The following is a 57671-nucleotide window of genomic DNA, read 5'->3' on the forward strand; positions in this document are numbered from 1 at the left end:
GGTGAGGAACTCGGCTACGGCGACCCCGTGCTGCGCGGCCACTCGATCGAGTTCCGGATCAACGCCGAGGACGCCGGGCGCGGCTTCCTGCCGGCCCCCGGCACGATCACGCGCATGAGCGCCCCCTCGGGGCCAGGGGTGCGCCTGGACGCCGGCTACGAGGCGGGCATGACCGTCCCGCAGTCCTTCGACTCCCTGATCGCCAAGCTGGTGGTGACCGGGGCCACCCGGACGCAGGCCCTGGAGCGCTCGCGCAGGGCCCTGGCCGAGTTCGAGATCGGCGGCATGCCGACCGTGCTGCCCTTCCACCGGGCCGTGGTGGCCGATCCCGCGTTCACCGGCGACCCGTTCTCGGTGCACACCCGGTGGATCGAGACCGAGTTCGACAACACGATCACGCCGTACGAGGGAGAGCCGGACACGTCCGAGGAGCCGGGCGAGCGGGAGCGGATCACCGTCGAGGTGGGCGGCAAGCGGCTGGAGGTGGTGCTTCCCCCGGGGTTCGCCGCGGGAAACGCCGGGAGCGCCGGGAGCGCCGGGAGCACGGCCTCGGGCCGCGCCTCGAAGGCGCCGCGCCGGGGCGGCGGGGTGGCCAAAAAGGCCGCGAGCGGCGACTCGCTGGTCAGCCCGATGCAGGGCACGATCGTCAAGGTCGTGGCCGCCGACGGCGACACCGTCGCGGCCGGTGACACGATCGTCGTGCTGGAGGCGATGAAGATGGAGCAGCCCCTCGCCGCCCACAAGGCGGGCACCGTCACGGGACTGGCCGCGTCGGTCGGCCAGAGCATCACCTCGGGCGCCACGATCTGCGAGATCAAGGACGCCTGAGCGCGCCCGCGGGCCGGGTCCGGCGCGACGATCGGATACCGGGTCCCCGAGAGATGCCTGACGTGGGCCGTGAGGGGATACGGTCGAGGGGTAGGGAACTCTGTCGCCCGCTCATTCGTCTTCAGGACGAAGGAGGCTTTCTGCCGTGACCATCACAAAAGCCGCGCCAGGTCGTTTCGGTGCCACGATCATGGCACTGTTCGCCGGGCTACTGGCCATGTTCATGATCGCCCCGGCGGCCAATGCCGCGGCGCCGGACCCGAGTGCGATCGTCTCGGAGCTGAAGGACGGGGACAACTTCTACGTTGATCCCGCGGCGGGGCTGCCCCCCAACGCCGTCGACGCCATGCGCGGCGCTGCCGACCAGACTTCCTCTGTCTACGTGGCGATGCTGCCCGAGGGCTCGATCAGCAGCCAGTCCCAGGCGAGGACCCTGCTGAGCTCGCTCCTCAAGGGCGTCGGGTCGAAGTCCACCGTCCTGGTGATGAGCGGCAAGACCCCGTTCGGCGTCACCAACATCAGGGGCGTCGACGTCGACGAGCTGCTCGGACGGGCCAAGACCACCGGCAGCCCCACCGACAACGTGATCAACTTCGTCAAGGTCGCCGACGAGGCGGCCGTCGGCGCCGGTGCCCCGTCCGGTTCCTCCAGCTCCTCCGGCGGCTCCAGCGGGGGCGTGCTGGTCGGCATCCTGGTGCTGGCCCTGGCCGGCGGCGCGGGCATCTTCCTCTACTCGCGCAAGAAGAAGAAGCAGCGCGAGGAGCGCGAGGCCGCCGAGCTGGCCGCGGTCAAGCAGACCGTGGACGAGGACGTCACCAAGTTCGGTGAGGAGATCACCGACCTCGACACCGACGTGAAGCTGCTCAACGACGGCGGCGACCACCAGCAGGACTGGCAGCGCGCCCTCGACTCCTACGAGCGGGCCAAGGTGGAGCTCGCGGCGGTCAAGCGCCCCGACGAGTTCCGCGGCGTGACCACCGCGCTGGAGGAGGGCCGCTACGCCCTCGCCTGCGTGAAGGCGCGCGTCAACCACCAGCCGGTGCCCGAGCGGCGCTCCCCGTGCTTCTTCAACCCGCAGCACGGTCCCTCCGCCCGTGACGTGCGCTGGGCCCCGCCCGGCGGCGCGCTGCGCGACGTACCCGCCTGCGCGGCCGACGCCGAGGCCGTCGAGCGCGGCTTCGAGCCGCAGACGCGTGAGGTCATGGTCAACGGCCAGCGCCGCCCGTACTACGACGCGGGACCGGCCTACCAGCCCTACGCCTACGGCTACTACGGCGGCTTCGGCGACGTCATGACCGGCATGCTCGTCGGCACGATGATGGGCAGCATGATGAGCGGCGGCTTCGGCTACGGCGGCTACGGCGGTGGCGCCGAGAGCGGCGCCGACTTCGGCGGCGGGGGCGACTTCGGCGGCGGAGGCTGGGGTGACTTCGGCGGCGGGGGCGACTTCGGCGGCGGAGACTTCGGCGGGGGCGACTGGTAACCGTCCACGGCCGAACGACCGGCAGGACAGGCAAGAGAGGCAAGGCAGGCACAGCACGAGCGTGACGCCGGCGGGCGCGCCTCCCCGAAAGGGGGCGCGCCCGCCGGCTTTTCGGAAGCCCGCCGGCTTTTCGGAAGCCCGCCGGCTTTTCGGAAGCCCGCCGGCTTTTCGGAAGCCCGCCGGGAAACCCGCCACGGGCCCGCGGAGGACTCGCCCCGGAGGCCCCGCGGAGGAACCCACGGGCTCCCGGCACGGAGAACCCCCGGGAGATCCGCTGCGACGACCCGGCGCGAAAAACCCCCGGAGACCCATGGAAGCCGCCGGAAGACCCGTCACGGGAGCCCCGGCGTAAGGACCCCCGGTCAGGTGCTGTCGCGGACGGTGAGTCTCGGCTGGAGCAGGGTGCCGTCGGGGACGGCGCGGCCTTCGAGCTTCTCCATGAGCAGCCGGACCGCCTGGCGGCCCACCTCCTCGGCCGGGATCAGCACCGAGGTGAGCGGCGGGCTGGCGCGTTCCGCGATGTCGTCGGGGCAGATCGCCACCACGGCGATGTCGCCGGGCACCCTCCTGCCGTACTGGCGCAGCGCCCCCAGCACGTGGCCGACCGCGGCCTCGTTGTGCACGACCAGCCCGGACAGGCCCGGCCTGGCGTCGAGGAGCCCGGCGATCGCGGTGGACACCTGGTCGAAGTTCTCCTCGCACGGCAGGGCCACCCCGGTCAGGCCGGTCTCGGCCACGGCCGCGGCGAAGCCCTCCCGGGTGCGGCGGGCGAAGCCGGTGCCCCGCTCGTAGACGACCGAGGGCGCGCCGAGCAGCGCGACCTCCCGGTGCCCGCGCTCGGCCAGGTGCTCCACGCAGAGCGCGCCCGCCCGCGCGAAGTCGAGGTCGACGCAGGTCAGGCCGGCCGAGTCGGCGGGGAACCCGATCAGCACGCTGGGTTCGGCGAGTTCCCGCAGCAGCGGTACCCGGCTGTCGTGGAGCTCCACGTCCATCAGCACCAGCCCGTCGACCAGCGCGCTCGCCGCCGCCCTGCGGAGCCCGTCGGAGCCCTCGTCCGCGGTGAGCAGCAGCACGTCGTGGTCGTAGCGCCGCGCGGCGGTGACCACCGAGGTGGCGAACTGCATCAGCACCGGGACGTGCACCCCGGCCCGCAGGGGCAGGACCAGCGCGATGACGTTGGCGCGCTTGCTGGCCAGGGCCCTCGCCCCGGCATTGGGGTGGTATCCCAGGACCCGCACGCTGTCGAGCACCCGGCGCCGGGTGTCGGCCGAGATCGCGCGCTTCCCGCTGAGCACGTACGACACCGTGCTCACCGCGACCCCCGCGTGCTTGGCGACCTCGCTGATGGTCACCGCCCGCCCGCTCACCCGGCCTCGCCGAAGCTCAGGGAGGCAACGGTGATCCCCGCGTTCTCGAACACCACATAAAGATCGTGGACTCCCCTCGCCTCCGCAAGCCCGGTGCGCACCTCGACGAGGTCGTGGCGGCCCGCGCGGGGGACGGGGAGGTCGCCGACGACGGGCCCGTAGAGGGGGTCGTCCAGGCGCACGGTGATCACCCCGCCCTCCTCTCCGGCGGTGACGGCGGCGCAGGAGGCGGCCCCGTCCCCCAGGTCGACCGAGCGGAACACGATCCAGGCCCCCTCGGCGGTGGACCGCACGGCGTCGCCGGAGACCCTGGCCGCGTCCACGAACGTCACCGAGTCGTACTCGTCGTGGTCCACGGCGGCGATCGGGCCCGCGAGGGCGTCGCGCGGCGGGATCCGCTCGCCGTCGACGTGGAAGGGGGCGCACAGCCGGATGTCGCGCGAGGAGCGGCCGACCATGATCTTGTGGGGGGCGTCCTCGACGACGAACCGGCCCCTGGTGACGTCCCAGAAGGCGAGTTCCGCGACGTCGAGGCCCCAGTCGACCCGGGTGCTCTCTCCGGGGGCGAGGCGCACCTTGACGAAGCCGCGCAGGCGGCGCAGCGGCTGCTTGACCCGGGAGCGCCGCTGGCGGGTGTAGATCTGGACGACCTCCACCCCCTCGCGGGAACCGGTGTTGGTGACGGTGACCGAGGCGGTGACCCTGCCGCCGTCGCCGTCGTCGCCGCCCTCCACCGAGACGGCCAGGTCGGCGTAGTCGAAGGTGGTGTAGCCGAGGCCGTGGCCGAAGGGGTAGAGCGGGGTTCCCCTGAAGTACTGGTAGGTCGCGTCCGAGGCGATGATGTCGTAGTCGAGCAGGTCGGGCAGCTCGCGCGCAGAGCGGTACCAGGTCTGGGTGAGCCTCCCCTCGGGGGCGGCGTCGCCGAACAGCACCTCGGCCAGCGCGTGCCCGTACTCCTGGCCCCCGTGCGAGGACCACAGCACCGCGGGCGGGTCGTCGATGTCCCAGGTCACCGGGTAGCCGCTGCTGATCACCATGACGGTTCTCGGGTTGGCCTCGCGCACCCCCGCGACCACGGCCTGCTGCGCGGCGGGCAGCGCGAGGTCGAGGCGGTCCTCGGTCTCCCTGCCGTTGACCAGCGGGTGGTCGCCGACGACCACCACGGCCACGTCCGCGGTCGCGGCGAGCGCGGCGGCGGCCTCGGCGCCGCTCACGACCCGCTCCACGGTGAACCAGGCGGCGGCGTCGGCGTCGGCGGCCAGGCGGAAGACCTCGCCGTCCAGGGCGAGGTAGCGGCCGGTGGAGATGTGCCGGAGCGCGAGCGCGCCACGGGGGCGGTCCTCGGTGCGGAAGGTCTGGCGCACCTCCCAGCCGTTGGGACCCGGCTGGTCGTTGACCAGCACCCCGTCGTCGTCGACGGACAGGTGGCGCCCGGTCGCCACGGCCCGCAGGGCGTAGCAGCCGCCGCCCCAGTCGAACAGGTCGAACAGGCCGGGCTCCTCGCCGACCCCGAGCGGCCCCCCGTCGGGGTCGGCGACGACGTGACGGCCGTTCAGGCCCTCCGCGCCGCCGTCCACCGAGAGGGTGATCCGGTCCACGGCCTCGCAGAAGACGGTCTCGCACCGCTCGGCGAGCCCGGCGCGGGCGGTGACGGCGTACGGGAGGGTCCCGGAGTACCAGTCCTCCATGAGCGTGTCGCCGAGCTGGCCGATGACCGCGATCCTGCGCACCGAGGCGTCCAGCGGCAGGACGCCGTCGTTGCTCAGCAGCACGATCGAGCGCCGGGCGGCCTCGCGGGCCAGGCTCTGGTGCTCGGGACAGTTGACGACCGCCTCGGTGATGTCGTCGTACGGGGTGGAGGGGTCGAACTCGCCCAGCCGGAAGCGGACGGACAGCGTGTGCCGTACGGCGGCGTCGACGTCCGCCTCGGTGAGCAGGCCGCGCTCCAGCGCGGCGCGGAGGTGGCCGAGGGTGGCCTCGGGCCGGTCGTCGTCCTGGGTGAAGCTGTCGAGCCCGGCCTTGATCGCGTGGGCGTACGCCTCGGGGAGGTCGTCGTGGTAGCCCTGCAGGCCGGTGAGGTTGGCGGGCGCGTACGCGTCGCTGACCACGAGGAGGTCGTCGGGCGCCCAGGCCCGCAGCACCTCGCCGATCAGCGGGCTGAGGTGGGCCGGGCGGCCGTTGACCAGGTTGTAGGAGGGCATCACGGCGACCGCGGCGCCGCTCTCCAGGGCGGGCCGGTAGGCCGGGAGCTCGTACTCGCGCAGCACCCGGGGCGGCAGGTCGCTGGAGGTGACGCAGCGGTCAGTCTCGTTGTTGTAGCCGAGGAAGTGCTTGAGGGTGGGCGCGGTCTTCAGCACCGTGGGATCGCTCCCACGAAGGCCGGAGGCGTACGCCGTCGCCATGACACCGGTCAGCCACGGGTCCTCGGAGTAGCCCTCCTCGTTGCGGCCCCAGCGGGGGTCGCGCAGCGGGTTGACGACCGGGGCCCAGACGTTGAGTCCCGCCCCCGCCGGATCCTTGTGGTGGAAGGCCAGGACCTCGTCGCTCGTCGCCTCGCCGACCCGCCGGACGAGGTCGGGGTCCCAGGTGCTGGCCAGCCCGACCGCCTGCGGGAACACCGTCGCCGGGCCGAGCCAGGCGAGGCCGTGCAGCGCCTCGGTGCCGGTACGGAACGGACCGACCCCGAGGCGCTCCACCGGCTGCTGGTACTGGTGCAGCAGCCCGATCTTCTCCTCCAGGGTCAGCCGGCCCCGCAGGTCCGCGATGCGCCGCGCGAGGGGGAGTTCCGGATCACGGAACGGTTCGTTCATCGGGGACCATCCCTTTGAGAGCGTCGAAGCGCTTCGATTCCGACGTGGTTCCAGCAGGGTTCGAGCAGGGTTCCGACAGGGTTCCGACCTGGAAGGGCGCCTCAGTCGAAGCGCTTCGACAATCGGTCAGGGAAAACTCCGTCGCCACCCGCGCGCTCCGGCATCCGTTACGCGCGTGTTTCGAACGGAGCTTCCCTGAAGGGTGCACTCCTGTGCGGCCAAGGTCAAGAGGCGGGCGGCAAACGGTTGCGTTCCACCGGGAAACCGGAGCGCAAGACCGCCTGCGAGCGACCCGGACCCCGGGACACGGGTCAGGAGATCCGCCGGGAGCACCGTGAAACTAGCTGAAACCAGCGGGGATCCGGGCTGCGTCCACCACGGCGTCCGTCACGGCGTCCGTCACGGCGTCAGCGGGACACAGGGCGGCGGGTCACGAGATCCGCGGCAGGCGCCCGGAGTCCACCGAGTCGAGCACCCGGGCGGCGCCTCCCAGCGCAGCCGCCCCGTACCCGAGCGTGGAGGCCACGACCCGGCAGCCCCCGGCGTCCGGGGCGATCGTGCGCCCCCGGGTCTCGGCCTCCACCGAGGGCAGCAGCCACGGCGCGAGCGGAACGTAGTAACCGCCCAGGATGACCACCTCGGGGTTGAGCAGGTTGGTCATCAGGGCCACGCCCTTGCCGAGGTTGTGGCCCACGGAGCTCAGGAGGGCGAGCGTGCGCGCGTCGCCCGCGCGGGCCAGCCGCACCACCTCTTCGAGCTCGATCTCGACCTCGGCGGGCGAGATCGCGGCGTGTTCCAGCACCGCGCCGATCCCGGCGACGGCCTCCAGGCAGCCCAGGCGCCCGCAGCGGCACTCGGCGCCGAAGGGATCGAGCTGGATGTGGCCGATCTCGCCGCCGTACCCCTGGCCGCCGCGGCGCAGTCGCCCGTCGAGGATGACCCCGGCCCCGACGCCGATCTCGCCGGTGAGGTAGACCAGGTTGGCCGTCCCGGCGTGCGGGCCGAAGCGGTACTCGGCCAGGGCCGCCAGGTTGGCGTCGTTGTCGACCTGGACGGGGAAGCCCGGGTCGCGCAGGGCCTTGGTGAGGTCGCCGCAGAGGTCGGCGTCGCGCCAGCCGAGATTGGGCGCGATGCGCACGGTGCCGTCGGCGCCGATCAGCCCCGGAACGCCCACGGTCAGCCCCAGGACCTGGCGCTCCTCCTTCGCCATCCGGGTCACGACGCGGCGGACGATCCCCGCGACGGTGGCCATGGCCTGGCCCGCCGTGCCGGCCGCGCCGGGAAAGGACCTGCGCCAGGACAGCAGCCTCTCCCCCGACAGGTCCACCGCGACCGCGGTGACGTAGTCGACGTTGACCTCGATGCCGATCGCCGCGTACGGCGAGCCGTCGAGCACGAGCATCGTGGCGGGACGGCCGACGCGGTTCTCGGTCAGGCCGGTCTCCCTGACCAGGCGGCGGTCGATCAGATCGGCGACCAGGCTCGACACGGTCGCCTTGTTGAGACCGGTGGACGCCGCGATGTCGGCCCGCGAGCACGGCGCGTGCTCCCGCACGAACCTCAGCACGACGGCGAGGTTGGTGGCCCGCACGTCGGCGAAGTCGGCCGGCCGCGGGTCAGTCGTAGATGTGATCAAAATGAGTCCCGCTCCCGCTCGGCCAGGCTGGCCCCATCATGCCCCATCGTTCACCAATCCGTGACCGCTCCCCGGCGCCCCGCGATCGGCGGTCCCTTGTGGCGGCGGCCACCCTCGACTAATTTGTTTGGTCGAAAGACTAACTAATTCTACCCCGGAGCCGTCCCCCACGACACCCCGGATCCATCTCGAAACAACGAAGGGAGCGCCCCGTGAAGGATCTTCCCCCGGGCGCGATGACCAGCCGCCGTGGATTCCTCGGGCTGGTGGGACTGAGCGCCGCGATGGTCGCGGGCGGCGGCCTGCTGGGCGCGTGTTCCGCGCCGACCGGCCCCCGGCCCGGCAGCGGGGGCGCCACGGCCGCCGCGGCGGACAAGCTGACGTCCCTCACCCCCACCTACACCGCCTTCCCCGGTATCAAGCCCGACATTCCCGGCACTATCTCCACCCTTCCGGGGGTCCCCGACGTCAGCGGCGGCTTCACCTCCTACCCGGCCAGCCCCACCGCCGCGCTCACCCAGAAGGCGGGCAAGGGGGGCACCTACAAGGCCATGACCCCGCTGTGGGGCCCGCCGCCGCCCGGCCTGGCGAGCAACTCCTACTTCCAGGCCGTCAACGCCGACATCGGCGCGACCGTGGAGTTCCAGATCACCGACGGCAACGTCTACGCCGACAAGGCCATCGCCAGGCTCGCCTCCGGGGACATCCCGGAGATCATGGTCATCCCGAGCTGGGAGATCGACAAGATGGCGGACTTCAACACCGCCGTCGACAAGACCTTCGAGGACCTCACCCCGTACCTGCAGGGCGACAAGGTCAAGCCCTACCCGCTGCTGGCCAACCTGCCGACCGCCGCGTGGCAGTGGTCGGTCTGGAACGACAAGCTCATGGCGGTGCCGTTCCCGACCGAGCCATACCCCTTCGCGCTGCTCTACCGCAAGGACCTGTTCGACAAGAACGGCTGGAACACCAACCCCAAGACCGCCGACGAGCTGTTCGAGCTCGGCAAGGAGATCACCGACGCCAAGGCCAAGCGCTGGGCGTTCGGCAGCATCCACGAGATGATGTGGCCGACCTTCCGCATCCCGCAGGAGTGGCGGTACGAGGGCGGCAAGCTCGTCCACAAGTACGAGACCCCCGAGTTCGAGCTGATGCTGGAGTTCATGCGGAAGGTCTTCAAGGAAGGACTGGTCCACCCGACCGTCGCCGGCAGCAAGGGCGCCAACGAGAAGGAGCTGATCGGAAGCGGGCAGATCCTGATCTACCGCGACGGGCTGGGCGGATGGAAGGAGCTCCTGCAGCAGCACCGCGGCAAGAACCCCGACTTCAGCCTGGGCGCCTTCCCGGTCTTCGCCCACGACGGCGGCACACCGCTGATGTACCACAACAACGCGGCCGGCCTCTTCACCTTCGTCAAGAAGGGCCTGCCGAAGGAGAAGGTGGAGGAGATCCTCTCCATCCTCAACTGGTGCGCGGCGCCGTACGGGACCAAGGAGTACGAGCTCTCCAACTTCGGCGTGGAGGGCAAGCACTTCACCCGGGGCGAGGACGACATCCCGGTGCAGACCGACCTCAACCGCAAGGAGGTCGCCTACACTTACGGCTTCCTCGGCGGGCGCCCGCAGTACGTGGACTGGCCCTTCCCCGACGCGGTCAAGCTCAACATGGAGTGGCAGAACGCGAGCTTCCAGTATCTGGAGAAGGGCCCGTTCGACGGGATCAGGATCCAGCGGCCGTCGAAGTTCTCCGGGCTGCAGGTCCCCACCGAGGACAAGTTCACCGACATCATGCGCGGCCGGCGGCCGGTGAGCGACGCCAAGCAGATCGCCACGGAGTGGCGGCGGGACGGCGGGGACGAGGCCCGCGACTTCTACATGAAGGTCCTGCGGGACAACGGCCGTGCTTAGGACGACGCCCGGGGACAGTGAGAAGACCGGGCCGGCGGGTGACCTGACCTCACCCGCCGGCGCCGGCACCTCCAAGGATGTCCGTAAAAGGGGCCCGAGGACAAGCCGGGCGCGCCCACGATCCTTCGGCGCGCGTCTGAGACGTGACTGGCAGCTGCTGCTCATGGCCCTTCCCGCGATCGGGCTGCTGGTCCTGTTCCACTACGTCCCGCTGCTCGGCAACGTGATCGCGTTCCAGGACTACTCGCCGTACGTGGGCATCGGGGACAGCCCGTGGGTGGGGCTCGCCAACTTCCACTGGCTGGTGTTCGACGCGAGCTTCTGGGACGCGACGCTCAACACCCTGACGATCACCGCGTTCCAGCTGGTCTTCTACTTCCCCGTACCGATCATGCTGGCCGTGCTCCTGGACAGCGTGGTGCGGCCCCGGCTGCGCGTGTTCATCCAGGGCATCGTCTACATGCCGCACTTCTTCTCGTGGGTGCTGGTGGTCACGCTGTTCCAGCAGATGTTCGGGGGCGCGGGCCTGCTCTCGCAGGTGCTGCGCGACCACGGGTACGACGGCATCGACATCATGACAAATCCGGATACGTTCATCGTGCTGGTGACGGCGGAGACGGTCTGGAAGGACGCCGGCTGGGGAACGATCATCTTCCTGGCCGCGCTGGCGGCCATCAACCAGAACCTCTACGAGGCCGCCGCCGTCGACGGCGCGAGCCGCTGGCGGCGGCTGTGGCACATCACCCTGCCGGGCCTGCGACCGGTCATCGTGCTGCTGCTGATCCTGCGCCTCGGCGAGGCGCTGAACGTCGGGTTCGAGCAGTTCTTCCTGCAGCGCGACGCGGTCGGCCGGGACGCCGCCGAGGTGCTGGACACGTTCGTGTACTGGCGCACGCTGCTGACCGGCGAGTGGAGCTACGGCGCGGCGGCCGGCCTGGTGAAGGGCCTCGTGGGGCTGGTGCTGATCCTGGTGGCCAACAAGGTCGCCCACCGATTCGGCGAGCAGGGGATCTACAAACGATCATGACGACTCTTCCCCCCTGGGCCGAGCGGCCCAGCCGCGCCGGCGGGCTCCTCAAGGGGCTCGTCCTGACGCTCATCGTCGCGTGCGTGCTCTTCCCCATCTACATGGTCGTGCTGACCAGCCTGTCCACCCAGGAGGCGGTGACGGAGGCCGGCGGCCTGGTCACCGTGCCGGGCGGGCTGTCCCTGGCCGCGTACGAGGAGCTGTTCTCCGGCGGCGTGGTGACCCGGGCGGTCGGGGTCAGCCTCGGCGTGACCCTCGTCGGCACGGCGATCAGCCTGACCGTCACCGTGCTGGCCGCCTACGGGCTGTCGCGGCCGGGGTCGCTGCTGCACCGGCCGATGCTGTTCCTGATCCTGCTGACCTTCCTGTTCGGCCCGGGGCTGATCCCCAACTACCTGCTGGTCAGCTCGCTGGGGCTGATCGACACGTACTGGTCTCTGATCCTGCCCGGGGCGGTCACCGCGTTCAACCTCGTGGTGATGCGGGCGTTCTTCATGAACATCCCCGAGGAGGTGACCGACAGCGCCCGCATCGACGGCGCGAGCGAGTTCCGCATCCTGCGCACCATCGTGCTGCCCATGTCGAAGGGCGTCACGGCCGTCATCGGCATGTTCTACGCGGTCGGCTACTGGAACTCGTTCTTCAACGCCGTCCTCTACCTGAACGACAACGCCAAGTGGCCGCTGCAGGTGGTGCTGCGCCAGTACGTGCTCCAGGGCCAGTCGCTGATCGCCGGCCAGACCGGCGTCGGCACCGTCACCGGGCAGGCCCCGCCGCCGAGCCTGGCCATCCAGATGGCCATCATCGTCGTCGCGCTGCTCCCGGTGCTGTTCCTCTACCCGTTCGTCCAGCGGCACTTCACCAAGGGAGTGATCATCGGCGCCGTCAAGGGCTGAGCGGCGGGTGCTCCGCCCGGCGGTCGGCTCGCGGCCCGGCACGCCTGTTTAATGGGAATCCGGTTGAACCCGGCAGCTGTCCTCGCAAGCATGGGATCCCGACGACAGGAGACGTGATGAGCACCGGGTTGGACACCCGCCCCAGCGCCACGACGTACGACGTGGAGAAACTGATCGGCATGGCCTGGCGCGGCCAGATCCGGGTGCCCCACTTCCAGCGCGACTTCCGGTGGGGACGCGAGGACGTCATCCGGCTCTTCGACAGCATCGTCAAGGGCTACCCGGTGGGCAGCCTCCTGCTGTGGGTGCGGCCCGCCTCGAAGCAGACGCTCACGCTCGGGGCCCTGCGCATCGATGCCCCCCGCCTGGACCAGTCGCTGTGGGTCGTTGACGGCCAGCAGCGGATCACCAGCCTGGCCAACGCCCTGCACGAGGACGGCGCCCGGGATCCACGCTTCGCGCTCTCCTACGACCTGCGGAACGAGCGCTTCGTGCCCCGGCCCTCGGCCGAGGACCCGTACGTCATCCCGCTGCCCACCCTGTTCGATCTCCGGAGGGTGCTGCGGTGGTTCACCGTCTACCCGGAGGTCCCCGCCGACCTGCAGGACCTGGCGTTCAACCTGACCACGGTCCTCCGCCAGTACCCCATGCCCGCCTACCAGGTGGAGCAGGAGAACGCCGAGGTCCTCCGGGACATCTTCGACCGGATGAACAACTACGGGAAGCGTCTCAGCAAGGCGGAGATCTTCTCCGCACTCTTCGCGGGTGAGGAGTCAGAGCAGCACAAGACCCTCACCATCGACGTGATCGCCGCGCACGTGGACGAGCGCTTCGGTTTCGGCCGGATCGACAGCGACACGGTCCTGCGGGCGATCCTCGCCAGGCGGGGCCCCGACCCGGAGCGGGAGATCCGGACGGAGTTCGACGACGAGAACCGCAGGGAGGTGGTGGAGTTTCCCGGCGAAGACCGCGACACGGCCTTCCAGGCGGGGGAGGAGGCCCTCGGGCGAGCGATCAGCTTCCTGCAGAACGACGCGGGGGTGCCCCATTTCAGCCTGCTCGCCTACCGCTATCTCCTGATCGTGCTCACCCGCGTGTTCGGCCATTTCCCCAACCCGGACCCCGCCAACCGGAGGCTGCTGCGCCGCTGGTACTGGCGGGCGGCACTGTTCGGACCGGAGATCTTCAAAGGCAGCAGTACCGGGGCGAGCCGGGCACTCTGCGCCAGGATCCAGCCGGACGACCTCACGGGATCGGTCCAGAATCTTCTGGACGCTCTGGCCCGCCGCCCGGTGCCACGTCTGCCGGAGCTCCGCAGGTTCAAGACGAACGAGGCGGCCGCCAAGATCACGCTGTGCTCCTGGTGGGCCTTGGAGCCGCGAGACCCCAGCACTGGAGAACCGAGCGAGCGGGACCGGCTCGCCGAGTGTCTCACCGACCGGCCCACCGCCGCCGACGCGGTGCGCTACGTGGTTCCCAACCGGCTGGTGCCCGAGAAATACCGGTTGTGGGCGGCCAACCGCGTCCTGCTGCCGTTCATGGAACAGGAGGCGGGCAAGACCGTCGATGCCACCCTGGAGAATCCGCCGCTCGCCGTGGACGAGGACACCTGGCCCCGTGTCCTCGGCTCACATCTGATCACTCCCGAGATGGTCACGCTCCTGAGGGACGGACACGTCGACGCCTTCCTCCAGGGACGCCAGGAGCGGTTGCTCTCCAACCTGGAGGGCTTCCTGCAGCGCATGTGCGAGTGGGGATTCGAGAACACCCCCCCGCTCGACGAGTTGCTGCTCGAAGACCTCCCCGGCGACGAGCAGGCTCTTTCCGACGAGGAGTCCCATGCCGCCGGCTGAGTCGCGCCATGCCGTCGTGCTGGGTGACGATCGCGTCGGAACACTGCACCAGCGGGGCGACCACACCCGGTTCGTGTTCTCGGAGGACTATCTCCTCGACCCCGGCCGGGCGATCCTCGGGCTCGGTTTCGAGCAGAACCTGACCGGCAGGCACTCCGCCGCGCTCCGCCTTCCGGCGTGGTTCTCCAACCTCCTGCCGGAAGGGGTGCTCCGCGACTGGATCGCGACCGACAGGAACGTCTCCGCCGACCGGGAGATGGAACTACTCGCCCAGGTCGGTCATGACCTTCCCGGCGCGGTCCGGGTGCTTCCGTGTGACGACGAGGACCATATTCTCGACGACTCCGGCTGGGGGCAGGACGACGGGAGAGAGCACCCCGCGCGAGACGACTCGCATCCCGAGATGCGATTCTCCCTCGCGGGCGTGGCGCTGAAGTTCTCCATGCTCGCCGAGAACGACCGGCTCACCCTGCCCGCCTTCGGCCAGGGGGGCGACTGGATCGTCAAGCTGCCCGACCGTGCCTACGCGGACGTTCCCCGCAACGAGTACGCGATGATGTCGCTGGCCGCCGCGGCGGGCATCGACGTACCCGAGGTGCGTCTGTACCACCGTGACGAGCTGGACACGCTGCCGTCGCGGGTCTGGCCGGGCGGGGAGGCGATGGCGTACGCCGTGCGCCGATTCGACCGGGACGACAAGCGCCGGGCCGTCCACATCGAGGATCTCGCCCAGGTGCGCGGCGTGTATCCGAACGAGAAATACCTCGGCAACTACGAAACGGTGGCCGCGCTGGTCCATCGCCGCCACGACGTGACGGCCCTGCGGGAGTTCGCCCGGCGGCTCGCGTTCACGGTGCTGATCTCCAACGGGGACGCGCACCTGAAGAACTGGTCCCTGATCTATCGGGACCCGCGTGTCCCGACCCTTTCCCCCGCGTACGACCTCGTCTGCACGAGGGCGTACATGGGGGACGGAGAGACCCTCGGCATGAAGTTCGCGGGCTCACGGCGCTTCGACGCGGTCACCATCCGCACCTTCGAACGGCTGGAGCGGCGTCTCCACGCAGAGGGCGCGGGACTGGGCGACGTCGTCACGGAGTTGGTCGACCGCGTGCGCTCGGCGTGGCCCTCCTGCGCGGAGCTTCTCTCGGAGGCCCCGCGGATTCGCGAATCCGTGTCCGGCAGCATCGAGGACCGCAGCCGTACGCTGCTCTCCGTCAGAGGTGCCTGACCGGAGCGTCCTGTCAGGGTGATTCCACGTCACCTCGGGCGGTCGCTCCGGGAGCACCGGCGGCGCGTTCCCTGGCGAGCTCCTCCTGCAGGTCGCGGACCTGCTGCTGCAGGGTGAAGATCCGGCGCACGGCGGCGAGGGTCATGCCCTCGCCCACGAGCCGGATGGCGTCCTGGAGGTCGCCGATCTCGTGGCGGGTGTAGCGTCGCTGGCCGCCGGTGGAGCGGGCGGGGCTGACCACGTCGTGCTCGTCGAGCCGGCGCAGGAACGCCTGCTCGACGTCGAGCATGTCGGCGACCTGGCCGACGGAGTACAGCGGGGCGTGCTCGTCGTCGAAGGGCAACCGGGCCATCACCGCTCCTTTCCCGTACGGGTTCGTGGGGGTTCGCTGGAGTTCATGGGAGTTCCGTGACGGTGGCAGGGCGGGAAACGCGCGGGGGTGGGCGCCGGAACCCGGCACCCACCCCGAGGAGGTTCGTCGGTCAGACCCTGGACCTCACGGCTTGATGGATCTCTGCTCGGACGTGTTCTCGGCCTTCTGGATCTCGACCTTGCGGGGCTTGGCCCGCTCGATGACCGGGATGCGCACCGCCAGGACGCCGTTGGAGTAGGCGGCGTCGATCTTGTCGCTGTCGAGGTGCTCGGACAGGTAGACGCGGCGGGTGAAAGTGCCCATCGGACGCTCCCGGACGAACAGGCGGTCTTCCTCCCCGTACTCCTCCTCGCGACCGGCGCTCACCGAGAGCACCCCGCGGTCGACGGTCACCTCGATGGTGTCGGGGTCGATGCCCGGGAGGTCGAACTTCAGGAGGACGTCGTCCTTGCGCCGCACACCGTCCAGCGGCATGGCCCCGCGGGCGGCGGCGTCACCGGACCCCAGGGCCTGACGCGCGAGCCGGTCGAACTGGCGGTCGAACTCCTGGATGAACGGGTCGATCGACGTCAGCAGCATCGGTAACCACCTCCGGATGAACTGGCAGGTATCCTCAAGCCTGCCTTCTCGAAAACCTCTTAGTTCAGTTATAGGTTATCGACAGGAGAGCTTGCAAGTGGCCTCACGAAAAATTTCCAGGCTTCCTCTGACAAGGGTCGCGGCGCCGGGCGGGACGGATCCCGGCGCCGGCGAGTTCGCGGGCCAGGGGGCCAGGGGGCCAGGGGGCCAGGGGGCCAGGGGGCCAGGAGGCCTCCGCTCCGGCTCGGGCGCGGTCCGTGACTTCGCCACGACGTAAGGGGTATATTTTCATTTTATCGGTTACATGAAGGCGGTGAGACATGCGGATTCCCCTTGCCGGCTACGCGGTGGGGGCGGCTGTGGCCGGCGACCTGGCCAACACCTCGCCCACCGTGCGGGCGGCCGGGGACGCCCTGCCGACCCCGGAGGCGTTGACGCGCTTCCTCTCGGAGCACGGGCTGCGACTCGACGCCCTGGCCGACGGGCGGCCGCCGACCGGCGACGACGTCCACGAGGTCCACCTGCTGCGCCGGGAGGCGCGTGGCGTCGTGGAGACCGAGACGGAGGACCAGGCCGTCGCGGGCGCCACCGTGCTGGCCGGGCGGGCCGGTCTCAGCCCGGCGCTGGACCGCGATCCCGGTGGGCGGTGGCAGTGGTACGTCCCGACCGCGCCGGGCGCGTCGCTCGCCGAGGAACTGGCCGCGCTCATCGGCGTCGGGCTGCTCGGCGCCGTCCGCGCCCTCGGCCACGGCCGGTTCCGCGCCTGCGTCGCCCCGGGCTGCCGCGGCGTGTTCGTCGACACCAGCCGCGGGGGGCGCCGCGTCTACTGCATGCCCGACCTGTGCGGCAACCGGCTCAATGTCGCCAATCACCGCGCGCGGCATCGACTTGGCAGCGTCCGGTGAGAGACACCGCCCAGTGAGAGGAACAGGGAGAACACGATGCAGGATCCCAGGGACGACGCGGCGACCGGCCCGGCCGGCGAGCCTGTGAGCGTGCCGGTGAGCGGACCGACCGGCGGGCCGGTGAGCGGGCCGCCGCTCGTGGGCGCCGTCCAGCTGCCGGACGGCTCCTGGATCCGCGGCCGCGGCCTGCGGCGTCCGCCGCCGGAAGGGCCGCTGCCCGGCTTCGGCCTGTACCTCGGCTCCGACCGGCTCCGCCGCCGCCAGGAGAGCGGGCTGCGGTGGCCGCACGAGTGGATCCGGTGGCCCGACTTCCTGCTGCCCCGCGACCACGATCTGGCCGTGCGGCGGATCCGCGCGCTGCACGAGCGGGCTCGGGCGGGCACCGCGGTGGAGGTCGCCTGCGGGGGCGGCGTCGGGCGCACCGGCACGGTCGTCGCCTGCCTCGCCGTCCTGGCAGGCCTGGCCCCGGCCGACGCCGTCGCCTGGGCGCGCGAGCACCACCACCCCCGGGCCGTCGAGACCCCGTGGCAGCGCCGCTGGGTACTGCGCTTCCCGCCGCCCCCTCACTCGGATCCGCGCGACCACGGTGCCGGCACATCGCGCTGAGCCGCGTCGCGGCCGGCACGGGATCAAGCGTCCACGGCCTCCTCGACGGGCGCTCCCCCGGACTCCCGCGAGGCCCCCGTGACGGGCCGTCTCCCCTCAGGCCGCCCTGGTCAGGGCGTCGAACTCGGCGTCGGTCAGCTGGACGGTCGCGGCGGCGACGTTGTCCTCCAGGTGGGCGACCGTCGAGGTGCCGGGGATGGGCAGCATCACCGGGGAACGGCGCAGCAGCCATGCCAGCGCGAGCTGCGACGGGGTGGCGCCGTGCTCCTTGGCCGCCGCGGCGAGCGGGCCGCCCTCCGCCGCGAGCTCGCCGGTGGCGAGCGGGAACCAGGGAATGAAGGCGATGTTGTTGGCCTCGGAGTAGTCGAGCAGGGGCTCGGCGTCGCGGTGCGCGAGGTTGTAGAGGTTCTGCACCGAGACGATCGTCGCGGACCTGCCCGCCTCCTCGACGTCCTCGACGCTGACCTCGCTGAGGCCGATGTGCCGGATCTTGCCCTCCCGCTGCATCAGCGCGAGCTCCCCGACCTGGTCGGCGACGGGGACGGCCGGGTCGATGCGGTGCAGCTGCAACAGGTCGATCCGCTCGACGCCCAGATGGCGCAGGCTCAGCTCGACCTGCTGGCGCAGGTACTCGGGGCGGCCCACCGGCGTCCAGAGCCCGGGACCCTGCCGGGTGAACCCCGCCTTGGTCGCGATGACCAGGTCGTCGGCGTAGGGGTGCAGCGCCTTCTTGATGAGCAGCTCGGCGACGAACGGGCCGTAGGAGTCGGCGGTATCGAAGAAGTTCACCCCGAGCTCGACGGCCCTGCGCAGGACGCGGACCGCCTCCTCGGGATCGCGCGGATCCCCCCACACGCCCTCGCCGGTGAGCTGCATCGTCCCGTAACCCAGGCGGTTGACGGTGAGATCTCCCCCGATGGCGAACTGGCCCGACGCCTCGGCGGGACGAGTCGTGGTCGTCATGGTTGTCCTCCCAAGGACTCGGCCTGACGTTCATGATTCGAAACAGCACGGCGACGGGGCCGATTCCCTCCTCCGAGGCCCATACGCGTAAACCTTGCGACATGTACTCGCAAAGCGGCCCGGGTGGGGGCGGGCGGCGGACCGTACGGCGGAACCTCGGGATCTTCCTGCTCGCCGGACACCGCCGCAGGAACCGAAGTCCGGCTCACGGTCGTTGTCACCTCAAGCGGGGTCATCGATCGACGATTGCGGACGATGCCGAAATCTCAATGGTGGGGACGTCTCATCTGCGCCGCCGTCTGCGTTGTGGCGGGCGCCTTTCTCGTCGCATGGTCCATCTCGTGGCTTGGCCCCGAGTTGCGGGCCTCTCGGGCAGATGGCCACATCGGCGCTTTCACCGCCGTCGCGAAGCGGAAGATCGGCTGTGACGGGGTTGGCCGACCCCAGCCGGCACCTTGCTGGCGGGGTGAGTTCCGTTCGTACGACGGGCGCCGATTCCGTGGCGACGTCTGGCTGGCAGGAAGCCGCTGGGACGACTTCACCGTCGGCGGGCAGCGGCAGGCGATCGACGTCGAACACGGGAGTGACGTCTATCCGTATCCTTCCAACGCCGCCGGCGTGACGGAAACGGTCTTGACGTCGCTCATCGGCCTGACGATCGCCGGAGCGGGCCTCCGGTGGTCGGTGACACTACTCCGCCGACGCCGATCGACTTCCCCGGACGAGGACGAGGCGGAACAGCCGCCGGTGGGATCACCTGACGTCACCGGCGAGGATCAGGTTTCCTCGCGGCCGTGGCCTTCCGACCTGGTCGATGAACTCGACAGGTCCTCGTGGCGACTCGCGGGGCGTACGACAGGAGCGGGACGCGCGGGCCGCATCCGGCATGAGATCACTGTCAGTGCCGTCTCGCCGCGATGGTTCGGTGAATTCCTCCTCGCGCTGCACGACGCGGTGGAGAATCTGCGGTTCGACGAGGGACGGCTGAGGCGTGACGCTCCCGGCGGGAAGGAGGTTCGTCTGGTCGAGGGACGGCACCTCGGCCGTGGCGCGCGCTATCGGCTGGAATCCGGCGGCAGAACGAACGCCGAGGTGGTCGTCAGGTCATGGGGGCGGGTCACCGAGACGTGTGCCGACATCATCGGCAGCGACGGCAGCGACGGCAGCGGCGACGTGGCCTGCAGGCTGAGACTGCGTAGCGCGGCCGAGCCCGAGGTGGCCGGCGTCGAGGGCATCCTCCGGGTCGCCGGCGACGACAGGGGCCTGCTCCGGTTCTCGTGGAGAGCCCAGGTCGACTTCGAGCGGTGGTGGGCCCACGCCTACGGCCGGGCGCGGAGGCGCACCTCCGCCCCGCTGTCCGGAACGATAACCCACCGCTTCGCTCTGGCGACGTTCTCCGCCGTCCCCGAGGAGACCGGCGCCGGCGACTGGAGGGTCGTCGTCAACATGCGCGTCCGCGGCCGATCCTGGTTCCGCCCGCTCGCCGCCGTCGCCCTCCCGTTCGGCCTCGAACGGTTCTTCCTTCGCACGTTGGCGGAGACGCTCGACGAGATGGCCATGGAGTGGAATGACGGCGTTGCCCGCGTGCTCCGGCGGGATCCTCGGCGGGCGGCCGAGTCGTTCTTCGCCGGCCCCTGAGGAGCGCTGTTCCCGGCAGGGAACAGCGCGGGCGACCCTGGCGCCGTACCTCGCCACGGTAAGCCCCTCCCATGGTCGCCGCGGCGTGCGGCGATTTTGTCGGTGGGCTGTCGTAGCGTCGGTGGCCACGGCCGTGGCGGACATGTCGCGAACGAAATCGGCTCCGAGCCCGGTCGGACGATCAGGAGCGTGGCCGCAGTGTCGACCCAGATCGGCACCGGCTCGGAAAGGAACGCCGATGAGTGGTGTACGGGTGCTGGTTGGCACGCGCAAGGGCGCGTTCATCCTCACGTCGGACGGCAGGCGCGAGCGGTGGGACATCAGCGGCCCCCACTTCGGGGGCTGGGAGATCTACCACCTCGCCGGATCTCCCGCCGACCCGTCCCGGCTCTACATGTCGCAGTCCGGCGGCTGGTTCGGGCAGCTGATCCAGCGGTCCGACGACGGCGGCGCGACGTGGGAGGCGGTCGGCAACCAGTTCCAGTACGAGGGCGTCCCCGGCACCCACCAGTGGTACGACGGCACGCCGCACCCGTGGGAGTTCAACCGGGTCTGGCATCTGGAGCCGTCCTCGACCGACCCGGACACGGTGTACGCCGGGGTCGAGGACGCGGCCCTGTTCCGCACGGTGGACGGCGGGCAGAGCTGGCAGGAGCTGTCCGGGCTGCGCGAGCACCGCTCCGGGCCTTCCTGGCAGCCCGGTGCCGGTGGGATGTGCCTGCACACGATCGTTCCCGACCCGCGCGATCCCGGGCGCATCACCGTGGCGATCTCGGCGGCGGGCGTGTTCAGGACCGACGACGCCGGCAAGAGCTGGCAGCCGATGAATCGCGGTCTGCGCTCCGAGGGCATCCCCGACCAGGACGCCGAGGTCGGCCACTGCGTTCACCACATCGCGATGCACCCGTCGCGCCCGGAGGTGCTCTTCATGCAGAAACACTGGGACGTCATGCGCAGCGACGACGCCGGCGGCTCGTGGTACGAGATCAGCGGTGACCTGCCCAGCGACTTCGGGTTCCCGATCGCCGTGCACGCGCACGAGCCGGACACCGTCTACGTCGTGCCGATCAAGAGCGACTCCGAGCACTACCCGCCGGAGGGAAAGCTGCGGGTGTACCGCAGCCGGACGGGCGGAAACGAGTGGGAGCCGCTCACCAGGGGGTTGCCGCAAAGCCACTGCTACGTCAACGTGCTGCGGGACGCGATGGCCGTCGACACGCTGGATTCGTGCGGCGTCTACTTCGGCACCACCGGCGGGCAGGTGTACGCGTCGGCCGACGCCGGCGACAGCTGGGCGCCCATCGCCCGGGACCTCCCGGCCGTGCTGTCCGTCGAAGTCCAGACACTGCCATGATCCGCGTGGTGCTTCCGGCGCATCTGCGCAACCTCGCGAGTGTCGGAGGCGAGGTGGAGCTCCACGTTCCGGGGCAGGCCACGCAGCGCTCGGTCCTCGACGCGCTCGAGGCCCGCTATCCGATGCTGCGCGGGACGATCCGCGATCACGTCACCCAGCGGCGCCGCCCGTTCGTGCGGTTCTTCGCCTGCGAGCAGGACCTGTCCCACGATCCGCCCGACACCCCGTTGCCCGAGCCGGTCGCGACGGGGGCCGAGCCGTTCATGGTCGTGGGGGCCATGGCGGGCGGGTAGACCCGAACGAGGACGAGCGGCACGACACCTTCTGCCCGCGCCGGCCGGCACGGCGGCGGCCGGCACGGGCAGACGGCGCGGACAGCGAAGCCCAGGCCGGGGCGCGTCCTTTGACCTGGTCTGACGGGCGGGGAGTCCAGGGCTTCGAACTCCTGACGTCCCGCTCGCGAGCAGGGTGTCGTCCGCACCCCGTACGGCCCGTCCCCGCCGGGGAACGGGCCGTACGGAAGAACGGACCGTACGGGGAGACGGTCAGCGGGTGAAGGTCACATCCTTGATCCGCAGGGCGCCCCGGAAGACCAGGTAGACGTCCTGCCCGCCCCGCACGCCCGAGACGGGGGCGGTGGCCGTGGCCCACGAGTAGGTCCCGCCGGTGGCGGTCACCGGCACGGTCCCGGCGAGCCTGCCGGTCGGGGAGCCGAGGCGGATCTCGACGGAGGAGGCCGCGGTGGCCGCGACCCCGAGCCGTACGCCGGTGACCCCGGCGCGGAAGCCGGCGTCCTCGAAGGAGATCCACTCACCCGCCGAGGCCCCGACCGCGTCGCCGCGGGCCTTGGTCTCGTCGACCAGTTCGACGCCCGCGTAGTCGTCGAAGTCGGCGGCGCGCGTGACGCGGGTGAGGTCGCGGGCCGGGATGCGCTCGCCGTCCACCCGTACGGTCGCGCGCTGCCGGATCCGGTCGGACGACGAGCCGACCATGACGTCGTGGGTGGACGGCTCCACCGCGAAGCGGCCCCTGGTCACGTCCCACAGGGCCAGGTCCGCGGTCCTGAGCGTGAACCTCACGACCTTCGACTCCCCGGGGGCGAGGCTCACCCGCTGGAAGCCGCGCAGCTGCCTGACCGGTTGCTCCACCCGGGAGGCGTGCTGACGGGTGTAGAGCTGGACGACCTCGTCGCCCGCGCGCGAGCCGGTGTTGGTGACGCGGACGCTCACCTCGTGCCCGTCCCCCTTCGCCACGGCCTTGAGCCCCTGGTAGCCGAAGGTGGTGTAGCTCAGCCCGTGGCCGAAGGCGTACAGCGGGCTCCGCTTCGAGTACAGGTAGGTCGAGCCGGTCTTGACGATGTCGTAGTCGAGGATGTCCGGCAGGGGCGTGCCGGCCTTGGGCCAGGTCTGGGTGAGGCGTCCGGCCGGGTTGGCGTCGCCGTACAGCAGGTCGGCCAGGGCGTGGCCGGTCTCGGCTCCGGCGTGGGTGGTCCACAGGATCGCCGGGACCTTCTCCTGCATCCGGTCGATCGTGGTCGGGTAGCTGTTCTCCAGCACCACCACGGTGTTCGGGTTGGCGGCGTGCACCGCCTCCACGAGCTCCCGCTGCCCCTCGGCGAGGCCGAGGTCGGTCCGGTCGTGGTCCTCGCGGCCGTTGATGAACGGCATGCTGCCGACCACGACCACCGCCACGTCGGCGCTCCTCGCCGCCGCGACGGCCTCGGCGACGCCGCTGCGCACGGTCTCCTTCTCGAAGCGGGTGGCGTCCTCGGCGACGGTCAGGCCGAGCGTGCCGTCGTCCGCCGCCTTGACGTACTTGTTCTGGCCGAACCAGTCGTAGGCGGTCTCGTAGCCCGCGTAGCGCAGCAGCGTCGTGCCGTCGGCCTGCGCCTCCAGCTTGAACTGCTCCTGCACGAACCACCCGGTGGGCTGCTCCTGGTTGTTGACCAGGGTGGACCAGTTGGCGCGGCTGACGTACTTTCCGTTGGCGACGCTGCGCAGGGTGACGATCCCCTGGCCCCAGTCGAAGACGTCGAACTGCTCGGTCGCGCCCGCCGAGGTTCCCGAGAGCCGCAGGTCCGCGCCCGCCCCTGTGCCCGCGGTGAGGTATCTGCCGCCGGACTTGAGCGCGATCCTGTCGACGCCCTCGGAGGTGACCGTGGCGGCCCGCTCCCCGATCCCGTCGAGCGGGGTGACCCGGTACGGGAGCCTGCCCGAGTACCAGTCGGTGTAGAGGGTGTCGGCCAGCGGGCCGACCACCGCGACCTTCTGCGAGGGACGCAGCGGCAGGGTCTTCCCTGAGTTCTTCAGCAGCACCGCCGCCTCGGCCGCGGTCCGCCGGGCCAGCGCGCGGTGCGCGGGACTGTCGACCACGTCCTTGGTGATCTTCCCGTACGGGCCGCCGTCCGGGTCGAACTCGCCGAGCCTGAACCGGAGGACGAGGATGCGGCGGACGGCGGTGTCGAGGTCGGCCTGGGTGAGCAGCCCCCGCGCCAGCGCCTCGTTCACCGCGGCCACCGTCGGGGCGCCGTCGGTGTTGTCCACCGTGAAGCTCTCGACGCCCGCCTTGAGCATGGCGGCGGCACCCTCGGCCTTGGTGGCGAAGTAGCCCTGGGAGCCGGTCAGGTTGTTGGGTCCCCCGGCGTCGGAGACGTTGAACAGCGGCCTGTCGGTCCAGGCCCTGACGGTGGAGTTCAGGTCGGTGACCGTGGCGGGCCGCCCGTTGACCAGGTTGTACGCGGTCATCACGCCGGTGGCCGCGCCCGCCTCCAGCGCGGTCCTGAACGCCGGGTACTCGTACTCGTTCAGGACGCGCGGGCGCAGGCTGGAGGAGGTCGTGTCGCGACGGACCTCGTTGTTGTTGCCCAGGAAGTGCTTGAGCACCGGGGCCGCCCGCAGGTGGTCGGGGTCGTCGCCCTGGATGCCCGAGCCGTACGCGGTGGAGATCGCACCGGTGAGCAGCGGGTCCTCGGAGTAGCCCTCCTCGTTGCGGCCCCAGCGGGGGTCGCGCAGCGGGTTGACGACCGGCGCCCACAGCTGCAGGCCCCACAGGCGGGGGTTCTCCGCGTGGTAGCCCCTGGCCTCCTCCCCGACGGCCGTGCCGACCTTCTTGACCAGGTCGGGGTTCCACGTGCTGGCCAGGCCGACGGCCTGGGGGAACACGGTGCCCTCCGCCGTCACGACGTTCCCGCCGTTGTCGACGTCGGTGGACCAGGCGACGCCGTGCAGCGCCTCGGTGCCGGTCTTGAACAGCCCGATGCCGAGCCGCTCCACCGCGGGCTGGTACTGGTGGAGCCAGGAGACCTTCTCGGCCGTGGTGAGGCGGCCGAGCAGGTCGTCGACGCGCGCCTCCAGCGGGAGCGAGGGGTCGCGGAAGGGGTACTCGGGGGCCGTAGCCGTACGGGCGGGGGATCGCTCGTGGGCCGCGTGGGCGGGGGCCGCGGACAACCCCAGGGTCAGGACCGTCGCGGCCATCACCGCGACGGACGTGGTGGATAACGACATTTCGCCTCCAGGTCAGGGGGAGTCGAACGGGACGCCGTCCGCCCCCGAGCGGCGTACGGCGTCGAGGGAGTGTCGAGGAATGTCGAGAGGGGTCACTTGACGGCGCCGACGGTCACGCCGCGGGTCAGCGTGCGCTGGAAGATGAGGAAGAAGACGACGGCCGGGAGGATGCCGAGCAGCGCCGAGGCGCTGGACATCGTCGCGTCCATCATCTTGTCGCCCTGCAGGACGCCCAGCGCGACGGGGACGGTCTGGTTCTCGTTCGAGATGAGGAAGACCAGCGGCAGGAAGAACTCGTTCCAGGTCCAGATGAAGAAGAAGACGAGCAGCACGCTCAGCGTCGGCCTGCTGATCGGCACGACGACCTGCCACAGGGCCCGCCACTTGCCCGCTCCGTCGAGGGCCGCGGCCTCCAGGATCTCGCGCGGGAAGCGGCCGAGCACCGAGGCGAGCAGGTACGTCCCGAAGGCGCTCTGGATGACCGTGAAGATGATGATCACCCCGAGCCGGGTGTCGTAGAGGCCGACCTGCTTGGCCAGGTAGTACAGGGGATAGACCAGCGCCTCCTGCGGCAGCGTGTTGGCCACCAGGAAGAGGACCAGGATCCACATCCGGCCGCGCACCCTGCCGATGCCGAGCGCGTAGGCGTTGAGCACCGACAGCACCGTGGCGAGCACCGCGACCGAGCCGCTGATCAGCAGGCTGTTCCACAGCTTGCCGCCGAAGTCGACCCGGTTCCAGAACTCGACGATCCCGTCGAGGTAGAGCTCCGAGGGCAGGCCGAGGGGCCCGCCCGAGGAGTAGTCGGCCGGGGACTTCACCGCGTTGAGCGTGACGATGGCGAACGGCACCAGCATCGCGACGGCCAGCACGACCAGCGAGACCAGGACCGAGTATTTCCGGATCATGCTTCCCTGTCCTGAACTCGCAGGAAGAACACCGTCACCGCGATGATCACGAGGGTGAGCACGGTGGCGATCGCCGCGCCGTACCCGACGTTGGCCTTCTCGAAGAAGTTCTGGTAGCTGAAGTAGGACGGCACAAGCGTGGCCCCGCCGGGTCCGCCCCTGGTGAGCACGAAGATCGGCCCGAAGACCTTGAGCGCGGCGATCGTGCAGGTCAGCAGGACCACGTAGATCTCCGGCCGGATCTGCGGGATCGTGATGTGCCAGAACCTGCGCCACCACGACGCGCCGTCCATCTCGGCGGCCTCGTACAGGGCGGGGTCGACCCGCTGCAGCCCGGCCATGAAGATGACGACCGGGTAGCCGATCTGGAACCACACCATGATCGCCATCACGCTCGGCAGCGCCCAGGCCGGGTCGCCGAGCCAGTTCCTCGGCTCCATCCCCAGCAGCCCGAGCAGCTCGTTGAGCGCCCCGAAGCGCGGATGCATGATCCAGCCCCAGACGATCCCGGCGACCGCGACCGGCAGCACCTGCGGCAGGTAGTACGCGGCCCGCAGCGCCCCGGCGGTCCGGGGGCCGAACCTCCTGCTCACGTGGTCGAACAGGGTCGCCGCGAGGAGCAGGCCGATGAGCGTGGGGACGATCGCCATCGCGACGATCAGCGCGACGTTGTTGCGGAAGGAGGTCCAGAACCGCGCGTCGGCCACGAGCCTCGCGTAGTTGTCCAGCCCGATCCACCGCGGGTCGCCGATCCCCTGCCACCGGGTGAACCCGATCCCGACGTTCATCAGGAACGGCACCGCGACGACCGCGATGAACAGCACGGTGCTCGGCAGCAGGAACACCCAGTACCCGCGGTCGCGAGACCTCTGCATCGGAGGTCTCCTCTCTGTCTTCCGTACGTACGCCCGTGCCGTGACCTGACATGACGGCGTCACGGCACGGGGCGCGAAGGGGGGTCAGTTGCCGAGGTCGGCGAGGTTCTCCTCGTACGGCGCGGCGATCTCGTCCAGGACCTGGTCGGAGGTCTTGGTGCCGTTGATGATGTTCTGCACGCCCGACACGAGCACGTCGTAGTAGCCGGGCGCCGGCCAGTCGGGGTAGAAGGCCAGCCCGTCGGAGGTCGAGAGCGTGTTGAAGTTCTCGATCAGCTCCTTGCTCTTCTCGTCGGTGATCGCGGCGGTGTCGGCCGCCACCGGGATGCCGCCGGAGTTGCCGAGCAGGTTCTGGATGTCCTTGCTCATCGTGATGTCGATGAAGTCGTAGGCCAGGTCCTTGTTCTTCGCGTTCTCCGGGACGACCCACATGTTGCCGCTGGACCCGGCGCTCATCGTGTTGCCCGGCCACAGGAACGAGCCCCACTCGAAGTCCTTGATCTCGCTCGCGAGGCGGCCGTACCACCAGCTGCCCGTGACCATGATCGGGTACTTGCCGCCGATGAAGGACACGCCCATGTCCTCGGCCTTGATACCGGCGGAGTCCTTGCCGATGTAGCCCTTCTTCACCCAGCCGGCGAGGGTGTCGGCCGCGTATTTGAACTCCGGGCCCTTGAAGTCGACCTTGCCCTTGTAGAGCTGGAAGGCGTCCACCCACGGCCGCTGCGCCTTGCTCAGCGCGAGCTGGTAGAAGATCTGCTGCGCGGGGTACTCGGCGCCGCCGACGGCGAGGGGGGTGGTCCCGGCCTTGGCGAACGTGTCGAGCGCGACGGTGAACTCCTCGAAGGTCGTGGGCACCTTCACGCCCGCCTTCTCGAACGCGTCCTTGTTGTAGTAGACCATCACGTACTCGGCGTAGTTGGGGACGCCGTACCACTTGCCCGCGCCCATGACGCCGCGCTCGTCGTATCGCGCGGTCGTCTGGATGGAGGGGCTGAGCAGCTTGTCCCAGCCCCGCTTGGTCACCTCCGGGGTGAGGTCGGTGAGCAGGCCCTGCTTCGACAGCAGGCCGGCCGAGGCGTTGCCCTTGTTGTACTCCATCACGTCGGGGACCTCGTCCGAGTTGAGGATCATCCCCGCCGACTGGCGGATCTGCTCGAACGCCTTCTCCTCGAACTTCACCGTCACGCCGGGGTGCGTGGCCTGGAACCGCTTGACGGCCTCGGTCCAGGCCTTGCCCATCGCGCTGTCGGCGCCCTCGTAGTACCAGAGCTTCAGGACGCGGGGACCGTCCGCGGCGGGCGTCTCCGCCGCCTTCTCGGTGCCGCCGCAGGCGACGAGCACCGCGAGCGCGGCCACCAGGGCGACACCCGCCTTGAGGTTGACCATGGTTCTTCTCCTAGATGGTGGTGATGACGATCGGGACGCCTGGGCCCACCAGCTCGACGCCCGCGATCCGCGCGCTCCCCGAGACGGTCATCCGCAGGCCCTCCCCCTCGGGAACCGCGGTGATCGTGGTGTCCCCGTCGAGGTCGGAGACGACCGTGCTCCTCTCTCCGGCACCGGAGCCCGGGCCGGTGTACAGGCCGGAACCGCCGCCGACGCCGTACGCGACCAGGGTGATCTCCCCGAACGTCCCGTCCCCGACGGTCCCGCCCGGGTCGGCGAGGACGGGGACGATCGCACCGCGCCGGGCGAAGAGGGGGATGCGGTCCAGCGGCGGGGCGACCGTGACGTACCGGCCGCCGGGCAGGATCTCGCCCGTCCAGTGGTCCACCCACTCCCCTTGCGGCAGGTAGACCTTCCTGACCTGCTCCGGCGAGGTCATCGGCGCCACCAGCAGGTCGCGGCCGAGGAGATACTGCAGGTCGGCCTGCCAGGCCACCGGGTCGTCCGGGTGGTCGACGCACAGCGCCCGCATCATCGGCGCCCCGGTCCTGGCGGCCTCGACGGCCGCCGTGTAGATGTACGGCATGAGCCGGTAGCGCAGCCTCAGCGCCTCGACCGCCTCCGCCTCGACCTCGGGGAACTCCCACGGCTCCCGGCTGGTGGTGCCGTGCAGGCGCAGCAGCGGGGAGAGCGCGCCGAACTGGGTCCACCTGACGTACAGGTCGTCGGTGGGCCGGCCGGTGAACCCGCCCGCGTCGTGGCTCCAGAACGGGACGCCGGACAGGCCGTGCGCCAGCCCGCCGCGCAGCGTGCTGCCCATCGCGGCGTAGCTGGTGTAGGTGTCGCCGCTCCACTGCGCCGAGTGCCGCTGCCCGCCGAGGAACGACGAGCGCGCCCACACCATGCCGTGCCCGGCGATCTCCCGGGTCACCTCGGAGACGGCGTCGTTGAACAGCAGCGTGTAGACGTTGTGCAGGTCGGTGCCCGACATGCCGTTGGCCGCGACCGCGTCGTGCGGCACGCCCTCGGCGAAGTCGGTCTTGAAGACCTGGACGCCCTGCTCCAGCAGCGGGCGGAGCAGCCCCTTGAACCACTCGGTGGCGGCGGGGTTGGTGAAGTCGACGATGCCGCAGGCCGGGTAGGAGCCGTGCCAGCAGTCGGCCACGTAGACCTCACCATCCTGCTTTTTAAGGAAATATCCGCTTTCGGCCGCTTGTGGGAAGGCCGGGCTGAGGTGGGAGACGTACGGGTTCATCCACAGGCAGACCTTGAAGCCCATCGCGTCCAGCTCGGCCAGCATCCCCGCCGGGTCGGGAAAGCCCTCCGCGTCCCAGCGCATGTCCGACCAGTGCCCGTCCGTCTGCCAGTACGTGTCCAGGTGCAGCACGTCGCACGGGATCCCCCGCTCGCGGATCCGCCGCGCCCTGGCCATCACCCGCTCCTGGGTGTCGACGAAGAACCCCGAGGAGATCCAGGTGCCGAACGCCCACTTCGGCGGGAGCAGCGGGCGGCAGGTCAGCAGGTCGTACCGGCCGAGCACCTCCGGCGGGGTGGGCCCGGCGATCACGTAGTAGTCGATCAGGTTGTCGGGGACCACGATCTGCACGCAGCTGTGCGTGGACTGGCACACGTCGAACTCCACCGGCGTCCCGCTGTCCACCAGCACCCCGTAGCCCCTGCTGGACAGGTAGAACGGGATGTTCTTGTACGCCCGCTGCGACTCGGCGCCGAACGCGTCGAAGTTCCACATCACCGGCCGCTGGCCGCGCTTGTCGAGCCGGGTGAACGACTCGCCGAAACCGCCGAACGCCTCGTCGGCGGGGGCCACGAAGCTCTCGTGGTAGCCGACCACCGCGCCGTCCGCGCTGGAGCGGCCGAACGGCAGCGTGCGCAACCGGCCGCTGATGTCGGTGTGCCCCCGGTCCTGCTCCAGCAGCGGCGCCCCGCTCGCGTCGGTGAACCTCAGGTGCCAGGGCGCCAAGGTGATCTCCGCGCGGAGCGATCCCGCGTCGAGCACGATCGTCCCGTCGCGGCTCTCCACCCGCGCTCCGGCGAACTCGCCCGGCGTGACCATGGAGATCGCGGCGGCCGACCTGGTCCGCGCGTCCGCGTCCTGCCCGAGCCTGACCCGGATCACCCCCTCGCCCGCCACACCCACCTGGACCAGGAGCGTCTCCTCCGCCGAGGTCACCGCCTTCAGGATCACCCCGGCCGCGTCGGAGGCCACCGGCTCCGCCGAGATCAGCGCCGACAGGCCGCCCTCGCCGTGCGAACGAACGGGCAGCTCCGGCGGATCGGCGACGAAGTACTCGTGCGCGACCAGGGGAGGGCGGTAAGGCATGGGAACTCCAGCGCTCGGGTCTACTCCTGCCGAGTTAGTTTTACGTCCAAACCAACAAACGTCAATGGCCCGACCTGCCGAGGTCGCCTACGGCCGGATCCGTCAGGGCCCGAGACCCCTTGAGCGTGACCCGCCACCCGTGGATAATTAGTTTAGTTACCATCCAAATAAAGGAGCGGCCGTGGACTGGCCTGGGCGGTTCGGCGGGCTGTGTTACGGCGGGGACTACAACCCCGAGCAGTGGCCGGAGGAGGTCTGGAAGGAGGACGTCGCGCTGATGCGGCGGGCCGGGGTCAACCTGGTCAGCGTCGGGGTGTTCTCCTGGGCCCGGCTGGAGCCGTCACCGGGCGTCCACGACTTCGGGTGGCTCGACCGCGTCCTCGACCTGCTGCACGACGGCGGGATCGGGGTGAACCTCGCCACCCCGACCGCCTCCCCTCCTCCCTGGTTCGGCCTGGCCCACCCCGACGCCCTCACCGTCACCCCCGACGGCACCCGGCTCACCCACGGCAGCCGCGACACCTACTGCGTGCATGCCCCCGCCTACCGCGCCGCCTGCGTCAGCGTCGCCCGCACCCTCGCCGAGCGCTACCGCGACCACCCGGCGCTCGCCATGTGGCACGTCCACAACGAGTACGGCACCCCCTGCCACTGCGAGCACGCCGCCTCGGCCTTCAGAACCTGGCTACGTGCCCGGCACGGCACCCTGGACGCGCTGAACGACGCCTGGACCACCTCGTTCTGGAGCCAGCACTACTCCGCGTGGGAGCAGATCACCCCACCCCGCGCCACCCAGTACCTGCCCAACCCCTCCCAGGTCCTCGACTTCCGCCGGTTCGTCTCCGACGCGATGCTCGACCACTTCCGCGAGCAGAGAGCCGTGCTGCGCGAGCTCACCCCCGGCGTCCCGGTCACCACGAACTTCGTCCTCGGCGACTGGGTGCCGGTGAACCACCGCCACTGGGCGGCCGAGGTCGACCTCGTCGCGATCGACCACTACCCGTCGGCCGACCCGCCCGCCGAGACCGCCTTCGCCGCCGACCTGGCCCGCGGCTGGGCCGCGAACCCGGAACGTAGCCCGGCCACGGACCTGAGTCCAGCCCCGGAACACAGCCCAACCGCGGACCCGAGCCCGGCCCCGGAGCATGCCCCTGAACGCGGCCCGGCCCTCGGAAAACCCTGGCTGCTGATGGAGCAGGCGGTGGTCACCTACACCGGCCCGCGGATGCTCGCCAAGCGCCCCGGTGAGATCACCAGGCTGAGCCTGTCGCACATCGCGCGCGGCTCGCGGGGGGCCATGTTCTTCCAGTGGCGAGCCTCCCGGGGCGGCGCCGAACTCTGGCACGGCGGCATGGTCCCGCACGCCGGGCCCGACTCCCGGATCTTCCGCGAGATCTGCGACCTGGGCGCGCTCCTGCCGTCCCTGACCGACGCCTGCGCGGCCCCCGTCGAGGCCGGGGCCGCGATCCTCTGGGACGCCGAGGCGGGCTGGGCGCTCCAGTCCCCCGGCCTGCCCTCCACCGAGCTGGACTACGCCGAGACCGTACGCCAGGCCCACCGGGTCCTCTACCGGCACGGCGTCACCGCCGACCTCGTCCACCCCTCCGCCGACCTGTCGGCGTACCCGCTCGTGCTCGTCCCGGCCCTGTATCTCCTCTCCGACGCCGACGCCGACAACCTGCGCCACTACGTGTCGGGCGGCGGCACCCTCGTGGTCTCCTACCTCAGCGGCGTCGCCGACGAACACGCCCGCGTCCGCCTCGGCGGCTATCCCGGCGCCCTCCGCGACCTCCTCGGCATCCGCGTCGAGGAGGTCCACCCCCTCCCGCCCGACGTCGCCCTCACCCTGTCCGCCCCGGACGCCCTCGACGACGACCGGCAGCCGGAGGCGGGAACGTCCTGGAGCGAGCACCTCCACCTCGAAGGCGCCGAGCCCCTGGCCGTCTACACCGGCCCGCACGCCTCCGGCACCCCGCTCGCCGGACAACCCGCCATCACCCGCCACTCCTACGGCTCCGGCACCACCCTCTACATCTCCACCCGCCTGTCCGACACCGCCTACGCCCACCTGCTGGGCCTGAAACCGGCCCCCGTGGAACTCGTACGACGCGGCGAGTGGCTCTTCGCCATCAACCACGACGACAAGGAACACGAGACGCAGGGCCTGCGCCTGCCTCCGGGCGGTTTCTCCGTACGAGTGCACGGCGATTCGGAGCCTCGATTTTCATGACCCCGCCGGCCCCTGTGCGGGCGTGTCCGGTTAACGGCTCTGGCCCGCTTGCGGTGGCGGGTAGCGGTGGATCTCCGCCCAGTGCCCGGTCGAGCCGGCGAACTTGGCGTCGTCGGTGAGCAGCGGCACCCCCAGCAACTCGGCGAGGGCCACATACATACCGTCGTAGGCGGTGAGGTTGTTGCGCAGTTCCAGTACCCGAGGCTGCAGCGGCAGCATCGGATGGCGGACGATCTTGAGCTGGGCGTAACGCTCCAGCATGACCTGGGCCCGCGCCGGGGAGACGCGCACCTCCGGCTTGCTGGTGATCACATGTCCGCGCACCACCGAGGCGATCTCCACGTCGATCAACGCAGGGGCGTGCACCTTGCGGGCCAGTCGTTGGCGGAGAAGGTCATCCCCCTTCACGTTGGCCAGGAGACGGAAGACTATGGAGGCGTCGACGACCAGGCTCACCTGTGCCCCTCGCGCCTCGTCTCGCGGACGAAGTCGGGGTTGTACGGCACCGGCTCATCAGTAGCGATCTTGGCCATCACCTCGTCCAGCGTCGGAGTGGAGGCCTCCTCGTTCAGCAGGTCGCGCACGTACGCCGTCAGCGACTTGCCCTCGCGCTCAGCCCTCGCCTTCAGCGTCCGCTCGGTCTCCTCGGGGACGTCCCGGATCTGCATGATTCCCATGCCTCCACTTTAGCATGCACCATGCATGCACTCTGGGCGACAAGGCAAGGCCGTCCCGAGCTCACGAGCACCTCACCCGCCTGAACCGTCTTCGCGCAGGCCCGTGAAGGAGACCTCTGTCCCCGCGAGCGGTTCCTGGTCGCCGCACCACCGCTCGCGGGAATCAGCTGCGTCGGCACGAGGAAGCGCGCTCTCCGTGCCGACGCGCTGCTCAAGGTGGGTTCACCTCGTCCGGGGAGGGCATGGCCCCGAGATTCGTTGTGGCCGGTCCGGCGGGCGGTCGGGAGTTCGTTCCGGCGGCCCTGGGGTTGGTCGGCTCGGGTGATCGGCAGCGGTCCACATGGGCGCCGTGGCACCGTCGGGCGAAGTTCGCCACAGGTCGAGTTCCACCTGTTGCATCCGGTCCCACAGCTCAGCGGCACTGCCTGCGTGGACGGCACGAAAGCACGCCGGATCCCTGCACTCCCACGCTTCGAACCGCCGGTATCGCAGGCTCCACCAGACCAGCCATCCGTACGCGTAGCTCTGCAACTGCTTGGCGGCCCGCACCGCGTCGGCGTCAGCACGGGTCGACATGCTCTGCCAGGATCACGTCGGCCAGCAGCGGCAACTCGCAGCCCAGCAGCGTTGTGAGGGGGCGGGCCCGGAGGATCTCGTAATGCTCGGCGAGCCGCGCGGCGGTCGTGACCTCGTCCGAGGCGGCGCTGAGCAGATGGTCGCCTGATCCGTCGAGTTCAGGGCTGGTCCACCAGAAGTTCTCACCGTCGCTGTAGGCCAGGAGCCCGCGATAGACGGACACGATGGCGTTGCCGGAACGAAGTTCGTGGATGTCAGCCAAGATGCCGTGGGCGCGGTCCAGTTCGATGACCAGTTCCTCAGCGCGGAGCCAGGCGTCGGTAGGCGGTGCGGCAGCACGCGCCGAGGATGAGAGACCGCCGCGCCTGCTCACGGGAGCGTTGCTACGCTTCGGGACCGCGTTCATATCGCCACCCCTCGCCGGGACGGAGAAGCGGGGTTCGGCGATCGGCCCCAGCCGGAGGCGTCGGTGACCGTCGCCGACCGCGCGTGACGCCCGGGCCGAACCTGGGACGGGGCCGTGGGCGGGTGCACCTTCGGCGGGCGCGACGGCACCGCCGCCGGTAGCCGACCGCCCAGGCCCAGACGCCGCCGCGCGGCCATCCGGGCGCACACCTGCCGAGGCGTGGGCTGCTCCCACAGATGGTCACGGCGGCGCGGAAGGCTACGCGCCTCGTGGGCATAGGGGGCGTGTCCGCACCAGCGGCAGCCAAGCGGCAACGGCGGATTGTCCGCTCTCCAGCGGATCCGGATGGCTCTAATGTTGGCCATGGGTCAGGACTCACTTCCTGATCGAGGGGCCCGTACGGCGTGTCAGCGCCTGCGGGTCCCGCTTCTGTCGCATCACCTCCCATCAGAACGCTGCGTAATCCCTTCGGTACAGGTGCGTTTGGAGGACACTGAGGGCGACAAGCCCTCCCCGACTCCGGCGAAGAGGTGTGCGATGACCGCCGGTCTTCCTGCGTGGGCTGTACGGCTCCGCGACGAACGACGCAACAGGTTGTGGTCCCAGCGCGAGATGGCCCGCCGACTCGTCGAGGCCGCCGACGAGGAGACGCGCGGCCAATTGCCCGCCCGCGAGACCATCATTCGCCGGATCAAGGCGTACGAGGCCGGACACAACCAGCCCGGTGACCCCTACCGCGTGCTGTACGCGCGAGCGTTCGGCGTTACCGAGGCCATACTGTTCCGGGAAGAACACCACCAGGCGATCCTGGGCCCCCTTCCAGTGACCGTTCCAAGCCTCCAGGTCTCCCCGGGCCGCTGTGTGGCGCCGGAGTTGGTGGACTACTTTCGCCTCCAGTTGCTGAGCCACTATGCCGCTGACGCGTTCTTGGGGCCTCGCCATCTGATCGGCACCGTCGTGGTTCAGTACCAGTCCATCGCCGAGCTCGCAGGCCAGGCGAAAGGCGAGGTACGGCGCGAGTTACTCCGCCTCGGTGCGGGCTTCGCCGCCTTCGCCGGATGGCTGTGTCAGGACGCGGGCGTGACCGAGCAGGCGGCCTTGTGGCTCAACGTCAATCTGGATATGGCGCACCGCGCTCAGGACGTCCAGCTGATCAGTCATGCCCTCACGAACAAGGCGATGCTGGCCGCTGATCTCGGTGATGCCTCCATCGTGATCGACCTTACCGCTGCGGCCTTGTCGAACCGGAGCAGGCTCATGCCCAAGACGCAGGTGCTCGCTCTGCAGCAAAGTGCCCACGGGTATGCGCTGGCGTCGGACCGTGCCCGCTGTGACACGTTGCTGGATGAGGCTGCGGCACTCATCGACGACATCGACGATGACCGCATGTGGGGAAACGCCTGCCGAACGCCCAACTACGTGGAGATCCAACGAGCCACCTGCTATGGGCGGCTCGGGCTTAATGTTGAAGCTGTCGCCCTCTGGGAGCAAATCCTTCCGTCCGTACCGACCACGGCCCGCCGTGACATCGGAGTTTTCCTGGCTCGGCAGGGTGCCGCCCTTGCTGCGGTCCCCGAGCCTGAACGAGCGACGGAAGTGGCCAAGAAGGCGATCGAGCTTCTGCGTCAGACCGGTTCGGTGCGCCAGCGTGCGGAACTGGTCGCCATGCCGAACCGAATGGATGCGTGGGTGAATACCGCTAAAGGGCGGGAGATGACTGAGATGCTGGCGAGTGTCACATAGGAGGAAGCTTGAGAGACGGGAGGTGGTAAGCGTGGGTCTTCGTGATCCTCTGTCCGCCGAGGAGGTTGCGCGACGCTTGGCATCGAGCGGCTGGTCCGGCGACACCCGTCAGATCAGCAAGAGCTACTCGATCGATTACGACAGCGCGATGCGTGCTGTCGCGGAAATCGCCCAGGTCGCCATTGAGCTGGAACATCGTCCCGACATCGATATCCGCTGGGATTTCCTGCGGATCACCATGACCACCCACACAGCGGGCGACGTCGTGACCGAGCTGGACTTTCTTCTTGTAGCGCGAATCAACAAGATCGTCGAAAAGCATGGAACCGCAACAGCCTGAAGCGCATGCCTGGCGACACGGTGCGGACCGGTGAGCGATAGCCACCACGCCCACCTCACCTGGCCACCGATCTCAGATCACCTGAGAAAGAAGAGCAGAGATCGGTGGATCCACCACACCCCTATCGGCAGATCCACCGTGACAAAACCCAGAATTCCTTCCACTGCGGATGTCGGTGTCGAGCAACCCTTGAGCGGGAGTCATTCCCCGTCCTCCGCGAACTCGCCTCTGTCGTAGGCGCGGTCGTAGGGGTCGTAGGAGTCGTCATTGACGTAGTGGTCCATGTCCTCGCGGTATTTTCGGTCGTCCAGGAGCGGCATGCCGCGGGACGCGGCGGCGAAATCGGCCCGCGACGCACCGGGCGCGCGCGTCGTTCGCGAGGCGAGCGTGATCTCGGCCAGTTCGCGCCAGTCCCGCCGCCCACCGGCCAGGGTCGCCTCGGTGAACGCGGTCTCGCCGAGGCGGTTCCGCGTGTCCTCGACGATCCTGGAGACGTCCGGCTGCGAACGATCCGGCGTACCGCGCACGCCGTCGCTCGCCGCGAGCAGCCGCACGGCCTGCTCGTACTGTCCCTGGCGCAGCGCGAGATCCGCGATCCCGATCAGCACCTCGGCGATCAGCGGCGGGTACATCGTCTCCACGGCCGCGTGGAACGCCTCGGTCCGATGCGCGCGGGCCTTCTGGAGATCCTCGGTGAGGTAGCCGTACAGGTCCATGACCTTGGCCCTGGCGCGAACCTTGTCGCTCAGTTCCTCGTTGCCCAGCATCGTCCGCACCGTGGCCAGGTGCTGGTGCGCCTCGTCCGGCTCGCCGCGCCAGCGCGCCAGCTGCGCCTTCGAGAGCGCCAGCTCGGCGAGCGTGTCCGGCCAGGCGATCTCGCCCGTGCACCGCTGCGCCTCGGCCATGGCGGACGTGCTGGACCGCTCGTCGCCGAGCAGCCAGTACAGCTGAGCCTGCCGCGCCCGCAGACCGACCACGTCCTCGGTCGCGCCCACCTCGGTCAGCGCCACGACCGCCTCCTCGTAGTGCTCGCACGCGCGTGCGAGCTCGCCGCGCATGGCGAGCCGGTCGGCCAGGAAGGTCAGCGCCATCGAGATCCCCCACCGGTCGCCCAGCGTGCGGAACCCGGCGAGGGCGATCTCGATGTCGGCGTCCACGTCGGTCTCGTCGCCGCCGAGCGTGAGCCGCAGCCGGCCACGGGTGAGCCTGGCCTGCGCGCGCACCCACGGGTCGTCGTCGGCGATGAGCGGCTCGAACGCGGACAGGAACCCCGTCGGCTCCCGCAGCATCCGCTCCAGCGGCCCGATGAACCCGAGCAGCGAGTTGCGATACCCGCCGTGCCGGATGAGCCGGTGCGCCTCGTGGATCCACTCCCGCGCCTGATACTGATCGCGGCCGGGCCCGGAGGTCACGAACACCGTCACGATGGTGTACGCCATCGCCCGCACATCATCGGACACCTCACCGGGCAGCGAGGCCGCCGCGATGCTCAACTCGGTGCCCTCGGCCCTGTGCCCGCTGAGATACCAGTACCAGCCCACGGCCCCGACCAGCCGCATCGCCTCCTGTGCCCACCCCTCGGCGATCGCCCCGCGCAGGGCCGCACCGATGTTGTCGCGCTCGGCGTCGAGCGTGGACAGCCACTCCAGCTGCCCGGCCCGGCGCAGGTGCGGGTCGGCCGTCTCGGCCAGCTCGGTGAAGTAGGCGAGGTGCGCCCGGCGCACCGGCTCGGTCTCCCCGGCCTCGGCGAGCCGGTGCGCCGCGTACTCCCTGATGGTGTCGAGCATGCGATAGCGCGGCGCGCCCTCGCCGTCGGCGAGCAGCAGCGACTTCTCGATCAACGCGGTCAGCACGTCGAGCACCTGCTCGCCGGCGAACGTCTCGTCCCCGCACACCCGTTCGGCCGCCTCCAGGCTCGCCCCGCCGGAGAACACCGAGAGCCGCCGCAGCACGCCGCGTTCGGCCTCGCTCAGCAGATCCCAGCTCCAGTCCACGACCGCGCGCAGCGTCTTGTGCCGGGGAAGCGCCGTACGGCTGCCGCCGGTCAGCAGGCGGAACCGGTCATCGAGCCGGCGTGCCAGCTGATCGACGGACATGGTGCGCAGCCGCGCCGCGGCCAGTTCGATCGCCAGCGGCATCCCGTCGAGCGCCCGGCAGATCCGCGCCAGGGCCGCCAGGGTGTGCGCGTCGGAGCCGATGTCCTTGCGCAGCAGACCCGCGCGGTCCCGCAGCAGCCGCACCGCGGGCGAAGATCCGACCTCGGCGGGGTCCGCTCCCTTCGCGGGCAGCGCGAGTGGCTCGACCTGCCACAGCACCTCCCCGGTGATGCCGAGTGGTTCCCTGCTCGTGGCCAGGATCCGCAGCCTCCGGCACTCCCCCAGAAGCCGGTCCGCGAAAGCCGCGGCCGCCTCGATCATGTGCTCGCAGTTGTCCAGTATCAGCAGGATCGCGCGCTCCCGGAGCGCGGCGATGAGCCGATCCATCGGTTCCCCGCCCCGCGCGCCGCCGAGCAGCGCCTGGTCACGCAGGCCGATCGCGGCGAGGGCGGCCTGCGCCGGCTCACCGCCCGCCCGGACCGAGGCCAGTTCGATCAGCCACGCCCCGTCCGGCAGCTCGGTGAGCATCGTCCGCGCGGTCTCCGTGGCCAGCCTCGTCTTGCCGGAGCCGCCCGCCCCCGTCAAGGTGACCAGCCGGTGCCCGGCCGACAGACCGGCGACCTCGGAGACGTCGTCGTTCTTGCCGACGAAACTCGTCAGCTCGGCGCGCAGGTTCGTCCTGTGGTTCTCCGCCCGCTCGCCCAGCTCGCCCCGCAGCAACGCGGTGTGCAGCGCGGAGAGCTCGGCCGACGGATCGGCGCCCAGATCCTCGGCGAGCCGCTCGCGCGTCCGCTGGTACACGGTCAACGCCTCGGCACCACGCCCCGCCTCGGCGAGCGCGCGCATCAGGGCCGCCACGAAGCCCTCCCGCAGCGGATGCGTGGCGACCAGCTCGGTCAGCTCGGAGACCAGCTCCGAACCACGGCCGAGGCGAACGTCCGCGTCCACCCGATCCCCGAGCGCGGCGACGTGGAGTTCGTCCAGGCGCGCGACCGCGGCGTCGAACACCTCGCTGTCGCGCGGTGCGACGTCCTCCATGGCCGTACCGCGCCACAACGCCAGGGCCGAGCGCAGCAGGTCCGCCCGCGCCGCGGGCTCGGCGGCGGCACGGGCCTGACCGACCAGGTGCTCGAACCGGCACACGTCCACGGCGTCGGGAGACACCGCCAGCCGGTACCCGCCGGACTCCGCCTCGATCACACCGTCGGGCAGCACCCTGCGCAGCCTGGACACCAGCGCCTGCAGGGCGTTCACCTCGTCCGCGGGCGGCCGTCGCCCCCAGATCCAGTCCACCAGCCTCCCGCGCGAGACGATCCGGCCGGGTTCGAGGGCGAGGGCGGCCAGCAGCGCGCGCAGCCTGATTCCGGGAACCTCCACCACGGCCCCGTCACGGTTCCGGACCTCGAACGGCCCGAGCAATCCAACTCGCACATCACCTCGCACATCAGGCATTGTGCCGAACCGCGTCGGCGGCCGTGTCAGCGGTCGTGTCAGCGGTCGTGTCAGCACGGCGACGGCCCGGTATCAGCGCGGTCGGCGACGGTGAACGCATGAACGGTCCGGCGGGTGCGACCTCAGGGCCTCAGGGCCTCGGGGCCGCGAAAACGCGTCATCGCGTTTTCACGCGGCGCCATCGCCGCGATCGACGCAGCGATCGACGACGGGCACTCGCCTGAGCGCGCTTCCCGTGGTTGACAGCGCTTCCGAACGCGACGTAATTTCCGAGCTACCGCAAACACGTAATATCTCGAAAAACGCCCCAGGCCGACGAGAGGAACGATCATGGAGCACATCCTCACCACGCTGCCGGCCGCGCGCCGGCCCGGCTGCCCCTTCGACCCGCCCAAGGAGCTGGTCCAGGCCCGCAAGCACGGCCCGATCAGCCGCTACACCTTCCCCGACGGGCACGAGGGCTGGCTGGTCACCGGATACGACCTGGTCCGGTCGGTCCTGGCCGACTCGCGGTTCAGCTCGCGCAAGGAGCTCATGCGCCACCACCCGCTGATCGACTACGGCGACATCGAGGTCCCCCCGGCGCCGCCCGGCGAGTTCCTGCTGATGGACGATCCGCAGCACAGCCGCTACCGCAAACCGCTGGTGGGCAAGTTCACCGTACGGCGGATGCGGCTGCTCACCGAGCGCGTCGAGCAGGTCACCGCCGAGCACCTGGACGCGATGGAGAAGGCCGGGCCGACGGCGGACCTGGTGACCGCGTTCGCCAAGCCCATCCCCTCCGTCATCATCTGCGAGCTGCTGGGCGTGCCGTACGAGGACCGGGGCTCCTTCCAGGAGCACATCGACAAGTTCCTCGGCGGGGAGGCCGGCGACGAGGAACTGTTCGCGGCCTACGCGGCGACCCAGGAGTACCTCGCGGAGCTGGTGGCCGCCAAGCGCGCCGACCCCACCGACGACGTGCTCAGCGACCTCACCGACAGCGATCTGACCGACGAGGAGCTGCGGGGTGTCGCCCTGATCCTGCTGGCGGCCGGGTTCGACACCACCGCGAACATGCTGGCGCTGGGCACCTTCGCGCTGCTGCGGAACCCGGAGCAGCTGGCCGCGCTGCGCGCCGATCCCGGGCTCACCGACGGGGCCGTGGAGGAGCTGCTGCGGTATCTGAGCGTCGCCAAGCAGTTCCCGCGGGTCGCGCTGGAGGACGTCGAGCTGGGCGGCCGGACCATCAAGGCCGGCGCGACGGTCATCCTGTCCTACAACACCGCCAACCGCGACCCCGAGCGCTTCGCCGATCCCCACGCACTCGACCTGCGCAGGCAGGACGGCGGGCACCTGGCCTTCGGCCACGGCATCCACCAGTGCCTGGGCCAGCAGCTGGCCCGCGTCGAGATGCGGGTCGCCTTCCCCGCGCTGTTCGACCGCTTCCCCACGCTGCGCCTGGCCGTACCGGCCGAAGAGGTTCCCCTGCGCCCGGAGACCGCGGACATCTACGGGGTCAAGAGCCTCCCCGTCACCTGGGACGTGTGACCGCGAGCACCCGGCAGAAAAGGGTGCAAGCGGGTGTCTAGCGTGATGCAATGATCCGCTGACACGATCGGGGCTGCTTTGAAGGAGGCTCCCGTGCGTCGTTCCATCCCCCTGGCTCTCATTGCCGCGATCTTCGCGCTGTCGGGGACAGTGATCTCTCCCGCCCAGGCCGCGACCGGGCCGTGCAAGCCCGGTCAGGGCGCCGACCTGCGCGGCAAGGACTTCACCCGGGGGGCACAGCTCCCCGCCGTCCTGCGCTGCGCCGACCTGACCAAGGCCAAGCTGGACGGCGTGGAGCTGCTCCAGAAGGACCTCACCGGAGCGATCCTGCGCGACGCCTCGCTCAAGCAGGCCAACCTCACGCAGGCCACGCTGAAGTACGCCGACCTGCGGGGCGCCGACTTCACCGAGGCCGACCTGGGACAGATGCACGCCGACCACGCCGACCTGCGGGGCGCGATCCTGATCGACGCCGAGGCGGGGCAGGCGGAGTTCCCGCACGCGAACCTGACCGGGGCGACCCTGACCAGGGCCGAGCTGACCCAGGTCGACTTCACCAACGCCAAGCTGATCGACGCCGACCTGGAGGAGAGCACCCCCGGCCAGCTCAAGGCGCGCAAGGCCGACTTCACCAGGGCCAAGCTCCGCGAGGCCAAGATGAGCCAGGCGAACCTGCGCAACGCCACGTTCAAGGACGCCGACGTGAGCGAGGCCGAGTTCACCCAGGCCGAGCTGGACGGCGCCGACTTCACCGGCGCGCTGGTCCAGGACGCCTCCTTCGTCCAGGCCGACGACGTCGACCTCACCGGTTCCAAGGGCACCCCCACCGGTCTCACCGTCGCGGTGCCGACCTCGCTGCCCGACCTCGACATCTTCAAGACCGAGGAGAGGGAGGCCGCGGGTGACGAGTCCGGCTCGGGGAGCGGCGGCCCGTCCGTGGGACTGGTCATGGTCGTGCTCAGCGCCGTGGGCCTGGCGCTGACCGTGGTGGCCTGGGGCGTCAGCGCCCAGCGGCGGACCCGGCGCAACGCCCAGTTCGTCATGATGCGGCGCGGCGCCGAGGAGGACATCACCCGGCTGGGCGAGGGGATCGACCAGCTCGACTACGAGTTCCAGGTGAGCGGGCGCGGCGGCATGACCGCCGACCGCGACTGGCGCCTCGCCCTCGACGCCTACGAGGCGGCCAAGCAGGCTCTTCTGGTCGCCCGCCGTCCGGAGGAGCTGCACTTCGTGGCCCGCGCCGTCCGGGACGGCGGCGCCGCCCTGGACCGTCTCCGCTCCCGCGTGCACTAGAGCCTGTACGGACTTCGGATCGGCCGCTGGTCGGTCCTCTCCGGGATGACGGATGACGGATGACGGCCTGGAATGGATGTCGGACATGTCAGCCTCCCCGAGGCTGAAGGTCTCACTCTGGGAGGCGTAACTTCACCGTGCACGATTTTTATGTGGTGTGGGTCACAGCACCCAGCGAGCGGGGCCGCCCGGTGCGGGCTGGTACCGGAAGAGATGGCCGGTGCGCAGTGAAGCCCGCAGGTGGGCCCCGGCCAGGGGCGCCGCCGCCTCCACCCGTTTGACCGCCGTCCACAACGCCCGGGTCGCGTTGACCCGGGCCCGCTCGGCCTCGCTGGACTGGCCGCGGGCCCGCCCGCCCAGCCCGGTGGCCTTGCGCAGCTCGGCCAGCAGGGCGGTCCGCTCCTCCTGGACCACCCTTGCCCGTTCGGCGTCGCCGGCCCGGTCGGCCGCGTCGAGTTCCTCGGCGAGCGCCTCCAGCCGGCGCCGGTAGGCCGCGCGGGCGACGGCGTCGAGAATCGGGGCGCCGTGGGGGACGGCGAGGCCGGCTCCTCCTGCGACGAGGTCCAGCGCGGCGATCTCTCGCCTGGGCGCAGCCAGCAGGATCCGCAGATACTCCATGCCGCGTCCGTCACGCAACCGGGCTGCCTCGGTGCCGGCGTCCAGTCGCCAGCCCTCGCCGTCGCGGCGCAGAGACCACTCGTTCGCCGGTGGAGTCAGGGTGGTCAGGAACGCTCCCATGCCGAGGCGCTGCGCGATCGAGCGGGCCTGGTCCAGGTCTTCCTCCGCCCGGAGCAGGTCGCCTGCACCGTCGCGGGCGGTCAGCGCCCGTGCCCGGGCGGCCAGCGTGCCGGCGAGCCAGGGCAGCGCTCCGAGCCGTCGCTCCAGCGTCACCGCGACGTCCAGGTGGGTTATCGCGAGGTCGAGCCGGCCAAGTCGCGTGGCGAGCCGGCCCAGGTAGTCGTCGACCGGGCCGCTGATCATGTTAGCGCCGCCCGAAACGACCAAACGCCCGTGGTAGGGGGCCAGCGCGTCGTACAGGGCCTGGGCCTCCGCCGGTTCGCCGACCAGCGCCGCCACGATTGCCAGGTCGGCGCACACCCCGAGCCAGCGCGGCCCCGATCCGGCGAGAACAGCCGGCAGCAGTCGTTCGAGCTCAAGACTTGCCTCGTCGCCCCGCCCGGACTCGGCCAGTGCCCGGGCGGCGGCGGCCTCGAAGAAGTGACCGGGCAGCCGTCGGGCAAGGTCGTGCCAGGGAGCCACGAGCGAGCCGTACTCGCCGCGCATCATGGCCAGGGCGGCGCGCAGCGTCCCGACCAGGCGTTCCGTGTCCGCGAGCCCTGCACGCCCGCCCAGTACGCCCACCTCGGCGGCAAGCGTGGCCGCCGTGTCGAACCGTCCCCGGATCGTCGCCAGCATCGCCTGACGCGCCAGCACCACCACCGCCGCCTCGGAGTCGCCGGCCAGTGAGCTGGCCCGCGCGTAGGCCGTCAGCGCGGACTCGGCCGCCTCCAGTTCTCCCAGCTCTGCCAGGGCGATGAAACGCCAGAACAGTCCGCGCCGCTCGGCCTCGGCGTCCCCGGCCCGCCGGGCCTGCGTCACGATCTCCGACGCGGTGGCCAGCCGTTCGTGGGCGGCCGCGGGATCCCACAGCGCGTGCAGCCCGGAGTCGAGGACCTCGGCGATCGTGCCGGGAGTGCCGACCTCCCGGGCCAGCGTCACCGCCTCGTCGATCAGCGTACGCCGGCGCCGTCCGGCCGACGGGTCGCCCAGCAGTTCACGCGCGAGCCTGGCCAGCACACGGGCCCGGGAGCCAGGAGCCGGCGTGCGTTCGGCCGCGGCCTCCAGCAGACGGATGAGACCGGAGTCGAGATCGAGGAACTCCGTCCGCGACGGCGCGGTCAGCGCCAGGTGGAGGACCGGGTCGCAGGTGACGTCGAGCCGAGCCAGCTCATCGGCGAGGCCGAGTGCGGCTCCGGGCAGCCCGCCCGAGGCCAGCCACACCGCGTGGACCGCGTCGGCGGACAGGCCCGGGCTCAGCTCGGCGAGCTCCGGTTCCGTCAGGCCACGCAACCGCAGCTCCGGCTTCAGTCCGGTGGGTTCCACGGCGGTCGCGACCAGGATCGTCGCGCCGGACACGAGCCGATCCAGCAAGGCTGGGAAATCGACGGCGAACGTGTCGGCGTGGTCGACGTCGTCGATGAGGAGCAGGCGCGGGCCGTCAGCCGCCTGAGCAAGGTGATCCGGCGACTGAAGCCAGGACACGGTGGGCGCGGTCGCACGGAAAACCGGGATCTTCCGTTCGCGGGCCAGATCCACGGCGGCGTCGATCAGCGCTGACTTGCCCGAGCCGGGCGGACCGGTGACGACAAGCCGGCCGCTGTCCCCTGCCGCGGCCCGGTCGAGCAGCCGCGCCACTGCGGCGAGCTCCCTTTGGCGTCCGATCAAGGCCACCTGTGCAGCGTAACGGCTTGCCGCGACCGCCCCTTACCGGTTCTGAGGCTCTGCCCTCCGGCGCGCCTAACCGGCCCCGGATGGCTGTGGCCTGCGTCACGTACAAATCGTGCACCCCTCGGTTACGCCCTCTGGGTGAGATTCCTTTGCGAAAAGAGGGGGACATGACGGACACACGTGACATCCGGTTTTTCGGTGGCCTGGCCGGTGACATCCGGGGCACGGACGACGACCGCCCGCCGCTGGTCTTCCTGCACGGTCTCACGTACGACCGCCGCCAGTGGGGACCGCTGCTGGACGAACTGGCGACCGTCGATCCGGGCCGGCGGGTGCTCACACTCGACCTGCCCGGGCACGGGGGGTCGGCGCGATGGGACGGCTACGACCTCGACAAGGTCGTGGCCGCCCTCCACGCGGCGGTGACCGAGGCCGGACTCGCCGCGCCGATCGTCGTGGGGCACTCCCTCGGGGGCGTGCTGGTGACCAGGTACGCCGCGGCCCACGCGACCCGTGGCGTGGTCAACGTCGACCAGCCGTTGCTCGTGGGCAGGTTCGGCGATGTCCTGCGGCAGGCCGAACCGGTGCTACGCAGCCCGTCCTGGGGTGAGATCTGGGACCGGATGCTCGGCAACATGCAGGTCGACCGGTTGCCGCCGGCGGCGCGGGACCTGGTCTCCACGGCCACCGATCCGCGGCAGGACCTGCTCCTCGGCTACTGGAACGAGATCCTGGTCACCTCCGCCGAGGAGCTCGGCCGCCGCCAGACCCACGTGCTGGGCGTGATCCGGTCCAGCGGGGTGCCGTACCGCTACGTGACCGGCCATTCGCCGGATCCGGCGTACGAGGGATGGCTGAAGTCCGCCCTGCCGGACGTCACCGTCACCGTGCTGCCCGGCAGCGGCCACTTCCCGCACCTGGTGCACCCGCGCGAGATGGCCGGGATGCTGGCCGGCTGAGCCGGCCCGCTCCAAGACGTCCTTCCTCACCACATCCCCGCCGGCCGGGCCCGCCCGGCCGGCCTGACGATCGGAATGCTTGATGACGCTACCGAACCGGCTGCGCGACGACGCCGCAGCCCTGCAGGACGACCTGGTACGGCTGCGGCGTGACCTCCATCGGTACCCGGAGATCGGCCTCCACCTGCCGCGCACCCAGCTGGCGGTGCTGGACGAGCTGTCAGGGCTGGGGTTGGAGATCACCCTGGGCCGGTCGCTGAGCTCGGTGACCGCGGTGCTGCGCGGCGGGCGACCGGGCGAGGCGGATCCCGGCGGCGAAACCGCCCCCGCGGTGCTGCTGCGCGCCGACATGGACGCCCTGCCGATCACCGAGCTGACCGGGTTGGACCACGCGAGCCAGGTGGACGGCGCCATGCACGCCTGCGGGCACGACCTGCACACGGCGATGCTGGTCGGCGCGGCCCGGCTGCTCGGCGCGCACCGCGACGCGCTGGCCGGCGACGTGGTGTTCATGTTCCAGCCGGGCGAGGAGGGCTGGAACGGCGCCGCCCGCATGATCGAGGAAGGGGTGCTGGACGCGGCGGGACCACGGGTCTCCTCGGCGTACGGCATGCACGTGCGCTCGTACGGGACCCCCGCCGGCCTGTTCCGCAGCAGGCCCGGCCCGTTGATGGCGTCGACGGCGGAGCTCAGGGTGACCGTGCGCGGAGTCGGCGGGCACGCCTCCATGCCGCACCTGAGCCGCGACCCGGTCACGGTGGCGGCGGAGATCGTGACCTCGTTGCAGACCCTGGTCACCCGGCGCTTCGACGTCTTCGACCCGGTGGTCGTCACGGTCGGCTCCATCCATGCCGGGACCAAGTCCAACACCATTCCCGACACGGCCACGATCGACGCCACGGTACGCACCTTCTCGCCGGCGAACCAGACGCGGCTGCCTGGCGAGGTCACCCGGCTGTGCCTGCACATCGCCGAGGCGTACGGGCTGACCGCCGAGGTCGACTACATCGAGGGCTACCCGGTGACGGTGAACGACGAGGAGCAGTACGAGTTCGCCCGTACGGTGGTCTCCGAGGTGCTCGGCGCGGAACGGTTCGTCCCGATGGCGTCCCCGGTGAGCGCCGCGGAGGACTTCTCCGAGGTGCTCGACAAGGTGCCCGGCTGCTATCTCATCCTGGGCGCGAGCGCCGCGGACGATCCGGCCACGGCGCCGAGCAACCACAGCCCGCGAGCGGTGTTCGACGACGGAGTGCTCTCCGACGGCGCGCTGGTTCACGCGGAGCTGGCGATCCGGGCACTGCGCCGGCATGCGGGGCGGCGGTCGCCCGCCGCCCCGCATGGCACCTCCTGACGGCGTTACGGGAAGTGGGAGCACGGCGCGCACCGGTGCGGCGGACCACGAACCCGTCCACGTCAGACCCGGCTTCGGCTGACACCGCCGTTCCCGGGCGTGCGGGCGTAACGGGCGCGCATGATCTCGCTGGCGACGGGACCGGCGGCGAAGACGAACTCCTCGCTGGAGTCGAGGCGGCGGCCGGTGGCGGCGTCGACGACGGTGGGCTCGACCTCCTGGCCGGTGGCGGCGTCGACGAGGATCATGGCGCGCTGCGACGGGTCGAGCCGGGAGTTGCCCCAGGCCGCCAGGGCGACGAGCACCGGGCGCAGGGACCGGCCCAGCTCGGTCAGGACGTACTCGTGGCGGGTGGGGTTGGTCTGGTAGGCGCGGCGCTCCAGCAGCCCGTCGGCGACGAGGGTCTTGAGGCGGCTGGTCAGCATGCTGGAGGAGATGCCCAGGTTCTCCTGGAACTCGTCGAAGCGGGTGTAGCCGTCGAAGGCGTCGTGCAGGATCAGCAGCGTCCACCACTCCCCGACGTGGGCCACCGTCGTCGACAGCGGGCATTCACGATCTTCCAGTCTGATCCGGCTCGCCAATGTGACCCTCCTCAATAGTTACTGCTAAAGTCGAAGCGACTCACTCTTATTTTAGCAGTTACTGGGGGTGCGGGCCTCGCCATGTCCGCACCCGGGACGGAGCACACCGTGGAGACCTTCATCAGCGACTCGCTCGACGGGAGGCGCGCCCTGGTCACCGGCGGTACCAAGGGCACGGGCGCCGCCATCGCCAGGCGGCTCACGCAGGCCGGGGCCACGGTGCTGGTGACCGCCAGGACCCGGCCGGACGACATCGACCCCAAGCTGTTCGTCGCGGCCGACGTCTCCACCCGCGAGGGCACCGACAGTGTCGTCGAGCAGGTCCTCGACCGCCTCGGCGGCGTCGACATCCTGGTCCACAACCTCGGCGGCTCCGACGCGCCCTCCGGGGGCTTCGCCTCCCTGGACGACGAGGCGTGGGACAGGGAGCTCAACATCAACCTGCTGGGCGCCGTCCGCCTGGACCGCGGGCTCCTGCCCGGCATGATCGAGAACCGCTCCGGCGCGATCGTGCACATCTCCTCGATACAGCGCCGGATGCCGCTGCACGACGCGACGCTGGCCTACGCCGCGGCCAAGGGGGCGCTCACCGTCTACAGCAAGGGCCTGGCCAACGAGGTCGCCCCGCACGGGGTGCGGGTCAACTCCGTCGCCCCCGGCTTCATCCGGACGACGGCCGCCGACGATCTCGTCGACCGCATCGCCGCCGGCTCCGGCATCGACAAGGATGCCGCGCTGCGAAAGCTGATGGACTCCCTCGGGGGGATCCCCCTCGGACGCCCCAACCTCCCGGAGGAGGTCGCCGAGCTCGTCGCGTTCCTCGTCTCCGACCGCGCCGCCTCCATCGTCGGCGCCGAGCACGTCATCGACGGCGGCACCCTGCCGACCGTCTGACCCCGCCCACCGATCCGGCCATCTGATCCCAACCACCGATCGGGCCGTCCGACTCGACCGGTCCCACCCACCGATCCGGCCGCCTGACCCCACCGGTCCGGCCGTCCGGCCCGACCGATCTCACTCACCGACACGGAAGGAAACATCCCCATGTCCGACGTACCCACCGTCCCGAGCGCCGTCCGCCGCTACTTCGAGCTGGCCACCCTGCCCGACCAGGACGCCTACTTCGCGCTGTTCGCGGACGACGCGACCGTGGAGGACGAGGGCGCCGAGCACCACGGCATCGCCGCGATCCGCGCCTGGCGCACCAGCGTGCCCACCGTCACCTACACCGTCACCGACGTCGACCTCACCGGCGACGGCGCCACCCTGGTCACCGCGGACATCTCCGGCGACTTCCCCGGCAGCCCGGTGACCCTGCGGTTCCATTTCGAGTACGGCGACGACGGGCGCATCCGCGTCCTGCGCATCCGTCCCTGACTCCTGCGGCGGTCAGATGCCGCTGGGGGTCATCGGCTGCATGAGGCGGCGGGCGGCCTCGGTGACGGAGCCGGACAGGGAGGGGTAGACCGCGAAGGTGTGGGCGATCTGGTCGACCGTCAGCCGCTGCTGGACGGCGACCGAGACCGCCAGGATCAGCTCCGACGCGCGGGGGGCGACCACGACGCCGCCCAGGATGATGCCGGTGTTCGGGCGGCAGAACAGCTTCACGAAGCCGTCGTTGAACCCTTGCATCTTGGCGCGGGCGTTGGTGGCCAGCGGCAGCTTGACGATGTTGGCCTCGATCTCCCCGTTCTCGATCGCCCGCTCGGCGATGCCCACGGCGGCGATCTCGGGGTCGGTGAAGATGGCGGAGGCGACGGTGGCCAGGCGGAGCGGGTGCACAGCCTCGCCGAGGGCGTGCCAGACGGCGATCCGGCCCTGCATGGCGGCGACCGAGGCGAGCATCAGGACCCCGGTGCAGTCCCCGGCCGCGTAGACGCCGGGCGCGGAGGTGCGGGAGACCTTGTCGACCTGGATGAACCCGCCCCTGTCGAGGGTGACCCCGGCCTCCTCGAGGCCGATCCCCGCGGTGTTGGGGACCATGCCGACCGTCATGAGGCAGTGGCTGCCCTCGGCGGTCCGGCCGTCCTCCAGGGTGACGACCACGCCGTCCGGGGTGCGCTTGACGGACTCGGCGCGGGAACGGCCCATCACGTTCATGCCGCGGCGCCGGTAGACCTCTTCGAGGACCTCGGCGGCGTCGGCGTCCTCGTTCGGCATCATGCGGTCGCGGGAGGAGACGAGCGTGACCTCCGAGCCCAGCGAGCGGTAGGCGCCCGCGAACTCCGCGCCGGTGACGCCTGAGCCGACCACGATGAGGTGCTCGGGCAGCTCCTCCAGGTCGTACAGCTGGCGCCAGGTGAGGATGCGCTCGCCGTCGGGCTCGGCGCCGGTCAGGATGCGCGGGGTCGCGCCGGTCGCCACGATGACGACGTCCGCGCGGATCGTCCGGTCTCCGGCCCTGACCACCTGCGGGTCGACCAGCCGCCCCGGAGCCTTGATCACCTCGACGCCCTCCGCCGCCAGCCGGGCGGCGATGTCGGCGGACTGCGCGCGGGCGAGATCCTTGACGCGCCTGTTCACCAGCGGCATGTCGGCGATGACACCGCCGACGTCGCCGTCGGGGCCGCCGGTGTAGTGGACCCCCAGCATGCTGGCGTCGAGGAGCGCCTGCTTGCGCACCGAGGTGGCGATCAGCGTCTTGGACGGTACGCAGTCAGTGAGGACGCAGGCCCCGCCGGGGCCGTCCTGTTCGACCACGGTGACCTGCGCTCCCAGTTGGGCGGCGACCAGCGCCGCCTCGTATCCGCCGGGACCGCCACCGATGATCACTATCCTCGTCACATAGCCCATTCTCCCGCATGGTGGGACCGGACCTCGCTCGGCATCCCTCCTAAACCACGGAACCCCCACAAAACCACCGGGATTCCACGAGACATCGGCGTGGCTTCGAAGCCGGGTGAGCGTCTCGCGGATCTTGGATTAGTGTTTGTCTCCGTGCCTGTCTACGCCGCTTACGGCAGCAACATGGACCCGAAGCAGATGGCCCAGCGGGCCCCTCACTCCCCGATCAGGGGGACGGGCTGGCTCCAGGGCTGGCGCCTGACCTTCGGCGGGAACGACCTCGGCTGGGAGGGCGCGCTCGCCTCCATCGTCGAGGACGCCGCCCACCAGGTTTTCGTCGTCCTCTACGACGTGCCCGAGTGGGACGAGAGCTCTCTCGACCAGTGGGAGGGCGCGGCCCGCGGCCTCTACCACAAGGTCAAGCTCCGGGTGCAGACCATGGAGGGCGAGATCGTGGCGTGGTTCTACGTGCTCGACGGGTACGAGGGCGGGCTGCCCTCGGCCCGCTACCTCGGCATCCTGGCCGAGGCCGCCGAGCGCGCGGGTGCCCCCGACGACTACGTCAGGGAGCTGCGCGGCCGTCCCTGCACCTCCCTGGGGAGCTGAGGGCGACCTTCCCCGGGAACTCCCGGGGAGCCGGGGGCGCCGCTCGTCACCGGCCGCGCGAGCACGCGCGGAAGGCGGAAGTCCGCCGGGGAGGGCCCACCGGGAGCACCGGCCCGATCGGGCCGGGGGCCTGGTCGAGCGCGCCGCCCGCAGGAGACCTCGCAGGAGACGCAGGAGACGCAGGAGACGCAGGAGACACGGCGCGGCGCGAAGGCGGACGACCGGTACGCTCGGTGACGTGACCAATGACCCATACGTACTCGCCACCGACGCCGCGGACGCGCTGAGAAGCGCCGTCGGCGTGGATTCCTTCGACGTCGCGCTGGTGATGGGGTCCGGCTGGGTCCCGGCCGCCGACGCGATCGGCGAGACGGTCGCCGAGATCCCGGTGACCGACCTGCCCGGCTTCGCGCCGCCCGCCGTGCAGGGCCACGCGGGCCGGATCCGCGCCGTCAGGACCGAGTCGGGCAAGAACGCGCTGATCTTCCTCGGCCGCACCCACCTCTACGAGGGCCGCGGCGTGGAGCCGGTCGTGCACGGCGTGCGGACCGCGATCAGGGCCGGGGTGGGCACGGTCGTGCTGACCAACGCCGCCGGGGGCCTGCGCCCCGAGACCCAGGAGGTCGGCGAGGCGGTGCTGATCAGTGACCACATCAACCTGACCGGTGCCGGCCCGATCACCGGCGCCACCTTCGTCGACCTCACCGACGTCTACACCCCGCGCCTGCGCGAGCTGGCCCGCGAGGCCGACCCGTCGCTGGCCGAGGGCGTCTACGTGGCCTTCCGCGGCCCGACGTACGAGACCCCGGCCGAGGTCCGCATGTGCCGCATCCTCGGCGGCGACATGGTGGGCATGTCCACCGTGCTGGAGGCCATCGCGGCCCGCGAGGGCGGCGCCGACGTGCTGGGCATCTCCCTGGTCACGAACCCGGGTGCCGGGCTGGTGGGCGAGCCGCTCAACCACGAGGAGGTGCTGGAGGTCGGCCGGGCCACCGCCACCCGCATGGGCGGCCTGCTGGCCGCCGTCGTCGGCAAGCTGTAAGCCGGGTTTCAGGGATCAACAGGAGGCGGGCCCGGCGAGCGGACGGGCCCCGGCCCCGAGAGGTGACGATGAGCAGCGATCTCGCAGGGCTCGCCCGTTCCTGGCTGGCCCAGGACCCCGACCCCGACACGCGCGCGGAGCTGGAGAAGCTGCTGGAGAGCGGCGACGGCGACGCGCTGCGCGAGCGGTTCGGCTCCAGGCTGGAGTTCGGCACCGCCGGGCTCAGGGGCGAGCTGGGAGCCGGCCCCAACCGGATGAACCGGGTGACGGTCATGCGCGCCGCCGCCGGGCTGGCCCGCGTTCTCGGTCCCGGCAGACACGTCGTGATCGGCTACGACGCCCGGCACAAGTCGGACGCCTTCGCCCGCGACACCGCGGCCGTGCTCACCGGGGCCGGGCTGCGCGCCTCGCTCCTCCCCGGTCCGCTGCCCACCCCGGTGCTGGCCTTCGCCGTCCGCCACCTCGGCGCCGACGCGGGCGTGACCGTCACCGCCAGCCACAACCCGCCCCGCGACAACGGCTACAAGGTCTACTGGGGCGACGGCTCCCAGATCGTGCCGCCGGTGGACGCGGAGATCTCCGCCGCCATCGACGCGACGGGTCCTGTCTCCGAGCTGCCCCTCGGCTCCCCCGGCGACCCGGCCTGGAGCGAGCTGGACGACGGCATCGTGGCCGCCTACCTGGAGGCGGTGACCGCGCTCCCGATCGGCGGCGCACGGCAGCTGCGGGTGGCGTACACCCCGCTGCACGGCGTAGGCGGCGACACCCTGGTCAGGGCCTTCACCGCCGCCGGGTTCGACGCGCCCGCGATCGTCGCGGCGCAGGCCGAGCCCGATCCCGACTTCCCCACCGTCGCCTTCCCCAACCCGGAGGAGCCCGGCGCGATGGACCTGGCGCTGGAGCTCGCGGAGCGGGTCGGCGCCGATCTGGTCCTGGCCAACGACCCCGACGCGGACCGTTGCGCGGTGGGCGTGCCGCTGCCCGGCGGCGGCTACCGGATGCTGACCGGCGACGAGGTGGGCGCCCTGCTGGGCGAACACGTGATCCGGCAGACCTCGGGCGACGGCCGCCTGGTGGCGACCACCATCGTGTCCTCGTCCCTGCTCGGCAAGATCGCCGCCGGGTACGGGGTGCGTTACGCCGAGACCCTGACCGGCTTCAAGTGGATCATGAAGGCCGGGGAGGGCCTGCTGTTCGGGTACGAGGAGGCGCTGGGATACAGCGTCGGCTCCGACCTCGGGCTGCCCGTGCACGACAAGGACGGCATCGGCGCGGCGCTGACCGTGGCCGGGATCGCCGCGCGGGCCAAGCTGGAGGGCCGCGGCCTGCTCGACCTCCTGGACGACCTGGCACGCCGTCACGGCCTGCACGCCACGTCCCAGCTGTCGTTCCGGGTGGCCGACCTGTCGCTGATCACCGGGGCCATGGCCCGCCTGCGGGCCACGCCGCCCGCGCGGCTCGGCGGTCGCGAGGTCGAGGCGGCCGACGACCTGAGCCTCGGCGCGGGCGGGCTGCCGCCCACCGACGGCGTCCGCTACCACCTGGCCGGAGGCGCCCGGGTCGTCGTCCGCCCCTCGGGCACCGAGCCCAAGCTCAAGTGCTACCTGGAGGTCGTGGTCCCGGTGACCGGCGAGGTCTCCGCCGCCCGCGCGCTGGCTGTACGGGATCTCGACGCCCTGAAGGCCGACCTCACCGGGGCGCTCGGCCTCTGACCTGCCGGGGCCGGCGCGAGAAGGCGCCTGCGGCACGGCCGGCTGTCGGCGCGGCCCGCGACCGGCACGGCCGGCGGGGGCTCGGTGCCCGGCCGGCGGCCGGCCACGATCACCGGCACGGTCGCGGGGGCACCCTCAGCGGCCGGCCACGATCAGGCGAGGAAGGCGGCGACCACCAGCAGGGTCGCGGCCGCGAAGGCCGCCAGGGCGCTCGGCGCCCAGGTCACCTTGAGCGCGCCGGCCCCCGTCCCGGTGCCGGTTCCCGCCTCGACGCCGGCAGCGGTCCCGGCCTCGGGCTCCGCCGGAGTCCCGGCCGCCGCAGGAGTTCCAGGTGCCGTCGAGGCCCCGGCCGCCTTCGAGGCCTCGGCCATCGAGGCCGCGCGCCTGGCGGCCTCCGCGCGTTCGGTGATCTGCTCGGCCACCCAGTCGGCGTGGGTCTTTCCCGCCAGCGCCTCGGCGGCGGCCCGCTCGCCCTTCGAGCGGACCGGCTCGGTCCTGAAACGGCCCCGCGCGGGCACGGGCGCGGACGCGGACCGCCCCCTGCGCGCGGCCGCCGCCCGCTCGCGGGCCGAGGCCTGCGGCACCCAGCAGCGGACCCTCCCGCCGCCGGAGGCGATCGTGATCGAGTGGGAGGCCGTGACCTCGTCCACGGCCCGCCAGGGCACGAAGGTGTTCCTCAGCGGGTTGCGGACCAGGACGCCGTCCTCGGACAGGATGACCGCCGGGCGCAGGCAGGTGACGAAGACCAGCGCGGTCAGCACCCCCAGCACCGCCGCGGCGACCATCGACGCCTGCCCGCTGTAGCGGGCGATCAGATCGACCATGTTGAACGCGGCGAAGGCCATCCAGACCCAGCCGACGACCGTCGCGAGGGTGGAGCGGAACACCTGCTTCATCGGAAAAGCTCACTTCACTCGTACGAGCCCGGTCACGCCTGCCACTTGAGGCGCGCGAAACCGGGCTTGATGACGCCGTTGATGAGCGACAGGCGCTCGTCGAACGGCAGGAACGCGGACTTCATGGCGTTGACGGTGAACCACAGCATGTCGTCCCAGCCGTAGCCGAACGCCTCCGACAGCTTGGCGAACTCCTCGGAGACGGACGTACCGCTCATCAGCCGGTTGTCGGTGTTGACCGTGACCCGGAAGTTCAGGCGGCGCAGCAGGCCGATCGGGTGTTCGGCGATGGAGGCCGCCGCGCCGGTCTGCAGGTTGGACGTCGGGCACATCTCCAGCGGGATGCGCTTGTCGCGGACGTAGGCCGCCAGACGGCCCAGCTTGGGCTCCCCGTCACTCTGGACGGAGATGTCGTCGATGATCCGGACGCCGTGGCCGAGCCGGTCGGCGCCGCACCACTGGATCGCCTGCCAGATCGACGGCAGGCCGAACGCCTCGCCCGCGTGGATGGTGAAGTGGGCGTTCTCCCGCTGGAGGTATTCGAAGGCGTCCAGATGGCGGGTGGGAGGGTAGCCCGCCTCCGCTCCGGCGATGTCGAACCCGACCACCCCGGCGTCGCGGTAGCGGACCGCGAGTTCGGCGATCTCCATGGACCTGGCCTGGTGGCGCATCGCGGTGAGCAGCGTGCCCACCCGGATGCCACGGCCCTCCGAACCGGCGGCGAAGCCCTCCTGCACGGCCTCGATGACCTCTTCGAGGCTCAGGCCCGTGGAGGTGTGCTGCTCGGGCGCGTAACGCACCTCGGCGTAGACGACGCCGTCCTCCGCCAGGTCCTCCGCGCATTCGGCGGCGACCCTGACCAGCGCCTCTCGCGTCTGCATGACGCCGACCGTGTGGTCAAAGGTCTCCAGGTAGCGTTCCAGCGAGCCCGAGTCGGCGGACTCCCTGAACCAGGCGCGCAGGCTCTCCGTCTCGGTCGCGGGCAACCTGTCGTAGCCCGACTCGCGGGCCAGATCGATGATGGTCTCCGGCCGCAGGCCACCGTCGAGGTGGTCGTGGAGCAACACCTTCGGAGCCAGGCGGATCTGCTCGAAAGTGGGTAGCTGACTCATTTGGCAACCTTACCGTCAGGGGCCTGACCGGCCGGCCCGCGCGGAGACGCCGCCACGGCCCGGCCTCGGGATGTTCACGCGGGCGTCCCCTCTCGGAGGACGTCGCGCCGATCCCGGTACGCAGACGCCGGGATCGGCGTGCGACGAACCGTCACCGGTCGCCGCCGGTCGTGACTCGTCATCCTGTCACGCGTCGTCCCGTCACCCGCCGTCGCGGTTGACGGTCTCCGGGGAGAAGGCGGGCAGGCAGACGGCGACGTACTCGGCGCCGTCGGGGCCGGAGCTGTAGCGGATCCGCTCCCCCGGCTCGCACACGAACACCTGCCCGGCGCCGACCTCGGTCGTGCCTCCGTCGTGCTCCACGATGACGGTGCCCTTGAGCACCAGCGTGTACTCGGCGAACTCCGGTGTCTGGGCGGGCTCGTCCCACCCTGCCGGGGCCTTCATGCGCGCGATCGAGATCCCGGCGTCACCGGTGTTGGCCAGACCGACGTATTCGTCGATCGTCTTGCCACCCGGCACGGGAATCCGTGTCGCACTATCGATTTTGCGTACCATCGGACCAGTCTGTCACCGGTCTCGGGGAGATGGCGCCCTCAGCGCCCTCGGCGCTCTCGGTACGCCCCCCGGCACGTGACTTAGTGCGCGATGTCGATGACCAGCCGGTTCGGGCTCTTCTGCTCCAGCACCCGGAACGGCGCCTTGTGGTCGAGGACGACGCCCACGCTCACCACGCCCTCGAAGTCGCCTGTCTTGACCACGTTCTGGACGTTGCCCAGCTTGGCCTGGAAGATCGGGCCGCCCGTCCAGGTGGACTTGCCCGCCTCGGTGTGCGCGACGGCCGGGGTGATCGTCAGTTGCAGGTAGGCGCCGCCCTCGACGTCGACCGGATCTCCCGAGCCGTCCTGGATGAGCTTGGGCACCCACCGCGCGGTGTAGCCGGGCAGGTCGCCCTTGAGGTCGATCACCACCCGGTCGAACCCCCGGTGCTCCCCGAACCGGGCTCCGGTGACGGTCGGCTGGGTGTCGATGGGGCGGTCGACCTCGATCTCCTTGGTGCTCGTCGGAGGGAGCAGCCCGGCCGCGACGGCGGAAGGCGTGGGGGGCGGTGTGGTCACCGGATCCACCGGGGCCGGGGCCGTGGTCACCGGGGCCGGAGCCGTGGTCACCGGGCCCGCCGGGGACGGGGTCGCGGTCTGCGTGGTCGAGCCACAGCCGGCCGCGAGCAGGAACGAGGGGACGAGCGCGAGGGAAACGAGGGTGCGGTTCATGGTGAGCCTCCTGCCCCGTTAGATGCTCAGGTCTCCGGAGAGGTTCACCTCCCGGCCGTCCACATGCGCCCTGGCCGGATCGTGACACCTTGTC

The 57671-nt window shown here is 71.0% G+C and carries 46 protein-coding genes; 24 read left to right on the forward strand and 22 right to left on the reverse strand.

Features of this window, described 5'->3' with window-relative positions:
- Both ACTOQ2_RS33615 and ACTOQ2_RS33620 read left to right on the forward strand, forming a co-directional pair.
- Positions 1–828: biotin/lipoyl-containing protein (locus tag ACTOQ2_RS33615; RefSeq protein WP_440104843.1), on the forward strand; the 828-nt coding region annotated here is incomplete at its 5' end.
- Between the two features lie 145 nt (positions 829–973).
- Positions 974–2311, forward strand: a complete 1338-nt coding sequence (locus tag ACTOQ2_RS33620) for a hypothetical protein (protein WP_440104845.1) — start codon at positions 974–976, stop codon at positions 2309–2311.
- A 362-nt stretch (positions 2312–2673) separates the two neighbouring features.
- On the opposite strand, the gene ACTOQ2_RS33625 is transcribed toward ACTOQ2_RS33620, so the two are convergent.
- From ACTOQ2_RS33625 to ACTOQ2_RS33635, 3 genes are all read right to left on the reverse strand, one after another.
- Positions 2674–3663: a LacI family DNA-binding transcriptional regulator gene (locus ACTOQ2_RS33625; RefSeq protein WP_440104846.1), complete on the reverse strand. Its 990-nt coding sequence runs from the start codon at positions 3661–3663 to the stop codon at positions 2674–2676.
- A gap of 11 nt (positions 3664–3674) precedes the next feature.
- Positions 3675–6488, reverse strand: a complete 2814-nt coding sequence (locus ACTOQ2_RS33630; protein WP_440104847.1) for a glycoside hydrolase family 3 C-terminal domain-containing protein — start codon at positions 6486–6488, stop codon at positions 3675–3677.
- Positions 6489–6918: 430 nt separating this feature from the next.
- Positions 6919–8124: an ROK family transcriptional regulator gene (locus ACTOQ2_RS33635; RefSeq protein ID WP_440072628.1), complete on the reverse strand. Its 1206-nt coding sequence runs from the start codon at positions 8122–8124 to the stop codon at positions 6919–6921.
- A gap of 212 nt (positions 8125–8336) precedes the next feature.
- Here ACTOQ2_RS33635 and ACTOQ2_RS33640 point away from each other — a divergent pair, with 212 nt between their 5' ends.
- The 5 genes from ACTOQ2_RS33640 to ACTOQ2_RS33660 all read left to right on the forward strand — a co-directional run bounded on the left by ACTOQ2_RS33640 (position 8337) and on the right by ACTOQ2_RS33660 (position 15038).
- Positions 8337–10031: an extracellular solute-binding protein gene (locus tag ACTOQ2_RS33640; protein ID WP_440104848.1), complete on the forward strand. Its 1695-nt coding sequence runs from the start codon at positions 8337–8339 to the stop codon at positions 10029–10031.
- The gene (locus ACTOQ2_RS33645; protein WP_440104849.1) at positions 10024–11058 is read left to right on the forward strand and encodes an ABC transporter permease; all 1035 of its coding nucleotides are present in this window, start codon (positions 10024–10026) and stop codon (positions 11056–11058) included. Before ACTOQ2_RS33640 ends, ACTOQ2_RS33645 begins: the two co-directional genes overlap by 8 nt.
- Positions 11055–11954, forward strand: a complete 900-nt coding sequence (locus ACTOQ2_RS33650; RefSeq protein WP_440104850.1) for a carbohydrate ABC transporter permease — start codon at positions 11055–11057, stop codon at positions 11952–11954. Before ACTOQ2_RS33645 ends, ACTOQ2_RS33650 begins: the two co-directional genes overlap by 4 nt.
- Positions 11955–12070: 116 nt before the next feature.
- On the forward strand, positions 12071–13807 hold the full coding sequence (locus ACTOQ2_RS33655) for a DUF262 domain-containing protein (protein WP_440104851.1): 1737 nt from the start codon (positions 12071–12073) through the stop codon (positions 13805–13807).
- Positions 13794–15038, forward strand: coding sequence for a type II toxin-antitoxin system HipA family toxin (locus tag ACTOQ2_RS33660; RefSeq protein WP_440104852.1), 1245 nt, complete (start codon positions 13794–13796; stop codon positions 15036–15038). The genes ACTOQ2_RS33655 and ACTOQ2_RS33660 overlap by 14 nt, the downstream gene beginning before the upstream one ends.
- Before the next feature lie 13 nt (positions 15039–15051).
- Here the strand turns inward: ACTOQ2_RS33660 and ACTOQ2_RS33665 are convergent, their stop codons facing one another.
- Together ACTOQ2_RS33665 and ACTOQ2_RS33670 are read right to left on the reverse strand one after the other, a co-directional pair.
- Positions 15052–15390 (reverse strand): MerR family transcriptional regulator, encoded by a 339-nt coding sequence (locus ACTOQ2_RS33665; protein ID WP_440104853.1) that lies wholly within the window; start codon positions 15388–15390, stop codon positions 15052–15054.
- Between the two features lie 144 nt (positions 15391–15534).
- Positions 15535–15990, reverse strand: coding sequence for an Hsp20/alpha crystallin family protein (locus tag ACTOQ2_RS33670; RefSeq protein WP_440104854.1), 456 nt, complete (start codon positions 15988–15990; stop codon positions 15535–15537).
- A 320-nt stretch (positions 15991–16310) separates the two neighbouring features.
- On the opposite strand from ACTOQ2_RS33670, the gene ACTOQ2_RS33675 reads away from it, so the two are divergent.
- Together ACTOQ2_RS33675 and ACTOQ2_RS33680 are read left to right on the forward strand one after the other, a co-directional pair.
- Positions 16311–16895, forward strand: a complete 585-nt coding sequence (locus ACTOQ2_RS33675) for a CGNR zinc finger domain-containing protein (RefSeq protein ID WP_440104856.1) — start codon at positions 16311–16313, stop codon at positions 16893–16895.
- 36 nt (positions 16896–16931) lie between these two features.
- Positions 16932–17501 carry a protein-tyrosine phosphatase family protein gene (locus ACTOQ2_RS33680; RefSeq protein WP_440072618.1) on the forward strand — a complete coding sequence of 190 codons (570 nt, stop codon included), beginning with the start codon at positions 16932–16934 and terminating at the stop codon, positions 17499–17501.
- 96 nt (positions 17502–17597) lie between these two features.
- On the opposite strand, the gene ACTOQ2_RS33685 is transcribed toward ACTOQ2_RS33680, so the two are convergent.
- The gene (locus ACTOQ2_RS33685) at positions 17598–18464 is read right to left on the reverse strand and encodes an aldo/keto reductase (RefSeq protein WP_440104857.1); all 867 of its coding nucleotides are present in this window, start codon (positions 18462–18464) and stop codon (positions 17598–17600) included.
- A gap of 747 nt (positions 18465–19211) precedes the next feature.
- Between ACTOQ2_RS33685 and ACTOQ2_RS33690 the strand changes: the two genes are divergently transcribed.
- The 3 genes from ACTOQ2_RS33690 to ACTOQ2_RS33700 all read left to right on the forward strand — a co-directional run bounded on the left by ACTOQ2_RS33690 (position 19212) and on the right by ACTOQ2_RS33700 (position 21749).
- Positions 19212–20102, forward strand: coding sequence for a hypothetical protein (locus ACTOQ2_RS33690; protein ID WP_440104858.1), 891 nt, complete (start codon positions 19212–19214; stop codon positions 20100–20102).
- A 238-nt stretch (positions 20103–20340) separates the two neighbouring features.
- A complete protein-coding gene (locus tag ACTOQ2_RS33695; protein ID WP_440104859.1) occupies positions 20341–21456 on the forward strand; it encodes a WD40/YVTN/BNR-like repeat-containing protein in 1116 nt (371 codons plus the stop codon).
- 8 nt (positions 21457–21464) lie between these two features.
- On the forward strand, positions 21465–21749 hold the full coding sequence (locus ACTOQ2_RS33700; protein WP_440104860.1) for a MoaD/ThiS family protein: 285 nt from the start codon (positions 21465–21467) through the stop codon (positions 21747–21749).
- A 252-nt stretch (positions 21750–22001) separates the two neighbouring features.
- Here the strand turns inward: ACTOQ2_RS33700 and ACTOQ2_RS33705 are convergent, their stop codons facing one another.
- From ACTOQ2_RS33705 to ACTOQ2_RS33725, 5 genes are all read right to left on the reverse strand, one after another.
- Entirely contained in the window at positions 22002–24959 is a 2958-nt protein-coding gene (locus ACTOQ2_RS33705; protein WP_440104861.1) for a glycoside hydrolase family 3 C-terminal domain-containing protein, read from the reverse strand.
- Positions 24960–25051: 92 nt separating this feature from the next.
- Positions 25052–25867, reverse strand: a complete 816-nt coding sequence (locus tag ACTOQ2_RS33710; protein WP_440104862.1) for a carbohydrate ABC transporter permease — start codon at positions 25865–25867, stop codon at positions 25052–25054.
- Positions 25864–26742, reverse strand: a complete 879-nt coding sequence (locus ACTOQ2_RS33715; protein WP_440104863.1) for a carbohydrate ABC transporter permease — start codon at positions 26740–26742, stop codon at positions 25864–25866. Before ACTOQ2_RS33715 ends, ACTOQ2_RS33710 begins: the two co-directional genes overlap by 4 nt.
- Positions 26743–26826: 84 nt before the next feature.
- Positions 26827–28131, reverse strand: a complete 1305-nt coding sequence (locus tag ACTOQ2_RS33720) for an ABC transporter substrate-binding protein (RefSeq protein ID WP_440104864.1) — start codon at positions 28129–28131, stop codon at positions 26827–26829.
- A 10-nt stretch (positions 28132–28141) separates the two neighbouring features.
- Positions 28142–30472, reverse strand: coding sequence for a TIM-barrel domain-containing protein (locus ACTOQ2_RS33725; protein WP_440104865.1), 2331 nt, complete (start codon positions 30470–30472; stop codon positions 28142–28144).
- 181 nt (positions 30473–30653) lie between these two features.
- On the opposite strand from ACTOQ2_RS33725, the gene ACTOQ2_RS33730 reads away from it, so the two are divergent.
- Positions 30654–32702: a beta-galactosidase gene (locus ACTOQ2_RS33730; protein ID WP_440104866.1), complete on the forward strand. Its 2049-nt coding sequence runs from the start codon at positions 30654–30656 to the stop codon at positions 32700–32702.
- Between the two features lie 30 nt (positions 32703–32732).
- Here ACTOQ2_RS33730 and ACTOQ2_RS33735 read toward each other — a convergent pair whose 3' ends face one another.
- The 3 genes from ACTOQ2_RS33735 to ACTOQ2_RS33745 form a co-directional block, all read right to left on the reverse strand.
- Positions 32733–33158, reverse strand: a complete 426-nt coding sequence (locus ACTOQ2_RS33735) for a type II toxin-antitoxin system VapC family toxin (protein WP_440104867.1) — start codon at positions 33156–33158, stop codon at positions 32733–32735.
- Positions 33155–33379: a FitA-like ribbon-helix-helix domain-containing protein gene (locus ACTOQ2_RS33740; RefSeq protein ID WP_440104868.1), complete on the reverse strand. Its 225-nt coding sequence runs from the start codon at positions 33377–33379 to the stop codon at positions 33155–33157. The genes ACTOQ2_RS33735 and ACTOQ2_RS33740 overlap by 4 nt, the downstream gene beginning before the upstream one ends.
- 559 nt (positions 33380–33938) lie before the next feature.
- Positions 33939–34328 carry a hypothetical protein gene (locus tag ACTOQ2_RS33745; RefSeq protein WP_440104869.1) on the reverse strand — a complete coding sequence of 130 codons (390 nt, stop codon included), beginning with the start codon at positions 34326–34328 and terminating at the stop codon, positions 33939–33941.
- A gap of 570 nt (positions 34329–34898) precedes the next feature.
- Between ACTOQ2_RS33745 and ACTOQ2_RS33750 the strand changes: the two genes are divergently transcribed.
- Both ACTOQ2_RS33750 and ACTOQ2_RS33755 read left to right on the forward strand, forming a co-directional pair.
- Positions 34899–36104, forward strand: a complete 1206-nt coding sequence (locus ACTOQ2_RS33750) for a hypothetical protein (protein WP_440104870.1) — start codon at positions 34899–34901, stop codon at positions 36102–36104.
- A 31-nt stretch (positions 36105–36135) separates the two neighbouring features.
- On the forward strand, positions 36136–36444 hold the full coding sequence (locus tag ACTOQ2_RS33755) for a 4a-hydroxytetrahydrobiopterin dehydratase (protein ID WP_440104871.1): 309 nt from the start codon (positions 36136–36138) through the stop codon (positions 36442–36444).
- A 200-nt stretch (positions 36445–36644) separates the two neighbouring features.
- Here ACTOQ2_RS33755 and ACTOQ2_RS33760 read toward each other — a convergent pair whose 3' ends face one another.
- Complete coding sequence (locus ACTOQ2_RS33760) at positions 36645–39971, reverse strand: BTAD domain-containing putative transcriptional regulator (protein WP_440104872.1); 3327 nt, start codon at positions 39969–39971, stop codon at positions 36645–36647.
- Between the two features lie 351 nt (positions 39972–40322).
- Here ACTOQ2_RS33760 and ACTOQ2_RS33765 point away from each other — a divergent pair, with 351 nt between their 5' ends.
- Together ACTOQ2_RS33765 and ACTOQ2_RS33770 are read left to right on the forward strand one after the other, a co-directional pair.
- Positions 40323–41522: a cytochrome P450 gene (locus tag ACTOQ2_RS33765; protein ID WP_440104873.1), complete on the forward strand. Its 1200-nt coding sequence runs from the start codon at positions 40323–40325 to the stop codon at positions 41520–41522.
- Positions 41523–41615: 93 nt separating this feature from the next.
- The gene (locus ACTOQ2_RS33770; protein WP_440104874.1) at positions 41616–42815 is read left to right on the forward strand and encodes a pentapeptide repeat-containing protein; all 1200 of its coding nucleotides are present in this window, start codon (positions 41616–41618) and stop codon (positions 42813–42815) included.
- 162 nt (positions 42816–42977) lie between these two features.
- Here the strand turns inward: ACTOQ2_RS33770 and ACTOQ2_RS33775 are convergent, their stop codons facing one another.
- Complete coding sequence (locus ACTOQ2_RS33775) at positions 42978–45266, reverse strand: AAA family ATPase (RefSeq protein ID WP_440104875.1); 2289 nt, start codon at positions 45264–45266, stop codon at positions 42978–42980.
- A gap of 164 nt (positions 45267–45430) precedes the next feature.
- Here ACTOQ2_RS33775 and ACTOQ2_RS33780 point away from each other — a divergent pair, with 164 nt between their 5' ends.
- Together ACTOQ2_RS33780 and ACTOQ2_RS33785 are read left to right on the forward strand one after the other, a co-directional pair.
- Positions 45431–46222 carry an alpha/beta fold hydrolase gene (locus tag ACTOQ2_RS33780; RefSeq protein ID WP_440104876.1) on the forward strand — a complete coding sequence of 264 codons (792 nt, stop codon included), beginning with the start codon at positions 45431–45433 and terminating at the stop codon, positions 46220–46222.
- 82 nt (positions 46223–46304) lie between these two features.
- On the forward strand, positions 46305–47573 hold the full coding sequence (locus tag ACTOQ2_RS33785; RefSeq protein ID WP_440104877.1) for a M20 metallopeptidase family protein: 1269 nt from the start codon (positions 46305–46307) through the stop codon (positions 47571–47573).
- A 62-nt stretch (positions 47574–47635) separates the two neighbouring features.
- Here the strand turns inward: ACTOQ2_RS33785 and ACTOQ2_RS33790 are convergent, their stop codons facing one another.
- On the reverse strand, positions 47636–48154 hold the full coding sequence (locus ACTOQ2_RS33790; protein WP_440104878.1) for a winged helix-turn-helix transcriptional regulator: 519 nt from the start codon (positions 48152–48154) through the stop codon (positions 47636–47638).
- A 108-nt stretch (positions 48155–48262) separates the two neighbouring features.
- Here ACTOQ2_RS33790 and ACTOQ2_RS33795 point away from each other — a divergent pair, with 108 nt between their 5' ends.
- The gene (locus ACTOQ2_RS33795; protein WP_440104879.1) at positions 48263–49048 is read left to right on the forward strand and encodes an SDR family oxidoreductase; all 786 of its coding nucleotides are present in this window, start codon (positions 48263–48265) and stop codon (positions 49046–49048) included.
- A 150-nt stretch (positions 49049–49198) separates the two neighbouring features.
- A complete protein-coding gene (locus ACTOQ2_RS33800) occupies positions 49199–49531 on the forward strand; it encodes a nuclear transport factor 2 family protein (protein WP_440104880.1) in 333 nt (110 codons plus the stop codon).
- A 12-nt stretch (positions 49532–49543) separates the two neighbouring features.
- Here the strand turns inward: ACTOQ2_RS33800 and ACTOQ2_RS33805 are convergent, their stop codons facing one another.
- The gene (locus tag ACTOQ2_RS33805; protein WP_440104882.1) at positions 49544–50938 is read right to left on the reverse strand and encodes an NAD(P)H-quinone dehydrogenase; all 1395 of its coding nucleotides are present in this window, start codon (positions 50936–50938) and stop codon (positions 49544–49546) included.
- Positions 50939–51091: 153 nt separating this feature from the next.
- Here ACTOQ2_RS33805 and ACTOQ2_RS33810 point away from each other — a divergent pair, with 153 nt between their 5' ends.
- From ACTOQ2_RS33810 to ACTOQ2_RS33820, 3 genes are all read left to right on the forward strand, one after another.
- Complete coding sequence (locus tag ACTOQ2_RS33810; protein ID WP_440072590.1) at positions 51092–51544, forward strand: gamma-glutamylcyclotransferase; 453 nt, start codon at positions 51092–51094, stop codon at positions 51542–51544.
- A 238-nt stretch (positions 51545–51782) separates the two neighbouring features.
- Positions 51783–52586: a purine-nucleoside phosphorylase gene (locus tag ACTOQ2_RS33815; protein ID WP_440104883.1), complete on the forward strand. Its 804-nt coding sequence runs from the start codon at positions 51783–51785 to the stop codon at positions 52584–52586.
- A gap of 68 nt (positions 52587–52654) precedes the next feature.
- The gene (locus ACTOQ2_RS33820) at positions 52655–54298 is read left to right on the forward strand and encodes a phospho-sugar mutase (RefSeq protein ID WP_440104885.1); all 1644 of its coding nucleotides are present in this window, start codon (positions 52655–52657) and stop codon (positions 54296–54298) included.
- A gap of 152 nt (positions 54299–54450) precedes the next feature.
- On the opposite strand, the gene ACTOQ2_RS33825 is transcribed toward ACTOQ2_RS33820, so the two are convergent.
- The 4 genes from ACTOQ2_RS33825 to ACTOQ2_RS33840 form a co-directional block, all read right to left on the reverse strand.
- Positions 54451–55194: a PH domain-containing protein gene (locus ACTOQ2_RS33825; RefSeq protein ID WP_440104886.1), complete on the reverse strand. Its 744-nt coding sequence runs from the start codon at positions 55192–55194 to the stop codon at positions 54451–54453.
- Between the two features lie 32 nt (positions 55195–55226).
- Positions 55227–56306 (reverse strand): adenosine deaminase, encoded by a 1080-nt coding sequence (locus tag ACTOQ2_RS33830; protein WP_440072586.1) that lies wholly within the window; start codon positions 56304–56306, stop codon positions 55227–55229.
- A 201-nt stretch (positions 56307–56507) separates the two neighbouring features.
- Positions 56508–56828: a cupin domain-containing protein gene (locus ACTOQ2_RS33835; RefSeq protein ID WP_440104887.1), complete on the reverse strand. Its 321-nt coding sequence runs from the start codon at positions 56826–56828 to the stop codon at positions 56508–56510.
- 116 nt (positions 56829–56944) lie between these two features.
- Positions 56945–57577: an AMIN-like domain-containing (lipo)protein gene (locus ACTOQ2_RS33840; protein WP_440104888.1), complete on the reverse strand. Its 633-nt coding sequence runs from the start codon at positions 57575–57577 to the stop codon at positions 56945–56947.
- Between the last annotated feature and the right edge of the window lie 94 nt (positions 57578–57671).

This window comes from Streptosporangium sp. H16 (genome assembly GCF_051918855.1).
In the GTDB taxonomy this organism is placed as follows: domain Bacteria; phylum Actinomycetota; class Actinomycetes; order Streptosporangiales; family Streptosporangiaceae; genus Streptosporangium.

What these genes read in the sequence shown, in the direction of transcription:
- ACTOQ2_RS33630 (WP_440104847.1), bottom strand. Translation starts at nt 6,488, where the DNA reads ATGAACGAACCGTTCCGTGATCCGGAACTCCCCCTCGCGCGGCGCATC.
- ACTOQ2_RS33650 (WP_440104850.1), top strand. Translation starts at nt 11,055, where the DNA reads ATGACGACTCTTCCCCCCTGGGCCGAGCGGCCCAGCCGCGCCGGCGGG.
- ACTOQ2_RS33655 (WP_440104851.1), top strand. Translation starts at nt 12,071, where the DNA reads ATGAGCACCGGGTTGGACACCCGCCCCAGCGCCACGACGTACGACGTG.
- ACTOQ2_RS33660 (WP_440104852.1), top strand. Translation starts at nt 13,794, where the DNA reads ATGCCGCCGGCTGAGTCGCGCCATGCCGTCGTGCTGGGTGACGATCGC.
- ACTOQ2_RS33665 (WP_440104853.1), bottom strand. Translation starts at nt 15,390, where the DNA reads ATGGCCCGGTTGCCCTTCGACGACGAGCACGCCCCGCTGTACTCCGTC.
- ACTOQ2_RS33670 (WP_440104854.1), bottom strand. Translation starts at nt 15,990, where the DNA reads ATGCTGCTGACGTCGATCGACCCGTTCATCCAGGAGTTCGACCGCCAG.
- ACTOQ2_RS33675 (WP_440104856.1), top strand. Translation starts at nt 16,311, where the DNA reads ATGCGGATTCCCCTTGCCGGCTACGCGGTGGGGGCGGCTGTGGCCGGC.
- ACTOQ2_RS33680 (WP_440072618.1), top strand. Translation starts at nt 16,932, where the DNA reads ATGCAGGATCCCAGGGACGACGCGGCGACCGGCCCGGCCGGCGAGCCT.
- ACTOQ2_RS33685 (WP_440104857.1), bottom strand. Translation starts at nt 18,464, where the DNA reads ATGACGACCACGACTCGTCCCGCCGAGGCGTCGGGCCAGTTCGCCATC.
- ACTOQ2_RS33695 (WP_440104859.1), top strand. Translation starts at nt 20,341, where the DNA reads ATGAGTGGTGTACGGGTGCTGGTTGGCACGCGCAAGGGCGCGTTCATC.
- ACTOQ2_RS33705 (WP_440104861.1), bottom strand. Translation starts at nt 24,959, where the DNA reads ATGTCGTTATCCACCACGTCCGTCGCGGTGATGGCCGCGACGGTCCTG.
- ACTOQ2_RS33710 (WP_440104862.1), bottom strand. Translation starts at nt 25,867, where the DNA reads ATGATCCGGAAATACTCGGTCCTGGTCTCGCTGGTCGTGCTGGCCGTC.
- ACTOQ2_RS33715 (WP_440104863.1), bottom strand. Translation starts at nt 26,742, where the DNA reads ATGCAGAGGTCTCGCGACCGCGGGTACTGGGTGTTCCTGCTGCCGAGC.
- ACTOQ2_RS33720 (WP_440104864.1), bottom strand. Translation starts at nt 28,131, where the DNA reads ATGGTCAACCTCAAGGCGGGTGTCGCCCTGGTGGCCGCGCTCGCGGTG.
- ACTOQ2_RS33725 (WP_440104865.1), bottom strand. Translation starts at nt 30,472, where the DNA reads ATGCCTTACCGCCCTCCCCTGGTCGCGCACGAGTACTTCGTCGCCGAT.
- ACTOQ2_RS33740 (WP_440104868.1), bottom strand. Translation starts at nt 33,379, where the DNA reads ATGGGAATCATGCAGATCCGGGACGTCCCCGAGGAGACCGAGCGGACG.
- ACTOQ2_RS33750 (WP_440104870.1), top strand. Translation starts at nt 34,899, where the DNA reads ATGACCGCCGGTCTTCCTGCGTGGGCTGTACGGCTCCGCGACGAACGA.
- ACTOQ2_RS33765 (WP_440104873.1), top strand. Translation starts at nt 40,323, where the DNA reads ATGGAGCACATCCTCACCACGCTGCCGGCCGCGCGCCGGCCCGGCTGC.
- ACTOQ2_RS33780 (WP_440104876.1), top strand. Translation starts at nt 45,431, where the DNA reads ATGACGGACACACGTGACATCCGGTTTTTCGGTGGCCTGGCCGGTGAC.
- ACTOQ2_RS33785 (WP_440104877.1), top strand. Translation starts at nt 46,305, where the DNA reads ATGACGCTACCGAACCGGCTGCGCGACGACGCCGCAGCCCTGCAGGAC.
- ACTOQ2_RS33800 (WP_440104880.1), top strand. Translation starts at nt 49,199, where the DNA reads ATGTCCGACGTACCCACCGTCCCGAGCGCCGTCCGCCGCTACTTCGAG.
- ACTOQ2_RS33820 (WP_440104885.1), top strand. Translation starts at nt 52,655, where the DNA reads ATGAGCAGCGATCTCGCAGGGCTCGCCCGTTCCTGGCTGGCCCAGGAC.
- ACTOQ2_RS33825 (WP_440104886.1), bottom strand. Translation starts at nt 55,194, where the DNA reads ATGAAGCAGGTGTTCCGCTCCACCCTCGCGACGGTCGTCGGCTGGGTC.
- ACTOQ2_RS33830 (WP_440072586.1), bottom strand. Translation starts at nt 56,306, where the DNA reads ATGAGTCAGCTACCCACTTTCGAGCAGATCCGCCTGGCTCCGAAGGTG.
- ACTOQ2_RS33840 (WP_440104888.1), bottom strand. Translation starts at nt 57,577, where the DNA reads ATGAACCGCACCCTCGTTTCCCTCGCGCTCGTCCCCTCGTTCCTGCTC.